Below are 57671 nucleotides of genomic sequence, written 5' to 3'. Positions count from 1 at the left end.
AAGGAAGACATCATGAAACAACAACCTCTTTTAGGATTTCTATTTGCTTTAATTACAGCGATGGCATGGGGATCTTTACCTATTGCGTTAAAACAGGTTTTATCCGTGATGACACCACAAACGATCGTTTGGTATCGATTTGCGGTAGCTTCTCTTGCACTATTGATTCTGTTAGGTTACAAGAAAAAATTGCCACAATTTTCGAAAGGTGGTCGTTTTATTTGGCTTGTACTCATCGGTGTAGCAGGATTAGCAGGTAATTTCTTTTTATTTAATAGTTCACTTAATTTTATCGATCCTTCTTCAGCTCAAATTTTTATTCATTTTTCTTCTTTTGGTATGTTAATTTGCGGTCTTTTTGTCTTTAAAGAAAAGCTCGGATTACATCAAAAGATTGGTTTAGGTTTGTTATTGGCTGGGTTGCTGGTTTTCTTCAATGATAAGCTTGAGGTGTTTAAAGGAGAGAGTGGTTATTTAACAGGTGTCTTACTCAGCCTGACTGCTTCATTAGTTTGGGTGGCTTATGGTATGGCACAAAAGCTCATGCTCCGTCGTTTTAGTTCGCAACAAATTTTATTAATGATGTATTTTGGCTGTCTTTTAGTCTTTACACCTGTTGCTGAATTTTCACAAGTGAGTAACCTCACCCCGTTTGCATTCGGTTGTTTTGTTTATTGTTGCTTGAATACGTTATTTGGTTATGGGGCTTATGCTGAGGCGCTTAATCGTTGGGAGGTTTCTAAAGTAAGCGTAGTGATAACCTTAGTACCACTCTTTACCATTTTCTTTGCCCATCTTGCCCATTATATGAGCCCTGAGAATTTTGCTGCGCCAGAATTAAATATGATTAGCTATATTGGGGCGTTTGTTGTAGTATGCGGAGCAATTTTGTCGGCAATCGGACATAAATTATTACCGCAATCAAAGTAAAGTGCGGTTAAATATTGGAGAGTTTTTATGAAATTTATTGATGAAGCCCTGATTCGTGTGGAAGCAGGGGATGGTGGAAACGGTTGTGTGAGTTTCCGCCGTGAAAAATTTATCCCTAAAGGCGGCCCAGATGGTGGCGATGGCGGTGATGGTGGTGATGTTTATTTGGTTGCAGACGAAAACTTAAATACTTTGATCGATTATCGCTTTACGAAACGTTTTGCGGCAGAACGCGGTGAGAATGGCCATAGTTCAGATTGTACTGGTCGTCGCGGTAAAGACATTACGTTACGTGTACCGGTGGGAACGCGTGCAATTGATAATGACACCAAAGAAGTGCTTGGCGATTTAACGAAGCATGGTGCCAAAATGTTAGTGGCGAAAGGTGGTTATCATGGTTTAGGGAACACACGTTTTAAATCTTCAGTAAACCGCGCACCTCGCCAAAAAACTATGGGTACCCCAGGTGAAAAACGCGATTTATTATTAGAATTGATGCTTCTTGCGGATGTCGGGATGTTAGGTTTACCGAATGCGGGTAAATCTACCTTTATTCGTGCCGTTTCAGCTGCAAAACCAAAAGTCGCTGATTATCCATTTACCACTTTAGTGCCAAGTTTAGGTGTCGTGAAAGTGGATGAGAGTCATAGCTTTGTAGTGGCAGATATTCCTGGATTGATTGAAGGTGCATCGGATGGCGCAGGTTTAGGGATTCGTTTCTTAAAACACTTAGAACGTTGTCGTGTATTAATTCATTTAGTAGATATTAACCCAATTGATGAATCCGATCCTGCTGATAATATTGCGATCATCGAGTCAGAATTATTCCAATATAGCGAAAAATTGGCAGATAAACCACGTTGGTTAGTCTTCAATAAAATTGATACGATGACAGAAGAAGAGGCGCATGAACGTGCTCAAGAGATTACCGAACGTCTTGGTTGGGAAGAAGGGTATCACCTTATTTCTGCCGCAACCGGTAAAAATGTGTCACCACTTTGTCGTAATATTATGGATTTCATTGAAGCGAATCCACGTGATGCGGAAGTAGAAGAAAATAAACCAGAAGAAGTGAAATTCAAATGGGAAGACTACCATCAAGAACAACTCGCTGAACATCAATTTGATGATGAAGATGACGACTGGGATGATTGGGACGAAGAAGATGAAGAAGGCGTTGAATTTATTTACAAACCTTAATGCCTAAATGAAAAAAGAGCGGAAATTTGACCGCTCTTTTTTTATTGGGGTTAACCTTTCTTTTTCCCACCTTGACGCGCTTTAAAGCGAGGGTTGGTTTTCGAAATGACATAAACGACACCGTGGCGACGAACAATTTTGCAGCCAGGACGGTTTTTAGCACTTTTGAGTGAAGATAATACTTTCATTGAAGATTCCTATTTTGATTTAAATGCGCCAAATTTACCGTAACGGTTTGCAAATTCACTTGCACGACCTTCATTACCAATTTGACGAGTTTTACCAGTATAAAATGGGTGAGAAGCAGATGAGGTATCGCACATAAATACAGGGTATTCGTTACCATCTTCCCATTTCATGGTGTTGTTGGTTTTAGCACAAGAACGGATGAGAAAGCCTTGTTTTGCGTTGGAATCGTAAAATAAAACGGTACGATAATTTTCAGGGTGAATGCCTTTTTTCATTAGAGCTCCTTATATAACGAAAAGAATTGGGCGAAGATACTAATTCAAAAGAGAATGATTATCAATATAATTTTATTCATAGCTATGAGAATTTTTTTCATATTGAGAAAAAGAAAAATGCCTTTCGATTGAAAGGCATTTTGTCAGTTTGGAGGGAGAGTTATCCACGATGTGCGTTTTTCATAATACGCTCTTTCGCTACTTTCCATTCACGCTCTTTAATATCATCACGTTTATCATGTTGTTTTTTACCTTTCGCAAGACCGATTTTGATCTTAGCCCAAGGGCCTTTCCAATAAAGAGAAAGGGCAACAATAGTAAAACCATCACGGCTTGATTTACCGAAAAGATTATCTAGTTCACGTTTATTCAATAAAAGCTTACGTGTACGCGTCGGATCGCAAACCACGTGAGTAGAGGCCAAGCTTAATGGTTGAATGGTCGCACCAAATAAATAGGCTTCATCGTTTTTAAAAATGATGTAGCTATCGCTGATATTGGCTTTACCTGCGCGCATTGATTTCACTTCCCAACCTTGTAATTCAAGGCCGGCTTCAATTTCATCTTCAATAAAATATTCGTGTCGAGCTCGTTTATTTAACGCAATGGTGTTGGAGCCGACTTTGACTTTCTTCTTGGTCATTGTTATCCGTTGTTTATTAATCGTAAATTGGCGTTGATTTTACCGAATCTCGCCGTGGATAGCAAAAAACAAAAGGCTGATTTGACTCAGCCTTTTATTACTAAATGATCGATTATTCTTCTAATTCACCACAGAAACGATAGCCTTCACCATGCACGGTAGCAATGATTTCTGGTGTATTAGGATGATCTTCAAAATGTTTGCGAATACGGCGAATTGTCACATCCACGGTACGATCTTGTGGTTTTAATTCACGTCCTGTCATTTTTAGCAATAATTCTTCACGAGTTTGCAATTTGCCAGGGTTTTCGCAGAAGTGCAACATGGCACGAAATTCACTACGAGGCAGTTTAAATTCAATGCCTTCAGGTGTGATTAAATTGTGGCTATTTAAATCTAGTGTCCAGCCATTAAAACGATAGTTCTCACGTTGTAAATGGGTTTCTTTGCCATTTAGTGTCATGGTGCGATGCAATAAATTTCGTGCACGAATGGTGAGTTCTCTTGGGTTAAATGGCTTAGTGAGATAATCATCGGCCCCAATTTCTAAACCTAAAATTTTATCGACTTCATTATCTCGCCCTGTTAGGAAAATCAGAGGGATAGGTGTTTTTTCACGTAATTCACGGCCCAGTAATAAACCATTTTTACCGGGTAAGTTGATATCTAATACGATGAGATTAACCGTTTCTGAGCTTAACTGACGATACATTTCGGCACCATCTTGTGCTTGTAATACCTCATAGCCCTCAGCTTCAAAAATTCCTTTTAACGTATTACGGGTTACCGCTTCATCTTCCACGATGAGAATTTTTGGGGTAGCCATTCGTTGCTCCTTGTTATTCTTTGTTATGGGCATATTCTATAATTGTAACATTGCTGTAACAACAGAAAAGTGCGGTCATTGTTTAAATTACATTTAATTTTATGATCTAAGTCATAAATTATTAACATTCTTTTGATCTATGCTAGAATTTTAGTAGGAACAATAGTTGGGACTTTATGATGAAGCGAATTCTTCTTTTTTTATTTTTTATTTTTACCGCACTTTCCACTCAAGCCGGTCTTTTTGATAAGAAACCGGCTTTCTTACCTGTGGATGACGCTTTTCAATTTTCAGCTGCAAAAAGCGAGAATCAAGAAAATGTGATCGTCAATTGGTCGATAGCAGAAGGGTATTATCTCTATCAAGAGAAAATTTCAGTGAAGCTCAACCAAGAGGAAACCTCATCATTTGATATGCCGACATTTTCTATTTCACCTGAAGATTATAATGATCCTTATTTTGGCTTAATGAAGATTTTCAAAAAGCCCGTGCAAGCTATTTTTAAAGCAAGCCACCCGCCATTAAAAGCCAAAGATGTGGTTGAAATTGCTTACCAAGGTTGCACTGCTGGTTTTTGTTATCCGCCTGAAGTGAAAGAAATCAAAGTAGCCGATTTACCTATCGCACAGGTCGCTAATACTGAAAAAACATCAGAAAAATCGACCGCTCTTTCCGCACAACCTACAGCAGAGCAAGATCGTTTAGCGGAAAGCTTATTTAGTAGCAAATATGCCGTATTTGGCTTTTTCTTATTGGGCTTAGGCTTGGCTTTTACCCCTTGTGTGTTGCCAATGCTGCCGTTGCTTTCAGCGATCGTGATTGGTCAAAATCAACGCCCTAATATGTGGCGCGCTTTCGCATTAAGTTTTGTGTATGTGCAGGGGATGGCGCTGACTTATACCTTGCTAGGGTTGATTGTGGCTGCAATTGGTTTGCCATTTCAAGTCGCTTTACAACATCCTTATGTGATGATTGGCTTATCAATCATCTTTATTTTGTTAGCCTTGTCGATGTTCGGTGTATTTACCTTACAGCTCCCAAGCTCCTTACAAACAAAACTGTCTTTACTTAGCCAACAGCAAAAAGCCGGTGCCTTTGGTGGCGTGTTCTTAATGGGGATGATTGCGGGACTAGTGGCTTCACCTTGCACATCAGCACCGCTTTCTGGCGCCTTGCTTTATGTGGCGCAGAGTGGTGATTTATTTACTGGTGCGATCACGCTTTATTTGCTCGCATTGGGAATGGGCGTACCACTGATTTTAATCACTTTATTTGGGAATAAAATCCTGCCTAAATCAGGCATGTGGATGGAAACCGTTAAAAAGCTCTTTGGCTTTGTGATGCTCGCGTTACCGGTATTCTTAATTTCTCGTATTCTGCCAGATGAATGGACACCAAGATTATGGGCGATGCTCGGTACCGCATTTTTCATTTGGTTTGCTTTCCAAATGCCGAAAAATGGCACTGGTTGGGTATTCCGAATTCTCTTTTTAGTGGCAGCTATGATTAGTGTTAAACCGCTTCAAACTTGGGTTTGGGGTGAAAGCCAAGCGCCAAGTGCGGTCGAAAATAAGGCGGTTTCTCATGTTGAATTTAAGAAAGTGAAAAGCGAGGCTGAATTGCAACAAGCTCTGGCGGAAAATAACAAACCACTTGTGATGCTTGATCTTTATGCAGATTGGTGTGTCGCTTGTAAAGAATTTGAAAAAGAAACATTTAGTGATCCAAGTGTACAAAAAGCCTTTGGCGACATGCTGCTTCTTCAGGTTGATATGACAAAAAACTCCGAAGAAAACCGCGCTTTAATGGCAAAATATAAAGTGTTAGGTTTACCGACTATTTTGTTCTTTAACCGAGATGGAAAAGAAATCGAGGGGAGTCGTGTTAACGGATTCATGCCGCCAGTTGAGTTTTTACAATGGATTGAGAAAATCAGTAAAGCATAAAATTATTTCCTAATAGTAAAAAGTCCTTTTCGATTTGAGGTATTGTTTGGCTTTGAGTTAATCATTAATATACACCCCGTTCTCAAATCACTTTTTATTTTTATTAGGAAAACTTTATGAAAAACTTAGAAAAATACTCTCCGTATGTTTTAGCTTTATTACGTATCGTCGCCGCGTATATGTTTATCTTACACGGCACAGCGAAATTCTGGGAATTCCCAATTTCGATGACGGGCGGTAATGGCGCAGTGGGCGATCCACTGATGATCGTCGGTGGGGTAATTGAGATTGTCGGTTCAATCCTATTAATTTTAGGTTTATTTGTTCGCCCTGCGGCATTTATCCTTTCTGGTCAAATGGCTTATGCGTATTTCTTTATGCACGCTGCAGGTAAAGGGAATTTATTCTTCCCAATCGCGAACGGTGGTGAACTCGCTTTACTTTATTCTTTAGTGTTCTTCTATTTTGTGTTTGCGGGTGCTGGCGCATTTTCTCTAGATAACCGCAAACGTTAATCAATCATCTCATTACTTTGTTGCCCGCATTTTGCGGGCTTTTTTGTTTTTAAAATCGCTTAAATAAATCACCGCACTTTAAGTGCGCTTACCAGGAAAATTTTTTCTATATAAACGCAAACGTTTGCGCTATAATTCCCCCCGCTTATTTTTAACCATTTAATGAAAGGAAAATGTAATGACAGATCGTCCAATTCGTCAGGCTTTACTGAGTGTTTCTGATAAAACCGGTATCGTAGAATTTGCTCAAGGCTTAGTACAGCGTGGTGTAAAACTACTTTCCACTGGCGGTACCGCAAAATTATTGGAGCAACATGGTTTACCAGTGACAGAAGTGTCTGATTATACGGGATTCCCAGAAATGATGGACGGTCGTGTGAAAACCTTACATCCAAAAGTACATGGCGGTATTCTTGGTCGTCGCGGTACAGATGATGCTATCATGCAGCAACATGGCATTGAAGGCATTGATATGGTCGTTGTGAATTTATATCCATTTGCCGCAACAGTAGCGAAGCCAAATTGTACGTTAGAAGACGCGGTAGAAAATATCGATATCGGCGGACCAACCATGGTGCGTTCTGCTGCGAAAAACCATAAAGATGTGGCGATCGTGGTGAATAATCATGATTTTAACAACATTCTTGCTGAAATGGATAAACATCACAACAGCCTAACACTTGAAACTCGTTTTGACCTTGCGATTAAAGCATTTGAACATACCGCACAATATGATTCTATGATTGCCAATTATTTTGGACAAATGGTGAAACCATATCATGTAGCAGAGGAAGAAGACGCGAATGCGAAGTGCGGTCAATTCCCACGTACTTTAAACCTTAACTTCGTGCGCAAACAAACCATGCGTTACGGCGAAAACTCCCATCAAAATGCAGCCTTCTATATTGATTTAAATGTGAAAGAAGCAAGCGTAGCCACCGCTCATCAATTACAAGGTAAAGCCTTGTCTTACAATAATATTGCAGACACCGATGCGGCACTTGAATGCGTGAAAGAATTTGATGAGCCGGCTTGCGTGATCGTTAAACATGCAAATCCATGCGGTGTGGCTTTAGGTAAAGATATTTTAGAAGCTTATAACCGTGCTTACCAAACCGATCCAACCTCTGCATTTGGTGGCATTATTGCTTTCAACCGTGAATTAGACGAAAAAACTGCGACTGAAATCGTGGAACGTCAATTTGTTGAAGTGATTATTGCGCCGAAAGTTTCTGCTGAAGCGCAAGAAGTGGTGAAACGTAAGAAAAATGTTCGTTTGCTTGAATGCGGTGAATGGACCTCTCGTTCTGAACGTTTAGATTTCAAACGTGTAAACGGAGGTTTATTGGTACAAGATGCGGACTTAGGCATGGTTGGTGTGGATGATTTAAAAGTGGTGAGTAAACGTCAGCCAACTGAACAAGAATTAAAAGATTTATTATTCTGCTGGAAAGTGGCGAAATTTGTGAAATCCAATGCCATTGTTTACGCAAAAGACAATCAAACTATCGGCATTGGTGCAGGCCAAATGAGCCGTGTATATTCTGCGAAGATTGCGGGTATTAAGGCTCAGGATGAAGGTTTAACCGTAGCCGGTTGTGTGATGGCTTCTGATGCATTCTTCCCATTCCGTGACGGTATTGATGCGGCGGCGAAAGTAGGTATTCAATGTGTTATCCATCCAGGTGGTTCAATGCGCGATCAAGAAGTCATTGACGCTGCGGACGAACATAATATGGTGATGGTATTAACTGGAATGAGACATTTCCGTCATTAACCTAAAAGCCCTTTTCCCCTTTCAGATTAAAGAGAGGGGATATTTAGCAATAAATTACTTGGAACAGAACAAATGAATATTCTCATCATCGGAAATGGCGGTCGTGAACACGCCTTGGCTTGGAAAGCTGCACAATCTCCATTAGCGGACAAAGTTTTCGTCGCACCAGGCAACGCGGGTACTGCATTAGAACACAAAGTAGAAAACGTGAATATTGCTGCAACAGATATCCCTGCTTTAGTGAAATTTGCTCAAGATAAACAAATTGGATTAACCATTGTTGGTCCTGAAGCACCGCTAGTGATTGGAGTAGTTGATGCATTTCGGGCGGCTGGATTGAAAATTTTTGGCCCAACTCAAGCGGCTGCTCAATTGGAAGGTTCAAAGGCATTCACCAAAGATTTCCTCGCGCGTCACAAAATCCCAACGGCAGAATATCAAAACTTTACCGAAGTTGAGCCTGCGTTAGCGTACTTGCGTGAGAAAGGCGCGCCAATTGTCGTTAAAGCAGATGGTTTAGCAGCTGGCAAAGGGGTAATCGTTGCAATGACATTGCAAGAAGCGGAAGACGCTGTGCGTGATATGCTTTCTGGCAATGCCTTTGGTGAAGCGGGTAGCCGAGTGGTGATTGAAGAGTTTCTAGATGGCGAAGAAGCCAGCTTTATCGTCATGGTGGACGGTAAAAACGTCGAGCCTATGGCAACTAGTCAAGATCATAAACGCGTGGGCGAAAATGATACAGGTTTGAATACTGGTGGCATGGGGGCGTATTCGCCTGCACCAGTGGTGACACCTAAAATTCATGATCGCATTATGCGTGAAGTGATTTATCCAACGGTTAATGGTATGGCGGCAGAAGGCAATGTTTACACCGGTTTCTTGTATGCGGGATTAATGATTATGCCAAATGGTCAGCCGAAAGTAATTGAATTTAACTGCCGTTTTGGCGATCCAGAAACACAGCCAATTATGCTACGCCTTGAATCAGATCTCGTTGAGCTTTGCCTTAAAGCTTGCGAGGGAAAATTGGATGAAGTGAAATCTCAATGGAATCCAAAAGCGTCCTTAGGTATTGTGTTAGCCGCGGAAGGCTATCCAGGCGATTATCGTAAAGGCGATGTGATTAGCGGTTTACCACAAAGTGCGGTCGAAAATGAGAAAGTTTTCTTAGCGGGTGTCGCAGAAAAAGAAGGCAAATTAGTTACGAATGGCGGTCGCGTGCTTTGTGTTACTGCATTAGGCGAAAGCGTATTTGAAGCTCAACAAAAAGCCTTAAAACTCGCTGAACAAATTCAATGGACAGGACGTTTTTATCGTCGAGATATTGGTCATCGTGCCGTCGCTCGTGAACAATAAAAATTAACTACTTTAATGGTAAGGGCTCGAATGGATTATAAAAATAAGGAATTATGTCGTCTTCGTACCATAAGTTTTTTTCTGACGTTACATAAAGATAAAACGCAATGGGAAGACGCCCTTTATTCGGTAAAACGTGATGTGGATTTGTTATTGCCAGCTGTGCAGAAAGCAGGTTATACCTTGCAATCGATTCGGGTCATTACCAATCCTTTTGGTGAATATTTGGATTTAACCAATTTGCAAACAGCAAAAGCAGATTTGCAGTATTTAACAGAGTTACTGAATAAGTTTAATGAAAGTGGCATTCGTCTTCGATTTGCGATAGGTGCGGCGAGGAATAAAGAGGAAATTGCGTTATTGCCAGAGTTAATCGCAGCTTATGGCGACTTGTGTAATGCTTGTGTTAATGTGCCATTAGATGAAAATGGTGTGTTAGATAATGAACTTATCGAACAATCTGTTTATGCGATACAACGAATTGCAAATATCACACCACGTGGCGAAGGCAATTTTAACTTTACTGTGAATTTTAACTGCAAGCCATTTATTCCTTATTTCCCCGCAGGTTATCATCTAAGTCATTTATCAAATAGTTTTGTCATTGGGTTAGAAACACCTGATTTATTAGTCGAAGTATTAAAATCTGTACCAAAATCACCTCATAATCAATTTTATGCGGATTGTTATCAGGCTATGTCGCAAGCGCTGCAATATCATGTAGATCAAGTATTAGAGATGCTAAGTGCGGTCAAATTATCAGGTGAATTTGAATTTGCAGGTATCGATAGTTCGGCGGCTCCATCAAAAAATTGTTCATCCATGACAAGACTCTATGAATTAATGGGATTACCTTATTTTGGTGCAGCTGGTTCAGTCGAGGTTTCTGCCTTACTGACAAAAGTGTTTAAATCAATCCAACGTGTGCCATTGGTTGGGTTTTCTGGATTAATGTTGGCGGTGACAGAAGATTTGGGCTTAGCGGAAGGTACACAAAAACACTATTTTGATATCCGAGCTTTACTGACTTATAGTGCAGTATGTGGTATCGGTTTAGACACAGTCCCAGTGGCGGGAGATGTCAAGGCAGAAAGCATTGCCGCTATTATGCGCGATACTGGAACAATGGCATTTCGCTTAAATAAACCACTAACTGTACGCTTATTCCCAATTCCGAATAAGGTTGCAGGTGAAATATCAGAATTTGAGAGTGATGATTTATGTAACTGCCGCCTTTTGCGTATTCCGGATTAAATAAAAATTTTCCTACTTTGTTGTGATGAATGTTATCCCTACTGACAATAAAAGGAGTATCTTATGAGAAAGTTAATATTGGGTAGTTTTGTAGCAGTATTATTAACAGGTTGTGCTGGGGCTTCAAATGTTTCACAAAGCTCAACGTTAGATGGCGAATGGATTTGTCATACTATCCCGACGAAAGATAAACAAACTTATGATCGTTTAGATCATTTTGTCTTGAAATCTGATGGAACAGGTGCCTTGCGAGGAATTTCCTACATCGAATTGGATAAAGAAAAAGCTATTCGTTATTTAATAAAAGGCAAGGTGAAATGGCAGAGCCAAAATAATGTCTTGAGTTTTGATTTTATCAATCGTTCTATGGTACCGGCTCATAGTAAAAATGTGGCTAAAGTCATCAAGCAAAATAAAGTTCTACAAAAACAAGAAAAAGAAGAGTTGGCTGCATTTTATAGTAAATCTGCCAATCATACAGATATGCCAATTGAGCTGAAAAAAAATGGCAATCAATTTATTCTCGGTAAGGATTATGCGACCTGCCGACGAGTAACAGAGAATGACAAGGACATTCAGTTATTGAATAAGTGGTTTGTAAAGAAATAGGGTCGATTAAGAAAAACGAATACGATTTCAACCGCACTTTATTTTTAGGAGCGGGGACTGATTAATAAAAGGAGAATTATGATGAGAAAATTAGTATTAAGTAGTCTTGTCGCTGTATTGTTATCGGGATGTGCAACGGCGCATCAACAAACTGAACAGGAAAAAGCCTTAGTGGGCGATTGGATTTGCCATGTAAAACCTGCAGCCAAATCTCCTTTACCTGTTGAGCATTTTGATTATGTCACCTATCACGCAGATCAAACTGTACTTCTACGTGGTATTTCACAGATTGATACAAAAGAAGGCTGGATGCGTTATTTATTGCAAGCTAAAGCCAAATGGCAGGCGAATGATGGTAAGTTAAGTTATGACTTTACGGATCGTCTATTTAAAACTGCGCATTCACCAGAAGTTGCGAAAATTATTGAACGATCTCCAGAATTTAAAGAATTAGATAAGGAATTTGTTTCACCTTGTAATAACTGTGGTAATCATTTGGATATGAAGATTAAAATGAAAAGCCCAACAAGGATGACAAATTTTAATACTTATACGAAAGAAACCAGTCAATGCCATAAACTGGGAGCTGGCGAGAAAACAAAAGAAGTTAAACTAATTGAGAAATTAGTGAAAGAAAAAGGCTCGATTTAGATAAATGAATGTTTTTCATTGTAATAATGAAAAATATGATCGAAATTTTTGATTAAGTTTTTACTTGGAAACAGGTAAACTATACACAAATAATTCAAACAACGAGGAAAACACAATGTTTAAAAAAAGTATGAACATCGCTGATTACGATCCGGTTCTCTGGCAAGCCATTCAGGGCGAAAATCGTCGTCAAGAAGAGCATATCGAGCTTATCGCATCTGAAAACTATGCGAGCCCACGCGTAATGGAAGCGCAAGGTTCACAGTTTACTAACAAGTATGCTGAAGGCTACCCAGGTAAACGTTACTACGGCGGTTGTGAGTACGCAGACATTGTCGAGCAGTTAGCGATTGATCGTGCTAAAGAGTTGTTTGGTGCGGATTATGTAAACGTACAACCACACTCAGGTTCACAAGCCAATGCGGCGGTATATGGCGCATTAATCAATGCTGGCGATACTATTTTAGGGATGGATTTAGCACACGGTGGTCACTTAACCCATGGGGCGAAAGTGAGCTTCTCCGGTAAAATCTATAATTCTGTACTTTATGGTATCACTGCTGATGGTTTAATTGACTATGAAGATGTCCGTCAAAAAGCATTAGAGCACAAACCAAAGATGATTGTGGCGGGTTTCTCTGCTTATTCTCAAGTCGTAGATTGGAAAAAAATGCGTGAAATCGCGGATGAAGTAGGCGCGTATTTATTTGTGGATATGGCACACGTTGCAGGCTTAATCGCAGCAGGTTTATATCCAAATCCATTACCATACGCACATGTTGTCACAACAACTACCCATAAAACCTTAGGTGGTCCACGTGGTGGTTTAATCCTTTCTTCTTGCGGTGATGAAGAGCTTTATAAACGCTTACAATCTTCTGTTTTCCCTGCAAATCAAGGTGGTCCATTAGTTCACATTATTGCGGCGAAAGCAGTATGTTTCAAAGAAGCGTTAGAACCAGCTTATAAAGAATACCAAGCCAACGTAATTAAAAATGCGAAAGCAATGGTAGAAGTGTTTAAACAACGCGGTTATGACGTGGTTTCAAATGGCACAGAAAACCATTTATTCTTAGTGAGCTTCATTAAACAAGGCTTAACCGGTAAAGCAGCTGATGCTGCGTTAGGTAAAGCGAACATCACAGTGAATAAAAACTCAGTACCAAATGATCCACAAAAACCATTTGTGACCTCTGGTATTCGTGTTGGTACACCAGCGGTGACTCGTCGTGGCTTTAATGAGCAAGACTGTCGTGAATTAGCCGGTTGGATGTGCGATGTATTAGATGCATTAGGCAAAGAAAACGAAGAGCAAGTGATTGCAGCAACCAAAGAAAAAGTATTGGCAATCTGCAAACGTCTTCCAGTTTACGCATAATGCTGATTCAGCTTTTATTTGTAATGTTAGCGGCGGTAAATATCGTCGCTTATTTTTTAATGTGGAAAGATAAAGTCCGCGCGGTTCGTCACGGCTGGCGAATTTCTGAAAATACCTTTTTTCTATTAAGTCTTCTTGGTGGGTTTATTGGCGTTTATTGCGGGATGAAACGCTTTCGCCATAAAACTAAACACTTCAGTTTTAAATTTGTTGTAATTCTCAGTGCCTTTATTTGGTTGATTTTAATGCCTTATTGGTATTTCTTTCTTGAATAATATTGAGTACAGAATGACTTTCAGTAATAAAAAAGCCTAGAGAATATCTCTAGGCTTTTTAGCATGTAATTAGATTATTTAAAAATGAGGCGTCTTTTTCTGCTTTTCTTCACTTGTGAAATAGTGATTAATCCCAACACAAGGACATAAACAGCAAAAATAAACACGAGCCATTGCACCATAGTGATACCGAAGAGTGACCATTGACTTTCGTTACAGCTACCTGTCGGATTGAACACTGCAGGTAGCCATTTATGGAATGGTAAAGTTTCCGGAAAGTTTGGGATAAATTCACATTGTTTCCACGGTGCAGGGTTCATTTGTAAATCAAGGTGACGGATAGATATCATTAATCCTTTAATTGCACTAAATAAACCCACAATAAGAGCAAGAATGCGGATAATAAGCGAACTTGGGGCTAGGGCGCCGATAAGACCAGCGACGAATAAACCCACAACAGCTAAACGTTCATAAACACAAAGTACGCAAGGTTGCAAACCCATGCCGTATTGAAAATAAAGTGCGGTCGATTCTAAGGCAAATGCGGTAAATGCCAAAAAGATCCACGCTGAACGTTTAAGGGATAATTGCTTAAAAAAGTCGAGCATTCTTTCTCCTTATGCTTCACTAAATAGGAAGAATTAAGCCAAGGTTCGCAAGCAAAATTGTCATATCTGGTAAGATAAATTCGATGGCAAGGAAACCCACCACGGTTAATACGATGGTGTAAGGCAATGCCATATAGACCATTCTACCATAGGAAAGTTTAATTAACGGTGCAAGAGAGGATGTCAGTAAGAACAAGAATGCGGCTTGACCGTTTGGCGTTGCTACAGAAGGTAAGTTTGTACCTGTATTGATTGCGACCGCAAGTAATTCAAATTGGTGTGGTGCAATTGCTCCAGCTGTAAGCGCATTTTTCGCTTCATTGATGTAAACCGTTGCAACGAATACGTTATCAGAAATTGCAGAAAGTAAACCGTTGAAACCATAGAATAGGGCTAACTGGGTTTTCTCTTCTGCATTTAATACGAAGTGGATAATTGGACCAAAGAGTTTTTGATCGATAATCACCGCAACGATAGAGAAAAAGACCACTAATAACGCAGTGAAAGGTAAGCTTTCTTGGAATGATTTACCAATCGCGTGTTCATCTGTAACGCCGGTAAAGGTAGTCGCAAGAATAATCACACTTAAACCGATTAGACCAACAGCGGCTAAGTGGAAGGCTAGACCTAAGATTAACCAAATCGCGATAAGACCTTGAACAGAAAGACGTACTTTATCTTGTTTAGACATTTTTTGTGTATTTTCACGATCTAAATCAGCCAAGATTTTCCATACTTCTTCTGGTAATTTTTCGCCATAGCCGAACACTTTAAATTTTTCCACTAAAACACAAGTGAGTAATCCACAGATAAAGACCGGAATGGTCACTGGCGCCATACGGAAGAAGAATTCAATGAAGTTCCATTTTGCTTGTTCTGCAATAATCAGGTTTTGTGGTTCACCCACCATGGTCATCACACCACCTAGTGCTGTCCCCACACCTGCATGCATCATTAAGCTACGTAAGAAAGAACGGAATTTTTCGAGAGTTTCATGATTTTTAATTTTGTTATCATCAGAAATATCAACTGCATCTTGTAGTGTTTTACCGGATGCGACTTTGTGATAAACCCCATAGAAACCCATAGCTACGCTGATAATTACTGCAACAACAGTAAGTGCATCTAAGAAAGCTGAAAGAAATGCAGCACTAAAACAGAACGCGACAGAAAGGACGATTTTAGAACGGATACGGACTAATAATTTGGTGAACACATAAAGCAAAAGTTGCTTCATAAAGTAAATACCGGCCACCATAAAGATTAAAAGTAAAACGACTTCAAAGTTTGCCATGATCTCGGCTTTAACGTGCTCTGCATTCGTCATACCAATAGCAATAGCTTCAAATGCTAATAAACCACCCGGTTGAAGAGGATAGCATTTTAATGCCATTGCTAGGGTGAAAATAAACTCAGCCACGAGTACCCAACCCGCCACAAATGGGCTTACCCAAAAGAATAAAATTGGGTTAATTACCAAGAAGGCAATAATAGTTAATTTATACCAATCAGGGCTCGAGCCCAGAAAGTTTTTCATAAAAGCTTGTGTGTAAGTCATATTGAACTCCGTTTTTTATAGTCCTATCATTGTAATATATACTGCTTTAAAGGATAATAGACCAGTTAAAGATTTATTCAATAAATCACATTTTTTTGATCTTTTTAGACTTTTTTATATTTATTTCATACTCATGCAAACAGATAATACCCTTTTACGGGCTCAAAGCCCAGCTGCGCTTGCCGAAGAATATATTGTTAGAAGTATTTGGGATGATGTATTTCCCGCCGGCACCAATCTTCCTTCTGAGCGTGATTTAGCTGATAAAATCGGCGTAACACGCACCACATTACGTGAAGTATTACAGCGTTTGGCTCGTGATGGCTGGCTTACCATTCAACACGGCAAGCCGACAAAAGTCAATGATATTTGGGATACAGCTGGTCCAAGCATCATTGAAACCTTAATTACCTTAGATCGCCAAAGTGCGCCGTTAATTATTGAAAATATGTTGTCATTGCGTAGTCGCATGTCAGAATCTTATATTTATGAGGCAGTAAAAAATTCACCTAAAGCTTCTGCAGCCTTGTTCAAAGGGATGGATGCTTTAGAGAATACCGCTGAAAGCTACATGGAATTTGACTATGCCTTATTTCGTCAGTTTACCGTAATGGCGAATAAACCTTTCTATCGTTTAATTTTCAATAGCTTACGTGGGGTTTATCATAAAATTGGTTTGTTATTCTTTAGTGACGAAAAACATCGCCAAGTGACACATGATTTTTATGTGGAATTGCGTGATATTTGTGAAAAAGGTCAATCTGATTTAGTGGTGGAATGTATTCGTAAACACAAGCAAGTGACTTCCGCTTATTGGCGAACCATTTTAGAAAGTTTGCCAAAAGATTTAGCAACAGAATAATATTAAAAGTGCGGTTGAAAATGACCGCACTTTTTCCTTATATCAAGAACTCAATACTATGCGTATTCCAAGAATTTATCATCCAGAATCCCTTAAAAATCAATCTACTTGCCAACTTTCAGAGGATGCGGCTAATCACGTAGGACGAGTACTTCGCATGACTGAAGGTGAGCAAATTGAATTATTTGATGGAAGTAATCATATTTATCCAGCGAAAATTATTGAAGCGAGCAAAAAAAACGTTAAGGTGGACATTCTTGGTTGTGAATTGAGTGATAAAGAGTCGAATTTATCGATTCATTTAGGGCAGGTTATTTCACGCGGCGATCGAATGGAATTTACCATTCAAAAGTCCGTAGAGTTGGGCGTGAATGTGATTACACCATTATGGTCAGAACGCTGTGGGGTGAAGTTGGATGGCGAGCGCATGGATAAGAAAATCCAACAATGGCAAAAAATTGCCATTGCGGCTTGTGAACAATGTGGCCGTAATGTTGTGCCAGAAATTCGCCCTTTGATGAAGCTACAAGATTGGTGTGCTGAAAATGATGGCGCATTGAAATTGAATTTACATCCAAGAGCCCAATATTCAATAAAAACCTTGCCTTCCATTCCAAAAGAAGGTGTTCGTTTGCTTATTGGTTCAGAAGGTGGTTTATCACCTCAAGAAATCGCTCAAACTGAACAACAAGGATTTACTGAGATTTTATTAGGAAAGCGTGTGTTACGTACAGAAACAGCCTCTTTAGCGGCGATTAGTGCGTTGCAAATTTGTTTTGGAGATTTGGGATAATGATGGATTTACAAGGGCAATTTTTAATTGCGATGCCACAGTTGGAGGATTATTTCCAAAATACCGTGGTGTATATGTGTGAGCATAATGAGCAAGGCTCAATGGGCTTAGTGATTAATCAACCCACTGATTTAAGCATTGCTGAGTTGTATTCAAAAATGAATTTTATGATGAAAAATGACCGCACTTTTAGCAATGAACTTGTGCTTGCAGGTGGTCCAGTGCATTCTGAGCGTGGTTTTATTCTGCATAAGAAAACCGCTAAAGAATTTGAGCATAGTTATAAAATTACCGATGAGATGTTTCTCACCACTTCGGCAGATATTGTGGAAACCTTTGGTTCAGAGGATGCGCCCGAAAAATATCTTGTTGCGCTCGGTTGTGCAAGTTGGACAGCTGGACAACTGGAACAAGAGATTGCGGATAATGCGTGGTTAGTTGCGCCTGCGTCAGATACTATTTTATTTGAAACTATTTATGAAGATCGTTATCCTGCAGCGAATCAATTATTGGGGATTAATCCTCATAATTTTGTCTTTTCACAAGTAGGGCATAGTTAATGGGCATCACGGCAATCGCGTTTGATTTCGGCACAAAAAGTATCGGTTGTGCGGTCGGGCAAAGTATCACAGGTACGGCGCAAGCTTTGCCTGCATTTAAAGCGCAAGATGGAATCCCCAATTGGGATGCTATTGAAAAATGCCTAAAGGATTGGAAGCCCGATGTCATTGTGGTGGGATTACCTTTAAACATGGATGGAACCGAGCAAGATTTAACACTTCGTGCGAAAAAATTTGCTAATCGCTTAAATGGTCGTTTCGGTATCAAAGTCGAACTGCAAGATGAGCGTTTAACGACGGTTTCTGCTCGAGATGAAATTTTCCAACGTGGCGGTTATCGAGCGCTCAATAAAGGCAAAGTAGATGGGATTTCCGCTTGCTTGATTTTAGAAAGTTGGTTCGAAAACTATTCAGAATAAGCCAAAAATAAACCGCACTTTAAGGTGCGGTTTGCTGTATTGATAGGTTTATTTTTTTATCCAAATCAGACTCGCCATTCTTCCTGTTTTGCCATCTCGACGATAGGAAAAGAAGCGCTCTTTTTCATTGAATGTGCAATGCTCCCCACCGTAAATTTGGGTAATCCCTAATTTGTTGAGGCGTTGTGTGGCGATTTGATAAAGATTGCCGAAGTATTTTCCTGATTCATTCGGATCGGGTCGAAAAGCCGTTTCTGCAATCGGGTCAAAAGCCATAAATTGCTCAATCACTTCTTTACCAACTTGAAATGCATTAGGGCCGATAGCAGGGCCAAACCACGCAATAATCTCTTCAGGGGCAGATTGAAAACATTTTACTGTTTCTTCTAAGACACCATCACAGAGTCCACGCCAGCCCGCATGGGCTGCTGCCACTTCAGTCCCTTGCTTATTAGTGAATAAAACCGGTAAGCAATCAGCCGTCATCACTAAACATACTTGGTTCGGTTGATTGGTGTAAACCGCATCAGCCTCTAAATCATTGCCTTCATAAGGCAGCGTAATTACACGAGTGCTGTGCGTTTGAGTTAAAAACAACGGGAAATGTGGCAGATTAAATTTTTCGACCAATAAAGTGCGGTTAGTTTTGACCGCACTTTTATCATCTTCAACATGATCACCTAAATTAAAACTATCGAAAGGCGGCAGGCTTACACCACCTTCTCTTGTGGTTGTAAAAGCTTGGATATGTGGTGGAACATTCCAGTTTGGAACAATGGTTTTCATCTTAATAATCCAATTCGTCTTTATGTTCGAGGTAATCCGCTTTTAAGGCATGCAGTAATTCGACAAAGTCATCTGGTAATGGGGCATACCATTCCATCATTTCACCTGTAATCGGGTGAGCTAAACGCAACATGACCGCATGTAAGGCTTGGCGTTTAAAATTGCGTAGCACCTCAGTGAAAGCTTCGCTTGCATTTTTAGGTGGACGAGGACGACCACCATAAGTTTGATCGCCTAATAATGGATGTGCAATATGCGCCATGTGCACACGAATTTGGTGAGTGCGACCCGTTTCTAAACGTAAGCGTAAACGCGTGTAATTACGGAAATTCTCCATAATGCGATAGTGCGTCACAGCCGGTTTACCCATTGGGTGAACCGCCATCAATGTGCGTTTTGTTGGGTGGCGAGCCATTGGCTGATCTACTGTGCCACCTTTGGTCATAATGCCACTCGCAATGGCTTCGTATTCACGAGTGATTTTTCGTTTTTGTAAATCACGCACAAGTTTGGTTTGTGCTGGAATCGTTTTAGCGACAACCATGAGACCTGTCGTGTCTTTGTCTAAACGATGCACAATCCCTGCGCGCGGTACTTCGGCAATAGGTGGATAGTGATAGAGTAGCGCGTTAAGTACCGTGCCACTTGGATTGCCTGCACCAGGATGAACCACGAGATCTTTAGGTTTATTAATCACGATAATATCGTCATCTTCATAAACGATATTGAGCGGAATATTTTGCGGCTCAAAACGGTTTTCATCTTCCACTTCTACCGAAATTTCAATTTGCTCTCCGCCATAAACTTTTGCACGGGGAATATCGGCAATTTCACCGTTCATTTTTACCTGTTTTGCTTCAATCCAGGTTTTTAAACGCGAACGGGAATATTCGGGGAACAACTCTGCGAGGGTTTGGTCTAAACGCTGTCCCATTTGTTCGGGCTGAATTTCAGCCGTTAAGGTCATTTGTGGCATAAAAAATCCATCTAAAAATTTAAAAAGTTGGCTTATTGTGTAATGTTCTATACAATATTCGTTAATTGTAACTTATTTATTGATTTTCGTAAAAATTAAGGAAAAAAGAATGCGTAAAATAAAATCTCTCGTGCTTATTGCACTTACCTCATTCGCTATTGCAGCTTGTAGCAGTGGTAATAAAGAAGTGGAGCAAGCTTCTGTTGATGAGCTTTATGCAAAAGGCGCGGCTGCATTACAAGAAGGAAGCTATTCTGACTCGATTCGTTATTTAAAAGCAGCGATAGAGCGTTTCCCTGGTAGTACTTACCAAGAACAAGCAATGCTTGATTTAATTTATGCAAACTATAAAACACAAGATTACACAGCAACGTTGGTTACCGTAGATAACTACTTACAGCAATTCCCACAAAGTCCAAACCGTGACTATGCAGTGTATATGGCTGGTTTAACAAACTTAGCAACGGCTGATAACATGATCCAAGATTTCTTTGGTATCGATCGTGCAACGCGTGAAACAACTTCAATGAAAACTGCGTTTTCTAACTTCCAAAGCTTAGTGCGTGCGTTCCCAAATAGTCCATATTCACAAGATGCAGTAGCACGTATGGCGTATATTAAAGATTCATTAGCTCGTCATGAATTAGAAATTGCGAAATTCTATGCAAAACGTGATGCGTGGGTGGCGGTATCAAACCGTGTAGTAGGTATGTTGCAACAATATCCGGATGCAAAAGCGACTTATGAAGGTTTATTCTTAATGAAAGAAGCATACGAGAAAATGGGTTTACAACAATTAGCGAACCAAACCCAGCAAGTTATCGATGCGAATAAAGATAAACAATTTGCGGAAGTGAAAAAACCGGAAGAGTCTGATTTAACTCAACCAGTTAAAAAATAATTCTCGTCCCTTGTGGGACGAGCTTGACTAAGCAAAATTATTCAAATAAAGGCTAGTCAAACTAATCAAATTGAGCTAGTATAAATTTAAAAGATTTCCTGGGGTGTTCGTGGATGGGTTATGTCCCTGAGCCGATACTTAGAACTTTATAAATCGGTTTCCCGCCATTGGTGTGTAGGCTTGACCTTTGACTTTGTCATTGGACTAAAGAAACCTAAAGATGGCCTTACCGATTTCCTTGGACCGTCGGGTTCAAGGACTACTACTCGTAGCGGCACTCTGGGACCTTCCTTTAAAACCATTCTTTCCAATCGAATGAAATCAACACAGCAAACGCTTCGCAATCAACTCCGTCAACAAATTCGTAAAACACGAGCAAATTTGACCGCACTTCAGCAGCAACAAGCGGAAGATTCCATCACTCAACAAGCGCTTGCATTCATTGAAGAACGAAATGCGCAGCATATTGCCTTGTATGTTTCCTTTGATGGTGAAATCTCTACGGAGAAACTTATCAAAACCCTTTGGGCACAAGATAAACACGTTTATTTGCCGGTGTTGCACCCTTTCAATCCTAATCATCTTTTGTTCTTACGTTATTTGCCAGATACACCAATGCTGAAAAATAAATTTGGCATTTGGGAGCCAAAACTCAATGTGCAAAACGTATTGCCTTTGGATGAATTAGATATTCTTTTTACACCACTTGTCGCTTTTGATAAACAAGGGAATCGTCTTGGCATGGGCGGTGGTTTTTATGATCGTACCTTACAAAATTGGCAAAATGCTTCTTTTATTCCTGTGGGATTAGCCCACCAATGTCAGCAAGTCGAACAGCTTCCAACTGAAGCGTGGGACGTGCCTCTTCACCGAATTTTAGTTGCTTAAACCTATCAAGAAATAGAATTTGATAGAAAAAATTAAAAATTGTTGATTTTTTCTCTTGAAATACCAAAAAAGGGTCTTATTTAATAACCCGTAAAGGGGGATAACCCCAAGAATTTAATCAGGAGAAGATAAGCATATGAATATTGAAAAATTTACCACAAAATTTCAACAAGCACTCAGTGAAGCACAATCATTGGCGCTAGGTAAAGATAATCAGTTTATCGAACCAGTGCATTTATTGACCGCACTTTTAAATCAACAAGACGGTTCAATTGCACCAATTTTAACGACCAGTGGTGTGAATGTGGCGTTATTGCGTAATGAATTAAACGCCGAATTGAATAAATTGCCACAAGTGTCGGGTAATGGCGGTGATGTGCAAATTTCTCGTCAATTACTTAACTTATTGAATTTATGTGACAAATTAGCTCAACAAAAACAAGATAAATTTATTTCTAGTGAATTGTTCTTATTAGCAGCGCTTGAAGAGCGAGGCGCATTAAATGACATTTTGAAAAAATGTGGTGCAAAAAAAGAACAAATTCTACAAGCGATCCAACATATTCGTGGAGGACAAAGCGTGAACGATCAAAATGCAGAAGAAAGCAGACAAGCTCTTGAAAAATATACAATTGATTTAACCGCTCGTGCTGAAAGCGGCAAACTAGACCCCGTTATTGGCCGTGATGAAGAAATTCGTCGAGCGATTCAAGTATTACAACGTCGTACCAAAAACAACCCAGTATTAATCGGTGAGCCTGGTGTAGGTAAAACTGCTATCGTGGAAGGTTTAGCACAACGTATTGTTAATGGTGAAGTGCCTGAAGGCTTAAAAAACAAACGTGTACTTTCTTTAGATATGGGTGCGCTGATTGCCGGTGCGAAATACCGCGGTGAATTTGAAGAGCGCTTAAAAGCTGTTTTAAATGAATTATCAAAAGAAGAAGGTCGCGTGATCCTCTTTATTGATGAAATCCATACCATGGTTGGTGCAGGTAAAACTGACGGTGCAATGGATGCGGGTAACTTATTAAAACCAAGTTTAGCGCGCGGTGAATTGCACTGTGTGGGTGCAACAACACTAGACGAATATCGTCAATATATCGAGAAAGATGCCGCACTTGAGCGTCGTTTCCAAAAAGTCTTTGTGGATGAGCCAAGTGTCGAAGATACCATTGCGATCTTACGTGGTTTGAAAGAGCGTTATGAGATCCATCACCATGTAGATATTACTGACCCGGCAATCGTGGCGGCAGCAACGCTTTCACATCGTTATATTTCCGATCGTCAATTGCCGGATAAAGCCATCGACTTAATCGATGAAGCCGCTTCGAGCATCCGTATGGAAATTGACTCTAAACCAGAGCCGCTTGATCGTCTTGAACGCCGTATTATCCAATTAAAATTGGAAGAACAAGCATTACAAAAAGAAGAAGACGAAGCAAGCCGTAAACGTTTAGAGATGTTAGAAAAAGAGCTTGCTGATAAAGAACGTGAATATGCTGAACTTGAAGAAGTTTGGAAATCAGAAAAAGCGACCCTTTCAGGTTCACAACACATCAAACAAGAGTTAGATGCGGCGAAAACTGAAATGGAACAAGCGCGTCGTGCAGGTGATTTAAGCAAGATGTCTGAGCTTCAATACGGTCGCATTCCTGAATTGGAAAAACAACTTGCTGCCGCTGAAACCAGCGAAGGCAAAGAAATGACCTTATTGCGCTATCGTGTGACTGATGAAGAAATTGCCGAAGTGCTTTCTAAAGCAACAGGTATTCCTGTTTCTAAAATGATGGAAGGTGAGAAAGAAAAACTCTTACGCATGGAAGAAGAATTACACAAACGTGTGATCGGTCAAGAAGAAGCGGTAGATGCTGTAGCAAACGCAATTCGTCGTAGCCGTGCAGGACTTTCTGATCCTAACCGCCCAATTGGTTCATTCTTATTCTTAGGACCAACTGGTGTAGGTAAAACAGAGCTTTGCAAAACTTTGGCGAAATTCCTCTTTGACAGTGAAGATGCGATGGTACGTATTGATATGTCAGAGTTTATGGAAAAACACAGCGTATCTCGTTTAGTGGGTGCGCCTCCAGGCTATGTTGGCTATGAAGAGGGTGGTTACTTAACTGAAGCTGTGCGTCGTCGTCCATATTCGGTGATTTTGCTCGATGAAGTGGAAAAAGCACACGCAGATGTATTCAATATCTTATTACAAGTATTGGATGATGGTCGTTTAACTGATGGTCAAGGTCGTACAGTGGACTTCCGTAACACCGTGGTGATTATGACCTCTAACTTGGGTTCTGATTTAATCCAAGGCAGCAAAGACGAAAGCTATGGTGAAATGAAAGCCTTAGTGATGTCAGTGGTGAGCCAACATTTCCGTCCGGAATTCATTAACCGTATTGACGAAACCGTGGTATTCCATCCACTTGGTAAAGAAAATATCCGTGCGATTGCAAGCATCCAATTAGAGCGCTTAGCAAAACGTATGGAAACTCGTGGTTACGAATTAGTGTTTACCGAAGCGTTATTAGATTTCATTGGTGAAGTCGGTTACGACCCAATTTATGGGGCGCGTCCATTAAAACGTGCAATCCAACAAGAGATCGAAAACAGCTTGGCACAACAAGTTCTATCTGGTCAATTATTACCAGGTAAAGTGGTCACAGTGGATTATGTGGATGGCAAAGTTCAAGCCAGACAATAATTTATAAAATGAAAAGCCATTTAGTGAAAGCTAAATGGCTTTTTTATGCTTTGGTAAAAGATAAAATAGGGTAGAATGTCGCTGTTTATAGCGTACAAAAATGAGGAAGAAAATGACCGCACTTTTAAAAATTGGTTTGGTTTCGGTGTCAGACCGTGCATCAAGTGGTGTGTATCAAGATCAAGGGATTCCCGAATTACAACAATGGCTAGAGCAAGCGTTGGTGGATCCTTTTGAAGTGGAAACGCGATTAATTCCAGACGAGCAGCCATTAATTGAACAAACGTTGAAAGAATTAGTGGATGAGTACCATTGTCATTTAGTGCTTACAACAGGTGGTACAGGGCCGGCAAAACGTGATATCACACCTGATGCCACATTGGCTGTTGCTGATCGTGAAATGCCGGGATTTGGCGAGCAAATGCGTCAAGTGAGTTTACATTTTGTGCCAACAGCGATTTTATCTCGTCAAGTTGGTGTGATTCGTAAAAACAGCCTAATCTTGAACTTACCTGGGCAGCCAAAAGCCATCAAAGAGACTTTAGAAGGCGTGAAAGATGAGCAAGGCAAAGTCTTAGTGAAAGGGATTTTTAGTGCGGTGCCTTACTGCTTGCAATTAATCGATGGTATTTATATTGATACCAAGCCTGAAGTGATTACAAGCTTCCGACCGAAAGCCGCACGTCGCGAAAATTTGGAGAAATAAGATGAAAAAAATCGAAGCCATTATTAAGCCATTTAAATTAGATGATGTACGTGAAAATTTATCTGATATTGGCATTAGCGGAATGACGGTGACTGAAGTTCGTGGTTTTGGTCGTCAAAAAGGGCATACAGAGCTTTATCGTGGAGCAGAATATATGGTGGATTTTCTGCCTAAAGTGAAAATCGAAATTGTCGTGCCAGATGATTTACTTGAACAATGCCTTGAAACCATTGTTGAAACTTGCCAAACAGGCAAAATCGGTGATGGGAAGATCTTTGTTTATGATGTAGAACGCGTGATTCGTGTTCGTACAGGCGAAGAAAATGAGGAAGCCATTTAATGGAAAAAAACTTAAATTTTAACCGCACTTTAGTCGCAATGGCAGCTCTAGTAATTGTGTTTGCAGGGATTAAACTTGCGGCAGAGATTGTCGTGCCTTTTTTATTGGCATTATTTATTGCCATTATTTGCTCGCCAGTGATTAAAGCAATGACACAACGTAAAGTGCCGCATGGTATTGCGATTGCCTTGCTGTTTATCTTAATTTTAATTGTATTCTTTTTCCTAGCGGGATTAATTAACAGCAGTGTGCAAGAATTTACACGCTCTATTCCGCAATATAAAGTGCTGCTTTCAGAGCGCATAAATGATGCCATGGTGTTAGCTCAAAAACTGAAATTGCCGATTGTAATTTCTCACGAAGCCATTATGAAGCATTTTGATCCAAGTGTGATCATGAACTTTGTGAGCCATTTATTATTAAACTTTTCTGGCGTGCTGTCGAATGCTTTTGTGTTGATTTTAGTGGTAATTTTTATGCTATTTGAAGCACCGACGATGAAGCATAAATTTGCTTTAGTGTTAAGTAATAATGAAGATGATGTTGTCGCGAAAGAACATCATATTGATCGTGTTTTAGACAGTGTGATTCGTTATCTTGGCGTGAAAACATTGATTAGTTTGCTTAGCGGTATCTCGACGTGGATTTTGTTGGACGTACTGGGTGTGCAATATGCGATTTTATGGGGAACCTTAACCTTCTTATTAAATTACATTCCGAATATCGGTTCAATTATTGCCGCAGTGCCTGTTATTGTTCAAGCGTTATTGCTGAATGGATTTGGTGTAGGCATGGGCGTAACCGTCGGTATTATTGCATTAAATATTGTGATCGGTAATATTATTGAACCGAAGATGATGGGTAAAACCTTAGGGCTTTCTACCTTGGTTGTATTCTTTTCATTACTTTTCTGGGGATGGTTGCTTGGTACGGTAGGTATGTTGCTTTCTGTGCCGCTGACAATGGCGTTTAAAATTACATTAGAAAGCTCTGAATCAACGAAGAAATATGCAGCTTTATTAGGGGATGTAAATGAATAAAGTGCGGTCAAAAATTACATAATTTTAGCAATAAAAAAGCCACCATTATGGTGGCTTTCTTTTTATCTCATGTTCGATAGATTAAGGTAAATCATCGATTTCTTTATCCACTTTTGGTGGAATCATATGTTCACGGCGTAGGCCAACGTCATAAGCAATCGCAATCGCGATAAAGATTGATGAGTAAGTACCAAAACCGATACCGATTAATAACGCTAACGAGAAGTTATGAATTGATGGACCACCAAAGAAGAACAAGGCAATCACAACAAGAAGCGTTGTGAGAGATGTCATGATGGTTCTCGATAAGGTTTGCGTTAAGGAAATATCAATAATATCGATGGTATCTACACGACGAATTTTACGGAAGTTTTCACGCACACGGTCGAATACCACGATACTATCGTTGATAGAGTAACCCACAACGGAAAGAATTGCCGCCACGAAGGTTAAATCCATTTCAACTTGTAATGCAGAGAACACTCCGAGGGTGACAACTACGTCGTGGGCAAGTGAGGCAATACCGCCAACCGCTAAACGCCATTCAAAGCGTGAACCGATATAAATCAACATCATCGCAAGGGTCGCAAGAGTTGCATAAACTGCACCTTGAGCTAACTCTTCACCAACGTTCGGACCGACAAATTCAATACTGTTAATATGAATATTTGGATCAATCGTTTGAAGCATCCCTTTAACGTGTTCACCGATACCTGAGTCGTTATTGTCAGCTGGTAAGCGAATCATGACATCTTGCACAGAACCCGTTGTTTGTACAATTGGGCTTGAAATCCCGTTTTGGTTTAATGTGCCACGGATTTTCTCTAAATCAGCGGGTTGTGAGAAGTGAGTATCAAATACCACACCGCCCGTAAAATCTAAGCCCCAGTTGAAGCCTTTTGTAATAATGAAGAAGAGGGAAATCGCCATCAAAATAGCGGAAAATGCATACCCTACAAATCTCACTTTCATAAATTCAGTGAGAGGGAATGGCAATTTAATCCCATTCACTTCACGGATAAAATGTCCGTTTTTATCTTTTGCAAATAATCTCATCTTATCCTACCTAAATTGATAATTTTTCAAGACGTTTACCGCCGTATATGAAGTTCACGATAGCACGTGTTCCGGTAATCGCTGTAAACATTGAAATTGCCACACCTAATGCAAGAGTTACCGCAAAGCCTTGAATAGGACCGGTACCGACAGCATAAAGAATAATCGCCGTTAAAATTGTGGTTAAGTTCGCATCGAAGATAGAGGAGAATGCACCGTTATAACCTTCGTTAATGGCTTGCTGGATTGGACGACCATTACGAATTTCTTCTTTGATACGCTCAAAAATAAGTACGTTGGCATCCACCGACATCCCCAAGGTTAATACGATACCCGCAATCCCTGGCATGGAAAGTGTTGCCCCAGGTAGGATAGACATTAAACCGACTAATAAAACGATGTTAATCACTAATGCGAAGCTTGCGATAACGCCGAAGATTTTGTAGTAAATCAACATGAAGAGGATAACTACAATTAATCCCCAGAAGCTTGCATTGATACCTTGTTCTACGTTTTGTGCACCCAGTGAAGGACCAATTGTACGCTCTTCAACAATTTGCACTGGCGCGATTAATGCACCTGATTTTAATAACATAGAAAGGTTTTGTGCTTCCGCAGAGCTGCTTACACCCGTAATTTGGAAGTTAGAACTAAAGCGACCTTGAATGGTTGCGACGTTAATGACTTCTTCATTTTTCTCTAAAATGGTTTTGCCATTTTCGTCTTTTTTACCGTTGTCTTTGTATTCTACGTACAAGGTTGCCATTGGTTTTTTGTAGTATTTCTTGGTCGTTTGCGACATGATTTCGCCGCCTTCACTATCCAAGGTTACACTTACTTGTGGCGTACTGGTGTTTTGGTCTAAACCCGAGCTTGAGTTGATGATGTGTTCACCACCCAATACCGCACGTTTGTAAAGTGCAACAGGTCTACCTTGACGGTCATATTTGATTTCTGTGTCAGAAGGTAACATACCACGCGCTGCTGATTCTGGGTTCACCAACGAATTCACAATGCGGAATTCAAGTGTTGCAGTTGCCCCTAAGATTTCTTTTGCACGCGCAGTATCTTGAACACCCGGTAATTCGATTACGATACGTTCTGCACCTTGACGTTGGATAACCGCTTCAGCTACGCCTAATTCAGCAACACGTTTACGTAAAATCGTTAAGTTTTGCTCGATCGCTAAGTTACGTGATTCTGTTAATGCCGCTTCTGAAAGGGCAAGGTTTAAGGTGTTGTCACCAATGTCAGACACGTCTAATGTTGGGTGTAATTGACGAATAATACGCGCTGCTTTTGACATTTGGTCAGCGTTTTCTAATGTGACCGTTGTACCAAATTTGTCGCTATTTTTAATTGCCGTAAACTGAATTTTTTCTTTACGTAATTCGTTGCGTAATGTGTCTTGTAACTGTTCTTGACGTTTAGCAAGCGCAGAATTCATGTCCACTTCCATTAAGAAGCGTACACCACCACGTAAGTCCAAACCCCATTTCATCGGGTTAGCACCAATGCTGCTTAACCAAGCCGGTGTTGCCGGTGCAAGGTTTAATGCGGTGGTGTAGTTGTTGCCAAGTTTTTCTGCAATTTTATCTTTGGCAAGAAGTTGGTCATCTGTGTTGGTGAAACGGGCAAGAATAGAGCCATTTTCAAGAACGATAGATTTGGTTGGAAGGTTATTTTCTTTCAGTACGTTTTGTACTTCAGTTAATGCGGTGGTGTCTGCTTGTTGTCCGCGTGTACCGGAAATTTGCACCGCAGGATCTTCACCATAGATATTTGGAAGAGAGTATAAAGCACCAATGGCGACCACAAGGATCACCATTAGATTCTTCCATAATGGGTAACGATTTAACATAGTTTTCCCTTTAGGAATTTAAATTAGAGAGATTTTACAGAACCTTTCGGTAATACTGAAACGATGTAGTTACGGTTAATCGTGATTTCAGTAGTATCGTTTAAAGCGATAACAATTTCAGCACCTTCGGTTACTTTAGTGATTTTACCAATCAAACCACCAGCGGTTAATACTTCAGTGCCTTTCGCTAATTCAGACATTAATTTTTTGTGTTCTTTGTTACGTTTCGCTTGTGGGCGGTAAATCATAAAATAAAAAATTAAACCGAAGATCACGAAAATAAATAACGTGGACATTGGGCTTTGTGCTTCCATTGTGTTTTCCTTATAAAATGAAAAGTTAAAAGTGTGCGTAAAATACCATAAAACGGCATTCAGTAAAAGCCGATGAAGGCAATAACAACTAGAATTTTGGAATTAATTGATTTTTTTCAAGCAAACTTCGAAGATTTGCTCGGAAAGCCAATGTTGATCCACTAATTCACATTGATTTTTTTCACAAAAAACAACAAAATTTTCTACCGCACTTTGACGATTTAATTGCAAAACTAATTCATCATTTGGCGCTAAATTTGCCAAAGCCTTCTTCGCGGTTAAAAGCGGAATCGGGCAGGAAAGTGCGGTCAAATTTAATTGATATTTCATGATTTAAGCTTGGCGACGAGCAAACATAATTTTGCCCATAGCCGTGAGTTGTTCTGCGGATAAATATTGCTTACCAAGCTCAAATAGCGGCTCTTCAAGGGCAATGTGTCTATCATAGCTCGCCACAAACAGCGTAATCAGCCTTTCATCTACATCAGTGCGTTTCTCTACAATCAATTCTTCTAGCTGCTCAGAAAGCTTTGCCCAATTTTCATGCAAAGTAACATGCTGGCGCTCTAATTCATCCACCGACTCTTTCGCTTGCGGTGCTTTTTCAATTAAAGCGGGGAAAAAGTCTTTTTCTTCATCATCATGATGAAGTGGTGCGGCGTGATTAAAATACTGCAAAATAGTTTTTACATCATTTAATACGGCTTGATTCACGCCATTTTTTTCTAAATAACCAGGAAGAATCGTGAGTTGCTTGCAAAAGCGTTTCACTTTGCTATGACAAGCATAAAGCATATCAATCGGTTCATTCCAAGTGGCAAATTGTTGAGGTTCAAGGATTTGCATAAGGTTTCCTTTGTTAAAAAGTGCGGTCAAAAAACGCTTCATTTTTTTACCGCACTTTCAGCAATTATGAGTTATCCGCTAATTGTAATGGAGGAACGGGTTTGCCCATGCGAGCATAGAATTCTACAACAAAATCATCAAAACGATCGTCTTCGATAGCTTGACGAATTTCCGCCATTAAACGTTGATAATAGCGTAAGTTATGAATGGTATTTAAGCGAGCGCCTAAAATCTCCCCACATTTATCTAAATGATATAAATAAGCTTTGGTGTAGTTTTTACAGGTGTAGCAATCACATTCAGGATCCAACGGGCTGGTATCATCACGATATTTTGCATTACGGATTTTAACAATGCCGTCTGTCACGAATAAATGGCCGTTGCGTGCGTTACGGGTTGGCATTACGCAGTCAAACATATCAATACCACGACGTACGCCTTCCACTAAATCTTCTGGTTTACCCACACCCATTAAATAACGCGGTTTATCAGCCGGGATTTGTGGGCAGATGTATTCTAAAATACGGTGCATGTCTTCTTTTGGTTCGCCTACCGCTAAACCACCCACCGCATAACCATCAAAGCCAATATTCACTAAGCCTTCTAATGATACTTTGCGTAATTCTTCAAATACGCCGCCTTGAATAATACCGAATAGCGCATTTTTATTGCCTAATTCATCAAAGCGATCACGGCTGCGTTTTGCCCAACGAAGAGACATTTCCATGGATTTTTTCGCATAATCAAAAGTGGCTGGATAAGGCGTACATTCATCGAAAATCATCACGATGTCAGATCCTAAATCATATTGAATTTCCATGGATTTTTCAGGCGAAAGGAAAATGCGCTCGCCGTTAATTGGGTTTTGGAATTTCACACCTTCTTCGGTGATTTTACGTAATTTACCTAAACTGAATACTTGGAAACCGCCACTGTCAGTCAAAATTGGACGATGCCATTGCATAAAGTCGTGTAAATCACCATGTTTACGCATCACTTCTTGACCAGGGCGAAGCCATAAATGGAAGGTGTTACCCAATAAGATTTCTGCACCCGTCGCACGCACTTCTTCTGGTGTCATGCCTTTTACCGTGCCATAAGTACCCACCGGCATAAATGCAGGGGTTTCTACGCTGAACGTGCCTTGTGGACGTTCAAACACCAAGCGACCACGACGTGCACTGCCGCTGGTTTTATCTAATTCATATTTCATTTTCTTTCCTCAACGAATAAACAGTTCGTAGGTTGTTGTTCAATAAAAAAGCCTGTTAGTACAGGCTTCTTGATAGGTATTTTATGAGTTGGGTGAAAATAAGTCAAACCACTTATTCTAAGCCTTTCACGTTTGGATTTTTGGTAATGAACATCGCATCGCCATAACTGAAAAAACGATAGCGATTTTCGACCGCACTTTTATAGGCATTCATGGTGTGGCTAAAGCCTGCGAAGGCAGACACTAACATAATCAATGTGCTTTCTGGTAAGTGGAAATTGGTAATTAACGCATCCACCACACGGAATGATTTACCCGGGTAAATAAAAATAGACGTATCAGAAAAATAAGGTTCAATTAAATCAGGGTTGCCATTTTCTTCTGCTGATAGGGCAGCGGTTTCAACAGAACGTACTGATGTTGTGCCTACTGCAATGACACGTTTACCCGCTTTCTTCGTTTCAATAATAGCATTGCAGACTTCTTGAGAAAGCTCCACATATTCTGCATGCATAATGTGATCTTCAATATTTTCAACGCGTACTGGCTGGAATGTACCTGCGCCCACGTGCAAAGTCACAAATTCAAAATTAACGCCTTTTTCGTGTAATTTTTGTAAAAGCTCATCATCAAAATGCAAGCCAGCCGTTGGCGCAGCCACTGCACCAGGCACTTTGTTATACACGGTTTGATAGCATTCTTGATCCGCTTCTTCATCTGGGCGATCAATATAAGGTGGCAAAGGCATATGACCGATTTCTTGTAACACATCAAGCACATTGCGACTTTTATCCGCTAATTCCACTTCAAAAAGCGTATCTTGACGACCAACCATAATGGCTTTTACGCCATTATTTTCACCCAGTTTATCTTCGCCTAAAAATAATTCTGCGCCTTCTTTCGGGGCCTTTGATGAGCGAATATGCGCTAAAAAATGATGTTCACTTAAAACACGTTCCACTAACACTTCAATTTTCCCGCCACTGGCTTTTCGACCAAACATACGAGCAGGGATCACGCGCGTATTGTTAAAAATCAACAAATCACCTTCGTCGATTAAATCCAATACATCGGTAAAAGTGCGGTGAGAAATTTCTCCGTTTTCGCCATTAAGCTGTAGCAAACGGCAAGAAGAGCGATCTTCTTTAGGGTAACGAGCAATCAGCTCATCAGGTAAGTCAAAATGAAAGTCAGAAACACGCATAATTGTAAATCATGAAAGCTAAAAATGGGGCATAGTCTAGAGCGAATGAGGGGGAAATACAAGGGGGAATGTTGTTGGGTATGAATCGGGTTGAGAGATAGAGTGGGAAGGTAAATATTATACTATTCAAATTTATTAAGTTTTGTTTCAACACACAGCCACCGGAAGGTGGCTGCTAAAACATATCGAACCGCAACATTACACTATGGTGTTTCAACACACAGCCACCCGAAGGTGGCTGCGTATTTACAGTTTTAAAATTTGTAACAAGGCTCGTCTTGTTTATGATTAAGGGTAATCCAATTTTTTAGAGTGTCTTCATAGTTAGTGCCATCATTACTTGGAATATCATTGCATACGCTGATTAATTCTTTCAGTATTGATTCTATACTTGAACGCACACCTTCCTGTTCTTGAACAGCTTTCCAACTTCTAAATGGCTTATCTTTAGATGGTAAGTCCATTTGATGGTGAATTTCAAAATTAGGGCATGAACAACGATAAGTTACCTTTAATCCAGCTCCACGTGCCTCAGTTACTGCATCTGAAATTGCTTTATTTATAGAGTATGCTGAATTAGCCCTATCGCCAGACGAAACTTTAGGAGAATCTATATCGTGTAAGACAGAAAAATCAATTTTAAAATGAGATAAAATTTTTACTAAAATAGTAATTGTCGCTTTTCCTCTGGCTCTGATAATAAGAGGGCGTTGACTAACAGGATAATCCTCTGGATTACTATTCATAATTTCATGAAAAGCAGCAAATTCAGTATCTCCTTCAACGATAATAACTTTATCTCCAAAGAAAATTTCAGAAACATTAGAATCAAAAACCATTAGGGCTTTCAGATTAGCGAGTTCATCATCACTAAAATTAATTGTTTCGGATTTATATATATTAGGTTCTAAATGCTTATCTAATCGATGTAAACGAACAATAGTTGTATGATCTTTTATAGGATCAACAAAAGCTGGATGATGAGTGCTCAACATGACTTGCCAGCCTGCTTCAGATGCTAAGTTATATAAATGTTCTTTCGCTGCACGAACAGCTGAAGGATGTAACGCCGTTTCAGGTTCATCGATCAATAACATATACCCTGGCAAAAAGAAATCACTTGAACCATCTTGAGATAATTGGCTCTTAAGCTTTTGAATTTTCTCTTTATCTTTCGAAGATTGTGCTTTTTTGCTTTCTAATTTTTGTAATTCCTTTTGTATATCAGAAACTCTACTTAACTCAGATCTTACCTGAAGAATAGACCAAAATAATGCTCGTTGTGAACCTGTCCCTTGCTGATCCCAACGGGCAAAGTTACCTGTTTCAGAAATATCAATTCTTGAACCTGATAACAAAGATTTTGCAGGATCAAAACCAATATCTCCAATCCCAATGTTAAGATGGATTCCTGATGAACTAAATACTTTGCAATAGGATGAATTAATTTGCTCCTGTATTTTATCAATATCGTTACGAAGTTCTGATATAGGATTATTTGCTAATATCTCCAACTCCTTAATTTTCTTACTTAAATCAGATTCTTCATTTTCTATAATTTCTTTATATTTATTAATTATTGGTTCAAGTACAAGATTTAATAATTTTTTATGTTCTTCTTCAGGATTATCTAAAGAACCTATTCGAAATGGTTTAGGCAAACGACTATTAAATACAGTATCTAGTCCAGCAGCTTTACCATCATCTGCGTAGTCTTGAATCTCTGGATCCCAAGTACTTCTAATTGGCTTTCCTCCTTCTGTAGGCCATTCCCACTTAGAACGGACTAGTAATAATCCATCATCTGTTTCTTCTTTCCATTTTTCGTCAATATTACCTGCACTTTTAGGAATATGAACCCATAATTCGACCGTAGCAGGTTTTCCATTTGCATTACAATTAAAATCTTTTATATCTAGCTTTTCTTGCTGAACTGCCAACTCATATGCTCTTAATACAGTTGTTTTACCAGCATTATTTGCTCCGACTAAGCATACAATATCATCTAATTCAACTGTTAAACCGTCATTACCAATACAGCCAATATTTTTAATATGCATACGTACAAGATGTGAACGTTCCATAGTGTTACCTTCTTAATAAATTTACAAGTTTGCTAAAATATTTTTAATAATAGATTGAAAAGTTTTTAAACTAAAAAATTAAATTCTCCTCTCTTATAAAATTAGTATCCTCCCAACTCAATCCCGCTATTTCCCCAACATTGAGCGAATGGCTTTGCAAGGTTTGCCAATGTTCGTAAGGCAAGAGATTGCCGAGTTCATCTTCGACGGAATGGGCGTAGTAGGAGAGTTTCGCAAACATAAAATAATCCTTTATATTTATGATTACTTTTAATGATTATTGCTTAATGTATTCCTAACTTTATTTTAATGTCAATGTTCATTAATTTATATATTTTTTCATAAATAATATGAAGTTAATTAATTTTAAGAATGGAGTGTTTTATATGATTTTGGAGCGTGTTTTTAAGGCATGAAAAAAGCCCTTTCAAAAAGGTGAAAGGGCAAAATATTTGGAGTCATACTATGAGTTGTTGAATTAACAAATCAGGTATGGGATGTATTATAGTACACTTATTAACAAATGCAACAATTTTTTAACAACTAGTTGTGTGGATTGCGCGTATTGGTGTTGACCAGGTTACGCATTAGCAACGCATAATCAAGTTGGATGTCTTGTGGCACATCTAAAAAGACAAAGTGGCCATCGCCGAGTGCAGCTTCCACATTTTCGTTTTTGCGATTGAGCATTTTTTCAATCTTAAAGATGATGTTGCCTTGTGGAGTCATCATTTCCACTTCATCACCAAGCAAGAATTTATTTTTCACCGCCACTTCAGCCATGCTTTGTTCATTACGTTTACCAGTAAATTCACCGACAAATTGTTGGCGTTCTGAGATTGAGTAGCCATATTCGTAATTTTGGTATTCATCGTGCGTATGGCGACGTAAGAAACCTTCGGTATAACCACGATGAGCAAGGGATTCCAACGTGTCCATTAAGCTTTCATCAAATGGTTTGCCCGCAGCCGCGTCATCAATGGCTTTGCGGTAAACTTGTGCCGTTCTAGCGCAGTAATAGAATGATTTAGTACGACCTTCAATTTTTAAAGAATGGACGCCAAGTGCGGTCAATTTTTCCACGTGTTGTACGGCACGCAGATCTTTTGAGTTCATAAAGTAAGTGCCGTGCTCATCTTCAAATGCCGTCATTTGTTCATCGGGCTTTTGTGATTCAGTATAAAGGAAGACTTTATCCGTTACCGCACCTTCACCCAAGGTTGGCGCCACATTTTTCACTTCGATTTGTTGAGCGGGATCGATTTTCGGTACGATGTTGCCCACTTCATCCGTCGTGCCTTCTTCCATTTTGTATTCCCAACGGCAAGCATTGGTGCAAGTGCCTTGGTTTGGATCTCGTTTGTTGATATAGCCAGAAAGCAAACAACGACCGGAATAGGCCATGCATAACGCGCCATGTACGAAAATTTCGAGTTCGATATCGGGCACGTGTTGGCGAATTTCGGCAATTTCTTCAATGGATAATTCGCGCGATAAAATCACACGGGTTAACCCCATTTGTTTCCAGAATTTTACCGTTGCCCAGTTTACCGCATTCGCTTGTACAGAAAGGTGAATATCAATATCCGGGAAGTTTTCACGCACCAACATGATTAAGCCTGGGTCAGACATAATTAAGGCATCTGGGCCCATGTCGATCACAGGTTGTAAATCTTTAATAAAGGTTTTGAGTTTGGAGTTGTGCGGTGCAATATTTACGACCACATAGAATTTTTTGCCAAGCGCATGGGCCTCATCGATCCCGATTTTTAAATTGGCATGATTAAATTCATTGTTACGTACACGTAAGCTGTAACGAGGTTGGCCTGCATAAACGGCATCTGCACCATACGCGAAGGCGTAGCGCATGTTTTTAAGGGAGCCCGCAGGGGAGAGTAATTCAGGTTTAAATGGGGTTGTCATAATGTTCTCTTGTCTGATTTCAGGTCAGTAGCTTGCTTTTGGCAAGCCGTATTAAAGGCCTGTATTTTAGGCGGATTTAGGGATTTGTAAAGTAAAAGTGCGGTTTGGTTTTTCGATTGTTTTTTGAGGCTAGAAATAAAAAAGGCGAACCATTGTTCGCCTTATCAAGATTGTATTTAATTAAATCGCCCAGCCGCCAGCATAGAATGTGACAAGTACAATGGCGATGATAATTGTGCCAATGTTGAGTTTTTTCACATCGCCACTCACGATACGACCAATCACTAACGCTGCAAAGCCAAGCATGATACCCGTTACGATGTTTGCCGTTAACACGATGAATACTGCACAAACTAAGCCGCTCATTGCGCCCACGAAATCATCGAAGTCTAATTTGCTCACATTGCTTAGCATTAATAAGCCCACATACATTAACGCCGGTGCAGTTGCATAACCTGGCACTAAGAATGCAAGTGGTTGGAAGAATAACATTAATAAGAACAATACGCCGACGACGATAGCGGTGATACCCGTTTTACCGCCTGCAGCTGTACCTGCTGCAGATTCGATATAAACGGCTGCTGGTGCAGTACCGAATAAACCCGAGAATAAGCTACTTACAGAGTCAGAGGTTAAGGCTTTGCCACCGTTGATGATTTGTCCGTCTTTGTCTAATAAGTCCGCTTGACCTGCAACGGCACGAATAGTACCAGTTGCATCAAATACGGCAGTCATCACTAAAGCAAAGACAATTGGTAAAATGGCTGGTTGTAATGCACCTTGCAAATCTAATTGTAAGAAAAGTGAGTTTTCACCAAAGGTTGGCATTTTGAAGATTTGGCCATTGAATGTTACATTTGGATCGAAGATTAAACCGACGATAGTAATCGCGATGATGACCCATAAAATCCCGCCTTTTACTTTCATTTTTTCTAAGCCAATAATGAATGCAAGACCGATTAAGGACATCATCACAGGGAACGAAGTGAAATCACCTAATTTAACTGGTAAACCCGCTTGGTTGCCGACCACTAAGCCTACACCGTTTGCGGCGATTAAAAGTAAGAATAAGCCGATCCCGATCCCTGCACCATGCGCGATGCTTGATGGCAGGTTACGTAAGATCCAAGAGCGAATACCTGTCGCAGAGATTAAGGTGAATACCAAACCCATAAGGAATACAGCACCTAATGCCACAGGAATAGAAACATGTTGACCAATGACTAAGCTAAATGCGGTGAAGGCAGTTAATGAAATGGCACAACCGATCGCCATTGGCGCATTTGCCCAAAAGCCGATTAAAATCGAACCAAGCCCCGCCACTAAACAGGTTGCGATAAACACTGATTCAGCCGGAAAGCCTGCATCACCAAGCATTTTAGGCACAACAATCACGGAATACACCATGGCTAAGAAGGTGGTTAAACCCGCAATGATTTCTTGACGAACCGTTGAACCGCGTTTGCTGAGTTCAAAGGTTTTTTCTAAACTTGACATAAAGTCCCCTTAGGCTAATAATCAAAAAAAGACGTGCTATTTTATAGCAAATTATTTAAAAGTAAACGTTTGCGCAATCGTTTTTTTGTCGGTCTGGCGGGAAAGTGCGGTCAGTTTTGAGGATGTTTTTCGCATATTTTTTTATCGACTAAAAACTGCTATACTCTGAAAGTTTTTAACGTAATCAAAAAAGGAAAAACAATGGCTGATTTTAATCAAATTTTAACGCCAGGCGATGTAGATGCCGGCATTATCAATGTGGTAAATGAAATTCCAGAAGGTAGCTGCCACAAAATCGAATGGAACCGTAAAGTTGCAGCGTTCCAATTAGACCGTGTTGAGCCAGCGATCTTCGCAAAACCAACTAACTATGGTTTTATTCCACAAACTTTAGACGAAGATGGCGATGAGTTAGATGTTTTATTATTAACTCGCCAACCACTTGCGACCGGTGTATTCCTTGAAGCAAAAGTAATCGGTGTGATGAAATTCGTTGATGATGGCGAAGTGGACGATAAAATCGTTTGTGTGCCAGCAGATGACCGCGATACCGGCAATGCATATAACAGCCTTGCTGATGTGCCAGCGCAATTAATCAAACAAATTGAATTCCACTTCAACAACTACAAAGCATTGAAAAAACCAGGTTCAACGAAAGTGACTCACTGGGGCGATGTAGAAGAAGCGAAAGAAGTGATTCGTGAATCAATCAAACGTTGGAATGAGCGTTAATTTTTCATTTTAATGAATTGAAAAGGCATCAGATTGATGCCTTTTGTTTTTATAGATGAATAAAAATACAATTAAAATGAGCTACATACACTCCTAGACTCAGCATGTTTTTAACCGTACCCGTAATGAGATTGAACTGAAAAGTAAAATATAGTTGTGGAGAAAGGTTAACAGACAAAGAAGAAATGGAGTTAGAGATTTAATATAAACAAGAAAAAATAAAGGATTGGGTAAAGAGAGTAACCACTAATGAATAAAATTCTTCAAATTATTATTCTTTTAATACTGATATTTTTATGTTGTTTTTTTGTATTTTCATTAGGTTTAATAATATTTTCATTTGTTATGAATGGAGGTTCTATTTCTTTAGATGAGACAATGGAAATAATAGTTTTTTGCTTTAAATTGTTTTCATTAGGTTCTCCTTTGATATTATTATCAATATTTATTTCAAATAGAATTAGGAAATAGAATTTTAGAGGTGTTTAAAAAACATGATCTGAAAAGAAACATCAATATCGTAGTTTTTTAGATTTCTAGAAGATAGGGAGGTAGAATCTTCCTAGCATAATAATTAAATACTGAAGTACAAAGTGCGGTCAATTTTCAAAGAGTTTTAAAACTTCTCAAAAACTGACCGCACTTTTGTCTTATTGAATATCGTTAAAACGAGAAGCGTAATTCTGCATTAACATTATTCGCTTTCGTATCGTGGTTGTAAGCACCTTGATAGCCGACTTTCATACTCAATACTGGTGTAAATTGAGCTTGTAGTGCCACACCTGTCGTAACAACATTTTTCAATTCTTTACCATAAAGATTTGCTACGCCTTGATTATTGATAACCAAGCTGCCTTCGGCGGCTTTATCTTTATGGAAACGATGATAAGCCACATCACCTAATAGATTTAATTGAACGCCACCAATTGCAAATGGAATGGATGGACGTAAACCTACAGAGGTGACGATTAAATCACGATTGTTGTCTTTTAACTGCACTTCGCCTTTTGTCACGCCTTTGTTTTTGATGTGCATATAGCTTACGCCAGCATAAGGTTCAAGCGCAAAATGTTCGCCTTTTAAGCCTGTGTAGGCAAGTTCAGCAAAGACATTTTGTGTTTGACTATGGCTTTTCACACCTTGTGCAAATTCAGCACGTTGTTCGTGTTTACCCCAGCTTTGAATAAAACCAATTTTCGGTGTTAATACGTTGAAACGATGTTCAGCTGTTAAGCCTAAATGCACGGCACGATCTTTTGAAGTGCGGTCAATTTTATGACTGTTTTGTGTTGAACCAACAAATACACCTAAATGTTTGTTTGTATCAATGGTCGCATCAATACCCACAAGTTGATTGTATGCATGACTGCTTAAACTGTCAGTGCTGAAGTGAGTGAAGGTGCCACTTGTCCAAATTTGTGTACCTGTATTAAGTTGCGCTCTTACTGCACCCGGTTGGGCAAGTTGCTGACGAAGCAATAAGCCATTTAACACATTGTGTTGTTCGGCTGCGAGATCTTCATCATAGCTTAAACGAGCAAAAGCTTGGCGAGCATTCTCTTTTGTTCCCCAAATGAGGTTTTGATATGCCGCACTGCTTGTTGCTGCATCTAAGGCATTGGCGATAGCCACTTCATTTTCAGTGGTTGCCGCCGATGAAAGGGCTTTTTTCTGAACGGTTACTTTCAACGTATTTGCATTACTTTCATTTTTAACGGCAAAGAAATCATAAGTGCGAGGTGTTTCTACAACTGCATTTTCAGCTCCCACAAATGAGCCAGTACCTTGCACGGAAACTGCTTTTTGTGGATCTTGTTGTAATTGAGGCAGAATTTCTTCATCAAATTTATTTGGCACTAAAACAGAACCGTCTGCAAAGGTGGCATTGACGTTAGCAATACCATTATTCAGTAAGAAACGACCACCTTTTTCCACTGTCGCAGTGACCGTTTTCGCGGTGCTGGTTAAGGTTTCGGTAACAAATCCATTCTCACTTGGTTTAGTGACTTCCGCTTTCGGTAACACTTCCAATGTTGCACCTTGTTTTACGATGACTTGTTGTGCTGAACCAAGGGATTGATTTAACCCTGAAAGCTGACCTTCATTCACGGTAATTTCACCGGTGAAGCTGTTATTACCGGTGAGGGTTAAGGTGCCAGTCCCATTTTTAGTTAAGGCGCCGACATAGCCTTGCGCGGCACGTTCATTACGAGCCACTTCACGTGCTAAACCTACTTGATATTCCGCTTTTTCTTCAGCTGTCGCGCCTGCACGATTTTGCATTAACGCTTGTAATTCTGCTTTGCGCGTTGTCCAAGTCGCGGCTTCAGCTTGATCTTCGACTTGACGTGCTTTGATGGCTTTATCGCTAATATCATTTGACCAAACATCATTTTGATTGAGGTTGATTTTCATGTTTCCTAAGAATTGACCTGGACCAAACATAGCTCTGCCAAGATCCAAAATACCCCAACCCCAAACGTTACTCGGTATACCTTGTTCAGTTTCCCAACGTTCTAATGGTTTACCTTCAAGCCCTTTGCGAAGAGTGGTTTGTCTCGCAGTAGTGAGCATAACATCGCGCGCTTGATCGGTTGTCATATATGGATAGCGAGAAAAGATGACACCTAATGCACCACTTACGTGTGGGGCAGCCATTGAAGTACCACCAGCTGATTTGTAAATAGGGTCACCATAAGTATTGTTGTCTTGTAATTGAATGTAGGAGGAATAGATATTGGCAGATGGCGCCGCAATCGTCCACCATTTTGAATGGCCGGCGAGGTTAAATTCTTGAATATCTGCGCCTGCTTTTCCATCACTCACATCGTCATTCGAATCATTCGGATAGCCTTCACCACCGACTTGTCCCGTGACGTTTACCCAGTATTTTTCTGCATCAGGTCTGAAATAAGGCAACATCGCACGCGTAAAGGATTCAGCCATCATACTGCGGTTACCCGCTGTAAAAACTTGAATCACTTGTTTATTTTTTGCTACTTCATAAGCCGCATCAACAAAGTTTTTCTCACCACCGGTGACAAATTGATAATAAGCTTTTTCAGCCTCGCCTAAGTTACTTAAATAAATATGTGCCGCAGGACTGGAAATTGGCTCAGGTGCTTTTGGTACATCATAATATTGCACACCATATTCAGGCACATTACGCCAATCATATTTTGGTTTATAGCCTAAGGCACCGGCAAAGGATGAATTAACACGACGGTTTGAACCCCAACTGTTATTAATCACTTTTGCTCCCGCATCCGCGAGAGCAGAGTAGCCTTGTAAGAAGAAACTATAGTCTTGGTTTGGCCCATAGGTCATGTTGTCGTTACCACCTGTGTTGGCAGAATAGAGGTTAGCACCGAATGCTACACCATGCATTTCATTGCCGTCACGCGTTGCTGCCATTGTCCCGCCAACGTGCGTACCGTGTGCATCATTGGTATATTTATGCCATGCACCGTCAATATTGAAGGCTTCACCTTTAGTGAAGATGCCATTATCTGTTTTATCGAAATTGCGTTTACCGTTTTTTACTGGTTCATTTTTATTAATTGGACCATTTCCCACCGATGCATCGGGATAACGCATGCCATCTTTACTATAAGTCCCTTCCGTTTTTACAACGTGGATTCGACCGTCTTGAAATTCAGGGTGGTTTAATAGCACACCTGAATCCATCACGCCGATTTTTACGCCTGAACCATTAAAGCCAAGCGCGTAAGCCGTGGAGGCATTCATTGAGGTTAAGCCCCAGTCTTTGAGGTATTCAGCGCTTTCCCAACTTTTGGTATTACCGGCTTGGCCTTGTTCAGAATAAGCGGCTGCATTCGCAGCATACCAACCAACAAGTAGTGCGAGTGCGGTTTTTTGAAGTGTTTGAGGTTTCATATTGTCTTCCTTTATCTTTTTGATTTTAGGAGACTATTATTCGCCTCATCGCGAAGCGCTTCAATGACTCAAATCAAAATTCCAGAGAAAAATGTTTATTCTGTGACAACGATCACACCAAAGTGCGGTCAAAAGAGGGGATAAATTTATGTATCGTAGAAATCAATGTTATAATTTGCGAACAAAATGATTAAGGAGTAACTCATGGCTATTTTAGTAACGGGTGGCGCAGGCTATATCGGTTCACACACTGTAGTGGAATTATTAAATGCAAATAAAGAAGTGGTGGTATTGGATAATTTATGCAATTCATCCCCAAAATCTTTAGAACGCGTAAAAGAAATCACGGGCAAAGACGTGAAATTTTATGAGGGCGATATTTTAGATCGTGCTTTATTACAAAAAATCTTTGCTGAAAATAGTATTCAATCGGTAATCCATTTTGCGGGTTTAAAAGCCGTGGGTGAAAGTGTTCAGAAACCCGCTGAATACTACATGAATAACGTCGCAGGCACGATTGTTCTCATTCAAGAAATGAAAAAAGCAGGTGTGTGGAACTTTGTATTTAGTTCATCTGCAACGGTTTATGGCGATCCGGAAATTATTCCAATTACAGAAGATTGCAAAGTGGGCGGGACAACCAACCCTTACGGTACCTCTAAATACATGGTGGAACAAATTCTTGCCGATGTTGCAAAAGCTGAACCACAATTTAGCATGACGATCTTACGTTATTTCAATCCAGTGGGTGCACACGCAAGTGGCTTGATTGGTGAAGATCCAAATGGTATTCCAAATAACCTATTGCCTTACATCAGCCAAGTTGCGATCGGTAAATTACCGCAACTTTCGGTATTTGGTAGCGATTATGATACTCATGATGGCACAGGTGTACGTGATTATATTCACGTGGTGGATTTAGCGATTGGTCACTTAAAAGCATTAAATCGCCATGAAAATGACGCAGGTTTACACATTTATAACTTAGGTACAGGTACCGGTTATTCTGTGCTTGATATGGTGAAAGCGTTTGAACAAGCGAACAATATTAAAATTCCATATCGTCTTGTTGCACGTCGTCCAGGCGATATTGCAACATGCTATTCCGATCCAAGTCTTGCAGCAAAAGAGTTAAATTGGACAGCAGAACGTGGTCTTGAGCAAATGATGAAAGACACCTGGAATTGGCAAAAAAATAATCCGAAAGGATACCGAGATTAATCTTACTCTTGTTGGGCGGAGCATCATTTCGCCCTTAATATTTTAATCAGATAAAACACGCTCAAAAATAACCGCACTTTATGTCAGAACAATCCCTTTCTAGTCAAATATTTACCCGCAAAATGCTGATCTGTGTTTTCACTGGATTTAGTTCGGGTTTACCACTTTTCGTGTTATTGCAAATGTTGCCTGTATGGTTGACAGATAAAGGGCTTTCCGTTGAATTAATCGGTGCATTGACAGGGGTGATGGTGCCATATGGTTTGAAGTTTTTATGGGCGCCATTATTAGACCGCTATTTCCCGCATTTTTTAGGGCGTCGTCGTAGTTGGTTATTGATTTCTCAAGTGGTTTTGCTGATATCCCTTTATGCGATAAGTCAGTTTGATCCGGTGGCAGAATTAAGTACGGTGGCTAAAATTGCCACATTCATTGCCTTTTTCTCTGCAACACAAGATATTGTGCTCGATGCTTACCGTCGTGAGATTTTAACGGATAATGAATTAGGATTGGGGAACACCATCCACATTAATGCTTATCGCGTTGCAGGTTTAATTCCTGGGGGGCTCTCGCTTTATTTAGCGACAATTTATCCATGGGAAACCGTCTTTTTATTGACCGCACTTTGTATGCTGGCGGGCATATTTATGACGCTCTTTTTAGCGAAAGAACCAATGATTGCACAGGTCGATCGTGATCAACCTTTCTATATGGTGTTTTGGATACCCTTGAAAGAGTTCTTCCAACGTAAAGGTGTCGCCCAAGCTATCGGTTTTTTACTCTTTTTGTTCTTGTATAAATTTGGTGATTCATTTGCCACTACGTTACAAACGAAATTCGTCTATGACATGGGCTTTGAAAAAGAGCATATTGCGTTGGTGGTAAAAAGTACCTCACTTTGGGCAAGTATCTCTGCCGGTCTCGTGGGTGGCGTGATTATGTTACGCCTAGGCATTAACCGTGCATTGTGGGTATTTGGTTTTATCCAATTAATCACTATTGGTGGATTTATTTGGTTAGCTGCATTTGGGCATTTTGACCAAATCGGTGCAGCTGAACTTTGGAAATTAGGTTTCGTGATTGCGGGGGAATATATCGGTGTCGGTCTGGGCACTGCTGCCTTTGTCGCCTTTATGGCTCGCGAAACGAATCCACTTTATACAGCCACTCAGTTAGCCTTATTTACCAGCCTTTCTGCTTTACCGAGTAAAGGGCTTGGTATGTTATCGGGTTACTTGGTCAAAGCAGTAGGTTACTATCATTTTTTCTGGATTTGTTTATTCTTCGCTATCCCAGGAATGATTTGTTTATTCTGGGTGGCACCATGGAATGAAAAAGGAAATGAAAAAGCTTAAAATAAAATAAAGTGCGGTCAAAATTAACAGCAAAATCATTTGACCAAACAAGGCTTTAACGGTATTTTAAACAGGTCTATTATTTATTGGAGATTCGTATGAAAATTATTCTTTTAGGTGCGCCTGGTGCAGGAAAAGGCACACAAGCACAATTTATTATGAACAAGTTTGGTATCCCACAAATTTCAACAGGGGATATGTTCCGTGCTGCGATTAAAGCGGGGACAGAATTAGGCAAACAAGCAAAAGCATTAATGGATGAAGGGAAATTAGTACCGGATGAATTAACTGTTGCATTAGTAAAAGATCGTATTTCTCAACCAGATTGTGCAAATGGTTTCTTATTAGATGGTTTCCCACGTACGATTCCACAAGCGGATGCATTAAAAGATTCTGGCGTGAAAATTGACTACGTTTTAGAGTTTGATGTACCGGATGAAGTGATCGTTGAACGTATGAGTGGTCGTCGCGTACACCAAGCGTCTGGTCGTTCTTATCACATCGTTTACAACCCACCAAAAGTGGAAGGTAAAGATGATGTAACAGGTGAAGATTTAATTATCCGTGCCGATGATAAACCAGAAACTGTGTTAGATCGTTTAGCGGTTTACCACAAACAAACCAGCCCATTAATTGATTATTACCAAGCTGAAGCGAAAGCGGGTAATACGCAATATTTCCGTTTAGATGGTACTCAAAAAGTGGAAGAAGTAAGCCAAGAGTTAGATAAAATCTTAGGCTAAAATAGACTGAAAACTGACCGCACTTTGAAGAGAAAAGTGCGGTTAATTTTTCAAAAGGATTTTGAGATCGTAAATTGAGATCGTATTTGGGGACATTATGAGCAAGAAAAGAACAATAGCATTGACGATTTCGGCTATCGCAGTGGCACTTGGGATCGGCGCACAATTTTACACCAATCATAAAATCGATCAGGTGTTAAAAAATTTCCCTTATTCTTTGGATAACCAAGCAACCTTAAATGTGACGCAAACTGCGAAAAACTTTTTTATTCGTGAGTTGATCTTTAGTGTAAAAGATAGTGATGCGAAAAGCACAAATGTGATTTCAACTAAGCTCACCGCGCTGCCTTTCTTCATTACAGCAGAGTCTCAGTTATCCGATCAATTAGTTCGTCAATTAAATAAAACATTAAATATCACGATTGATAAAAACACGATTAATAGTAAATTTTCGCCGGTAGGAGATTATTTACAGTCTGATATTTTGACGGAATTCCGTGATTTTGCGAATAAGTCCCAAAACCTTTCTATCGGTCTTCATTTCTTAAAAAATAAAGAAGTTGAGCTAAAAACAACTCTAAGTGGTTTTAATTACGATAAAGACACAAAACTTGAAGAAATTGATGGTGAAGCTCGCCTTGTGCCTGTCGGTGCAAATCAATACGATCTATCAAGTATTGACTTAACCGCGAAAAATGCCGAAGTGGCGTTGTTAAATGGGGAAAATACCCATGTTTATATGAAAAATGCGACTTATCATTTTGACGTGAAATCAGGTGAGGCAGATAAGCGTGATCTGAGCACGAAATTCAGTAGTGATATTTTACGCATTGCCAATAAAAGCCGTATGACAGAAGAAAGCCAAGCGACAGCGGGTGGTTTGAATTTATTGATTAAACAAAATGGCGTGCCAAGTGCGGTCAATTTTCATCATGAATTTAAAAAATTAAGTGATGGCTCACTAGACATTAAAGACGGTGTCAATTTGTTAACGAAAATTTTTACACAAAACGATCGTTTTGATGGTTCATTATCCGTGCTTTCTGTCAATGTGCCTAAAAATAATCAACCTTACTTTAACTTACAAAATGCCGGTCTTGAACTTAAGTTGGCGAATACGGATTTAACCAAGGCTAATGTAGATTTTAAACTGAATGTTGAAAGTGTGAAACAAACCCCTGCCGATGAAGAGCGTAAATGGGAAGCTAAAGGGGGTAAGGTTAATATTCAGTTAGATGATTACAACGTGGCAAACGAATTGGCGTTTGTACCGTTTTTATTAGATGCTTTTGCTGAGAAAGAGGCACCGTCAAAAGACAATAAAGACTTCTTGAATGCCAAAGATAAATGGGTGAAAGAATTTAGTGGCAAAACCAATATTGAGGCAGCCTTAAAATCATTTAATATGGCCGATTTAGTGCTTGATGACGTATCAGCCAGTGATAAGACGGAAACACTAGACAATGATCAATATAATGAACATATCACATTGTCTGCGAATAAAGCCAGTTATCCAAGTGCAGGGTTCCAATTTGAAAAATTAGCAGTTGATGCACCATTTAAAATTAATCACAGCAAAGCGCATTTATCAGCAAGATTTTGCTCAGCACCGTTTTATGGGGCCTTATGCAGCACGCATTTAACGTCAACCACATTTGATAAATACATCAAAAACTCATGGAAAGAGCTTGATTTAATCGTTGATAATGCAACGTTGAATTTAAATCTAAATACTTATCCAGAGACTAATGCTTATCCAGTTAAATTGGAAGTGAGTGGTATTGTGCCTCAAGTGCCCGAAGATGATTCATCAGACATGATTCCAGATAATATTGAAGGCACATTTAATCTGACATTAAGTAAAATGTTGTTTGATGATCAAAATGAAAAAGCCTTAGCCATTAAGGAAAATTCATACTTTTGGCAATATTTAAGTAGCTTTGTGAAACATGATGGAAAACTTCACCGAGAATTTGTAGAAGAAGGTGATAATTACGTTTCTAGAGTGGAAAAAACGGAAAATGGCTACTTGATTAATGGTCGCACCCTTGAAGATCTTCGTCAAGAAAGCATGATGGAGACGGATGAGGGTGAAGAAGAGAAGCCAGCAGCAACTGACTAGTTGAAAGGATAATATAAAAAATGACCGCATTTGAGATTCAAAGTGCGGTCATTTTTTTATCTGTTTTTGATTACTTCACTAATCCACCACTTGCTTGTAAATCAGCATGGTAGGAAGAGCGAACAAATGGGCCACAGGCTGCGTGTTCAAAGCCCATTGCGTTGGCTTTATCACGGAACTCATCAAATTCTGCTGGTGGCACATAGCGCGCAACCGGTAAGTGATGGCGACTTGGTTGGAGATATTGACCCAGTGTAAGCATGGTTACGCCGTTTGCACGTAAGTCTTCCATCACTTGAAGAATTTCTTCATTAGTTTCACCTAATCCAACCATTAAACCTGATTTAGTTGGGATGTTTGGGAACATTTCTTTGAAATCATGAAGCAATTTTAAAGACCACTGATAATCAGCGCCCGGACGAATTTCTTTATACAAACGTGGCACATTTTCCAAGTTGTGGTTGAATACATCTGGTGGATTGTCTTTTAATTTTTCTAAGGCTTGAGTAATACGTCCTCGGAAATCAGGAACCAAAATCTCAATTTTGATGCCAGGGTTTAATGCACGCACTTCTTTTACACATTCAGCAAAATGACCTGCACCACGATCAGGTAAATCATCACGGTCTACAGAGGTAATCACCACATATTTCAACTTCATATCTTGGATAGTTTCAGCTAATTTACGTGGTTCATCCGGATCGGGCGGTAAGGGTTTACCATGTGCAACGTCACAGAATGGGCAACGACGAGTACAAATCGCCCCTAAAATCATAAAGGTTGCTGTACCATGGTTAAAGCACTCGTGTAAATTTGGACAAGACGCTTCTTCGCAGACAGAATGTAGGCCATGACGACGCATCCCGTTTTTGATGGTCTCGATCTTTAATGAGCTAGACGGCAATTTGATTTTCATCCATTCCGGCTTTTTCAATAATTCTTGATTAGGATCGATGTTTTTAACAGGGATAATTGATGTTTTGGCTGCATCACGGTATTTCACACCGCGTTCCATTTTAAAAGGCGTTGACATTGTTCTTTCCTAAAGAAAAATGCCTGATTCAGGCATTTTTAAATGAGTTATAAAAGTGAATGTTATAAATTTGTAACATTATAGCCCAAAAGTTCGGCAAAGTGTTTAATTAATTTTGGGGAAACCTTGTCAAGTGTTGCCTCTTCTTTACCGATAAAATCAGCAAGCTGACACATTTCAAGCCCTGCATAGCCGCAAGGATTAATGTAATGGAAAGGATTGAGATCCATATTGATATTAAACGCAAGCCCATGGAAAGAGCAGCCTTTTCGAATGCGTAAACCTAATGAACAGATTTTTTTGCCATCAATATACACGCCAGGTGCATCTGGTTTGGGATAACCTTCAATACCATAGTCTGCTAGGGTTTTTACAACGGATTGTTCAAGTGCGGTCACTAATTGACGAACATTTAAATGTTCATGACGTTTAATATCAATGAGCACATACATGACCTGCTGACCAGGAGCATGATAGGTAATTTGACCACCACGATCCGATTGAACAACAGGAATATCACTGCGTTGTAATAAGTGTTCCGGTTTGCCAGCTTGGCCTTGTGTGAAAACAGGATGATGCTCAACTAACCAAATTTCATCGGTGGTTTCTGCATTTCGATTATCCGTGAATTCCTGCATTTTATGCCAGATTTCCTGATAATCTTGTAATCCTAATTGACGGACAATTAAATCAGTATTGCTCATCTTAGAGAACCATTTTGACGCCTTCAACTTTTGCAAGTTCTTTGTAAAGGGTTTCTACTTGCTCAAAGTTTTGCGCGACGATATCAATCGAAACTGAATTATAAGTGCCTTTACTACTGCGTTTTTCCTTTGGAATATAATCACCCGGTAAATATTTTTGTATCACTGCTACGATGTCTTGCGCTAAACCTTCACGGTTAACACCTGCGACTTTAAATGTCATTGCAGCGGGGAATTCCATTACTTCTTTTAGTTTTTCATAATCGTTTTCGGTTGCCATGTTGTTTCCTTAATTTAAGAATAAGGTGCGTGAATCAGTTAAATTCACACACCTTACGAATTTATTGATGTTATATAAATGGGGAAGTGCGGTTAATTTTCAAGGTGTTTAGTCAAATAATCCTTTAACTGTTAACACTAACCAGTCCCAACCTTTACCTAAGAAGCCACCTTCTTGTACATCTTCTAATGCTTGAAGATTTACGGTAGCGACATCTTTGCCGTCTAATTGATAAACGATTTTACCCACCACTTGACCTTTTGCTAAAGGTGCTTGTAAGTATTTGTTATCTAATTCATAACGTGCTTTTAAGTCAGTTTGTTTACCTTTTGGCACAGTGATAAAGCCATCTTCTAAGACACCAAGTTTAACGTCACCTTTATCACCGTAGTAAACAGATTGTTTTGAAATTTCTTCACCTGCTTTTTGAGTTTTTAAGGTTTCAAAGTTAGCAAAACCCCATTGTAAGAGTTTTTTACTTTCTACTTCACGGCCTTTATAGGTTGGTACCCCCATTACAACAGAAATTAAACGCATATTGTTTGGGCTTGTTGCTGATGCAACAAGGTTATAACCTGCTTGGCTTGTGTGACCGGTTTTCATACCATCAACGTTAATGGTTTTATCCCATAATAAGCCATTACGGTTAGGTTGTTTGATTTTGTTGAAAGTAAAGTCTTTTTCTGCGTAGATTTTATATTCTTCCGGTAAATCACGAATAATATGCGCACCAATAATCGCCATATCACGTGCAGTTGAATATTGGTTTGGATCGTCTAAACCATGTGGCGTGGTGAAGTTAGTATTTTTTAAGCCAAATTGTTGAACGTATTTATTCATGGTATCAACGAAGTTAGCCACGGTACCCGAAATATGTTCAGCTACAGCAACACAGGCATCATTACCAGAAACAATGATAATCCCTTTGTTTAAATCACCCACAGACACTTGTTGATTTAAATTTAAGAACATTTTTGATGAATCAGGGAAATTTCTACCCCAAGCGCTTTCGCTAATTGTCACCATATCTTCATTATGGATTTTACCTTGTTTTAATGCTGCACCAACCACATAGCTAGTCATCATTTTTGTTAATGAGGCAGGATATTGGCGTTGGTCTGGGTTAAGTGATGCAAGTACCGCACCAGAATTGTAATCCATTAAAACATAAGTTTGCGCATTCACTTCCGGTACTGCGATACCGTATTGAATATCTTCAGCCGCAGCAAATGTTGAGGCTGCCATTAATCCCAAGAAGAGTACAATTTTTTTCAATTTTGCAGATTGTTTTAACATAGCATTTCCTTTAATAGCTTATTGGTTTTTATAAGTATAAACGATTACGGGTTGCCCATTGATCGTTTTTTGTAGTTTTGTTTTTAATTGATTCATATCCGCTTGATCCGCAATTGGTCCAAAATGAATTTCGTAGTTTCGCCCATTTTGGTTAATTTCGGTTTTTATGTTGTCTAACGCGAGCTTTGTGATGATGCTTTCTGCTTGATTTTTTGACGACAGCGCGAGTAGTTTTAGCTTGAAGACAGTTTTTGCATCGTTTGTGCTGTCTAAGTTTTGATTTTTTTTTTCGTTATTTTTATTGATAACTAAACGATCACTGGCTTCTTGCGTTTTAGCATGCTTGGCGAGTGTTTTTGCCCCCGCACCTGAAATTTGACCTTTGTGATCCACATGTAAAGCTTCAATTCTTACTTGCCCTGTACCACGAGCAATAAGGCCTAATTCTTTTGCGGCAGAATGAGATAAGTCAATGATACGTTTCTCACTAAACGGACCACGATCATTAATTCGCACAATCACCTTGCGATTGTTATGTAAGTTTGTAACAACCGCATAAGAATTCAAAGGTAAGGTTTTATGTGCGGCAGTGAAAAGTGCCGAATCATAGCGTTCACCATTAGCTGTTTTACGACCATTAAATTTATGGTGGTAATAACTTGCTGTCCCTTCTTTTGAATAGGAATTTGCCTCATCACCTTGTGTGGTGTATGTTTTACCATTCACTTCATAGCTTTGTGGCGCTTGAACGGTCGTAGTAATCGACAGCGAATCCCCTTGAATACCATACATTTTTTGCGTATCGGCAAAAGCAGAAAAACTTGAGCTGCTTATCAAGGTAAAAAGTGCGGTCGTTTTTAAGATGTTTTTTAATGTCATACTTATTACTTTCAAGATTATCGGTGCTCTTCATAAGAAAGCCAAAAGGGAAATTAGTTCCCTTTCATAAAGCGAGGTTTGTGAGTATGAATGGACATCACTAAACCAAAGCTTGCCATGATGGCGACATATGAGGTACCGCCGTAGCTAAAGAGTGGTAAAGGCACCCCTACAACAGGCAAAATGCCACTCACCATACCAATATTCACGAAGACATAAACGAAGAATATCAGTGTGGTTGCACCAGCAAGAATACGCCCGAAAGAGGTTTCTGCATTTACCGCAATTATTAAGCCACGGATAATAATAAACAAATAAATTGCCATCAGAATAAGAAAACCGACCATTCCATGTTCTTCACTCATCACGGCAAAAATAAAATCAGTGTGTGGTTCAGGCAAAAATTCTAATTGGGATTGTGTCCCTTGCATCCATCCTTTGCCAGATATACCGCCTGAACCGATAGCAATTTTGGATTGCAAAATATGGTAACCCGCCCCAAGTGGATCTTTCTCGGGGTCAAGTAAGGTTAATACACGCATGCGTTGGTAGTCATGCATTAAATACATCCACATGATAGGAATAAATGCCGCTAATCCAACTACAGCAGCAAGAATAAGCCACCAACTCATCCCTGCTAAGAATACCACGAATAAGCCCGATGCACTAACCAGAATTGATGTGCCTAAGTCTGGTTGAATAGCCACAAGTAAAGTTGGCACAATAATCATGGCGATAGCAATAAAGGTTTCACTCATTTTCGGTGGTAGCGGACGGTTACCTAAATATACCGCAACCATTAATGGTACCGCGAGTTTGACAATTTCAGAAGGTTGAAAGCGAATAAATCCAAGATCTAACCAACGTTGTGCCCCTTTGCTGGTTGTACCGATAGCATCAACCAAGATCAGCATGATAAAACCCACCAAATATAAGTAAGGAGCGAGTCGCTGATAAAATTTAGGGGGAAGTTGTGCCATAATCATCATCACAGCAAAACCTAATATGACCTGAATGATACGATTTTGGAACATCACTTCACTGGCGCCTGATGCACTATAAAGTACAAGCATGCCATAAGCCGTAATAGCGGCTAATCCAATAAATAATAAAAAATCAATATGTAAGCGTTGCCATAATCGCAAGCATAAAGGCACTTTTTCTTCCATTATTCATTCTCACTTGGTTGAGATTCTAGTGCTGGCGCATCTAAATCAGTTTGGTTCGTCTTTTTCTCTTTTTCAGCATTTTCTAGACGTTCAATTTGCGGCAAGCGTTTATTCAAGTAGAAATCCATAATTTGCCGTGCAATTGGCGCCGCATTACTTGAACCACCGCCCGCGTTTTCTAAAATAATGGTGACAACTAATTTTGGATCTTCATAAGGAGCATAAGCCGTGAACCAAGCATGGTCATGTAGTTCTTTTTTTAACCCAGCGGCATTATATTTTTGGTTTTCCTTTAAGCTGAACACTTGTGCTGTGCCGGATTTCCCTGCTACATGGTAATTGGTGCCGATAAAAGCTTTTCGCCCTGTCCCTGCACCTGAATTTACTACATTGAACATCCCGCGCTTAGCGGCATCCCAATAAGCTTGTTTTGGATCGGTAATATCTGCATATAAAAGCGGGTCTTGATACGGTTCAATGGTGGCACCTTCAACTGATTTCATTAAATGTGGCGTATGAATTTTACCGTTATTGACCACAATAGAAGTCGCTTTTGCCACTTGTAATGGTGTCGCTGTCCAATACCCCTGCCCAATACCCACTGAGATTGTATCGCCCTGTACCCAAGGTTTTTTATAACGTTTTTGTTTCCATTCTTTACTCGGCATATTGGCCGTGGCTTCTTCTTGAATTTCAATACCTGTCGGCATACCAAACCCAAAACGTTTCATCCACATGGAGAAACGATCAATACCTAAATTAAAGGCGGTTTGATAGAAGAAGGTATCCGATGATTCAGTAATGGCCTTGTTTAAATCCGTATAACCATGCCCTGTTTTTTTCCAATCTCGGAAACGTTTTGTTGAGTTTGGCAATGTCCAGTAGCCTGGGTCAAAAATCGTGGTATTAGGCGTAATCACCCCTTCCGTTAATGCCGCAACAGCAACGAATGGTTTTACCGTAGAGGCCGGTGGATAGACCCCTTGTGTCGCACGACTATAAAGCGGTCGAGTAGGGTCTTCGAGTAAACGTTTGTAATCACTAGAAGAAATGCCATCGACGAATAAATTATTGTCATAACTTGGTGTTGAAACCATCGCTAATACACTGTTATCTTTCGGATCAAGCACAACGACAGCGCCTTTTTGACCTGAAAGAAGCGACATAATATAGCGCTGAAGGGTAAAATCGATAGTCAGATGAATACTTTTACCCGCAGTGGCTGGTTGTTCACGTAGTTTACGAATAACTTTACCACGGTTATTAATTTCAACCTCTTCGAAACCGGTTGTACCATGGAGTTGTTCTTCGTAATAACGTTCAATACCCAGTTTCCCCATGTCCGTAGAACCGGAATAGTTAGCAAATTTTTCTTCTTTTTTTAGGCGCTCAACATCTCGGTCATTAATGCGTCCAACATAACCCAATATATGTGTCATGGCTTCGCCATATAGGTAATTTCGTTTGAAATAAGGACGTACATCAAGGCTTGGATATTTATATTGATTTACCGCAAAACGGGCAATTTGTTCTTCCGTTAGGCTAGGCTTGAGTAAAATCGGTGTATAGCGAGTACCACGACGACGCTCTTTTTTGAAATGTTCAATGTCTTCATCAGTGAGTCCCACAACATAGCGCAATTCTTCAAAAGTGCGGTCTAAATTTTCCGTTTTTTCCGGCACGATATATAAACCGAAAAAAGTGAGGTTTTCTGCCAGTAATTCGCCGTAACGGTCGTAAATTAATCCGCGAGTAGGAGGAAGTGGAAGCAATTTGATACGGTTACCATTAGAGCGAGTTTGGTACATGTCGTAATTCACCACTTGGAGATGGTAAATATTGGCAAATAGCACACCACTTAGGGCTAAAATACCGATGAATGCTACCAATGTTCGACGCGCAAACAAGTTCCGTTCCGCTTTTTTATCACGGATCGGTTCATTGGTTGGTGCAGAAAAGAATTTTTTTAAATTCATCGGTAATGTAATACGTTATTCTCTGTGATAAGGGTGGTTTGTCGTCAGTGACCACGCGCGGTATAAACTTTCTGCCACCACAACTCGCACTAACGGATGGGGAAGTGTGAGTGGTGAAAGTGACCAACTTTGTTCTGCTACCGCTTTGCATTCAGGGGATAAGCCTTCGGGCCCGCCAATAAGCAAGTACACATCACGACCATCATTTTTCCAACCCTCTAATTGCTCAGCAAGTTGTGGTGTTGTCCAAGGTTTGCCAGGGATATCTAATGTGACTACTTTGCCTTTTCCGCAAGCTGAGAGCATCGCTTTGCCTTCCTGTTCTAAAATACGTTTAATATCTGCATTTTTTCCACGCTTGCCTGCAGGGATTTCAATGAGTTCAAAAGGCATGTCTTTAGGAAAACGACGTTGGTATTCTTCAAATCCGGTGGTAACCCAAGCCGGCATTTTGGTGCCCACTGCAATTAATGTGATTTTCATCCTTTTCCCTTTTAAAACACCATCAAAATTGACCGCACTTTATGCCCAAAGTTTTTCTAATTGATACATTTCACGTGCATCGTGCTGCATAATGTGAACGATGGTTTGACCGAGATCAACCACGATCCAATCTGCGGTATTGCGACCTTCTTCACCAAAGGTTTCATAACCGGCTTTTTTACATTCTGCGATAAGGTTATCGGCCATAGCTGCGACTTGGCGGCTCGATGTACCGGTACAAATAATCATATTTTCAGTAATCGATGATTTGCCTTTTACATCAAAATGCACAATTTCGGTGCCTTTTAAATCATCGAGTTTGTCAATTACAAATTCAACTAATGACATTTCTTTTCCTATCTAAATAAAGCGATGAATTCTATCATTGAATGAGGGAAAGTGGTAGGCTTGGGGCAGATTTTATTTGAATTGTTTTATGGCTGTCGTAGTGCTTAGCATGAATATTGGGGCAGTTATTCTGCCCCAAGTTTGAAAGGGTATTAAACCCATAAAAGAATGGCTAATAATTGCGGTGAAATGATCCGTAAGAACATGGTGAGCGGATAGACTGTCGCATAGGAGAGTGCAGCGGCACCGCTTCCTTCTTTCAGTTCATTGGCGAAAGCAAGTGCTGGTGGATCCGTCATCGACCCCGCTAACAGGCCACAAAGAGAAAGATAATTTAATTTTACATATAAACGTGCAATGATACCTACAATCATTAATGGTACAAGAGTGATGAAAATACCGTAGCCCATCCATTCAAGACCGGAACCATTGGTGAGTGTGTCCACAAAGCTACCGCCAGATTTTAA

56 protein-coding genes and 1 other RNA gene (1 of these 57 only partly in view) are annotated in these 57671 nt (G+C 39.9%); 27 read left to right on the top strand and 30 right to left on the bottom strand.

What is annotated here, in order from left to right:
* Positions 1-12 precede the first annotated feature (12 nt).
* Complete coding sequence (locus HMPREF3020_RS07885) at positions 13-930, top strand: DMT family transporter (protein WP_070776125.1); 918 nt, start codon at positions 13-15, stop codon at positions 928-930.
* A gap of 27 nt (positions 931-957) precedes the next feature.
* The gene (cgtA, locus tag HMPREF3020_RS07880) at positions 958-2130 is read left to right on the top strand and encodes an Obg family GTPase CgtA (RefSeq protein ID WP_070776124.1); all 1173 of its coding nucleotides are present in this window, start codon (positions 958-960) and stop codon (positions 2128-2130) included.
* A 50-nt stretch (positions 2131-2180) separates the two neighbouring features.
* On the opposite strand, the gene ykgO is transcribed toward cgtA, so the two are convergent.
* The 4 genes from ykgO to arcA all read right to left on the bottom strand — a co-directional run bounded on the left by ykgO (position 2181) and on the right by arcA (position 4063).
* Positions 2181-2318: a type B 50S ribosomal protein L36 gene (ykgO, locus tag HMPREF3020_RS07875; protein WP_005695435.1), complete on the bottom strand. Its 138-nt coding sequence runs from the start codon at positions 2316-2318 to the stop codon at positions 2181-2183.
* Positions 2319-2327: 9 nt separating this feature from the next.
* Complete coding sequence (locus HMPREF3020_RS07870) at positions 2328-2594, bottom strand: type B 50S ribosomal protein L31 (RefSeq protein ID WP_005695437.1); 267 nt, start codon at positions 2592-2594, stop codon at positions 2328-2330.
* A gap of 160 nt (positions 2595-2754) precedes the next feature.
* Positions 2755-3237 carry an SsrA-binding protein SmpB gene (gene smpB, locus HMPREF3020_RS07865; protein WP_070776123.1) on the bottom strand — a complete coding sequence of 161 codons (483 nt, stop codon included), beginning with the start codon at positions 3235-3237 and terminating at the stop codon, positions 2755-2757.
* Positions 3238-3349: 112 nt separating this feature from the next.
* Positions 3350-4063: a two-component system response regulator ArcA gene (gene arcA / locus HMPREF3020_RS07860; RefSeq protein ID WP_070776122.1), complete on the bottom strand. Its 714-nt coding sequence runs from the start codon at positions 4061-4063 to the stop codon at positions 3350-3352.
* A gap of 179 nt (positions 4064-4242) precedes the next feature.
* On the opposite strand from arcA, the gene HMPREF3020_RS07855 reads away from it, so the two are divergent.
* The 9 genes from HMPREF3020_RS07855 to HMPREF3020_RS07815 all read left to right on the top strand — a co-directional run bounded on the left by HMPREF3020_RS07855 (position 4243) and on the right by HMPREF3020_RS07815 (position 13824).
* Positions 4243-6009, top strand: a complete 1767-nt coding sequence (locus tag HMPREF3020_RS07855; protein ID WP_070776121.1) for a protein-disulfide reductase DsbD — start codon at positions 4243-4245, stop codon at positions 6007-6009.
* Positions 6010-6125: 116 nt separating this feature from the next.
* Positions 6126-6524 carry a DoxX family protein gene (locus HMPREF3020_RS07850; protein WP_049372802.1) on the top strand — a complete coding sequence of 133 codons (399 nt, stop codon included), beginning with the start codon at positions 6126-6128 and terminating at the stop codon, positions 6522-6524.
* Positions 6525-6702: 178 nt separating this feature from the next.
* Positions 6703-8301 (top strand): bifunctional phosphoribosylaminoimidazolecarboxamide formyltransferase/IMP cyclohydrolase, encoded by a 1599-nt coding sequence (gene purH / locus HMPREF3020_RS07845; protein ID WP_070776120.1) that lies wholly within the window; start codon positions 6703-6705, stop codon positions 8299-8301.
* A 72-nt stretch (positions 8302-8373) separates the two neighbouring features.
* Positions 8374-9657: a phosphoribosylamine--glycine ligase gene (gene purD / locus HMPREF3020_RS07840; RefSeq protein WP_070776119.1), complete on the top strand. Its 1284-nt coding sequence runs from the start codon at positions 8374-8376 to the stop codon at positions 9655-9657.
* Positions 9658-9687: 30 nt separating this feature from the next.
* Entirely contained in the window at positions 9688-10911 is a 1224-nt protein-coding gene (locus HMPREF3020_RS07835; RefSeq protein WP_070776118.1) for a DUF711 family protein, read from the top strand.
* Between the two features lie 63 nt (positions 10912-10974).
* Positions 10975-11520, top strand: coding sequence for a hypothetical protein (locus HMPREF3020_RS07830; protein WP_070582575.1), 546 nt, complete (start codon positions 10975-10977; stop codon positions 11518-11520).
* Positions 11521-11598: 78 nt separating this feature from the next.
* Positions 11599-12171, top strand: coding sequence for a hypothetical protein (locus HMPREF3020_RS07825; protein ID WP_243583385.1), 573 nt, complete (start codon positions 11599-11601; stop codon positions 12169-12171).
* A gap of 115 nt (positions 12172-12286) precedes the next feature.
* Positions 12287-13549: a serine hydroxymethyltransferase gene (glyA, locus tag HMPREF3020_RS07820; protein WP_049364889.1), complete on the top strand. Its 1263-nt coding sequence runs from the start codon at positions 12287-12289 to the stop codon at positions 13547-13549.
* A complete protein-coding gene (locus HMPREF3020_RS07815) occupies positions 13549-13824 on the top strand; it encodes a DUF1294 domain-containing protein (RefSeq protein WP_070776117.1) in 276 nt (91 codons plus the stop codon). The genes glyA and HMPREF3020_RS07815 overlap by 1 nt, the downstream gene beginning before the upstream one ends.
* A 74-nt stretch (positions 13825-13898) precedes the next feature.
* Here the strand turns inward: HMPREF3020_RS07815 and dsbB are convergent, their stop codons facing one another.
* A complete protein-coding gene (gene dsbB / locus HMPREF3020_RS07810; protein WP_070776116.1) occupies positions 13899-14432 on the bottom strand; it encodes a disulfide bond formation protein DsbB in 534 nt (177 codons plus the stop codon).
* A 19-nt stretch (positions 14433-14451) separates the two neighbouring features.
* On the bottom strand, positions 14452-15990 hold the full coding sequence (nhaB, locus tag HMPREF3020_RS07805) for a Na(+)/H(+) antiporter NhaB (RefSeq protein ID WP_070776115.1): 1539 nt from the start codon (positions 15988-15990) through the stop codon (positions 14452-14454).
* 133 nt (positions 15991-16123) lie between these two features.
* Between nhaB and fadR the strand changes: the two genes are divergently transcribed.
* The 4 genes from fadR to ruvX are packed head-to-tail and all read left to right on the top strand — an operon-like array spanning position 16124 to position 18624.
* Positions 16124-16852, top strand: a complete 729-nt coding sequence (fadR, locus tag HMPREF3020_RS07800) for a fatty acid metabolism transcriptional regulator FadR (RefSeq protein WP_070776114.1) — start codon at positions 16124-16126, stop codon at positions 16850-16852.
* A gap of 58 nt (positions 16853-16910) precedes the next feature.
* Entirely contained in the window at positions 16911-17645 is a 735-nt protein-coding gene (rsmE, locus tag HMPREF3020_RS07795; RefSeq protein ID WP_070776113.1) for a 16S rRNA (uracil(1498)-N(3))-methyltransferase, read from the top strand.
* Positions 17645-18205, top strand: coding sequence for a YqgE/AlgH family protein (locus HMPREF3020_RS07790; protein WP_049364895.1), 561 nt, complete (start codon positions 17645-17647; stop codon positions 18203-18205). The genes rsmE and HMPREF3020_RS07790 overlap by 1 nt, the downstream gene beginning before the upstream one ends.
* Positions 18205-18624 carry a Holliday junction resolvase RuvX gene (gene ruvX, locus HMPREF3020_RS07785; RefSeq protein ID WP_014064097.1) on the top strand — a complete coding sequence of 140 codons (420 nt, stop codon included), beginning with the start codon at positions 18205-18207 and terminating at the stop codon, positions 18622-18624. Before HMPREF3020_RS07790 ends, ruvX begins: the two co-directional genes overlap by 1 nt.
* Before the next feature lie 48 nt (positions 18625-18672).
* Here the strand turns inward: ruvX and pgeF are convergent, their stop codons facing one another.
* Positions 18673-19410 (bottom strand): peptidoglycan editing factor PgeF, encoded by a 738-nt coding sequence (gene pgeF, locus HMPREF3020_RS07780; protein WP_070776112.1) that lies wholly within the window; start codon positions 19408-19410, stop codon positions 18673-18675.
* 1 nt (position 19411) lies between these two features.
* On the bottom strand, positions 19412-20386 hold the full coding sequence (gene rluD / locus HMPREF3020_RS07775) for a 23S rRNA pseudouridine(1911/1915/1917) synthase RluD (RefSeq protein WP_070776111.1): 975 nt from the start codon (positions 20384-20386) through the stop codon (positions 19412-19414).
* A 109-nt stretch (positions 20387-20495) separates the two neighbouring features.
* Between rluD and HMPREF3020_RS07770 the strand changes: the two genes are divergently transcribed.
* From HMPREF3020_RS07770 to HMPREF3020_RS07740, 7 genes are all read left to right on the top strand, one after another.
* Positions 20496-21287 carry an outer membrane protein assembly factor BamD gene (locus tag HMPREF3020_RS07770; RefSeq protein WP_070776110.1) on the top strand — a complete coding sequence of 264 codons (792 nt, stop codon included), beginning with the start codon at positions 20496-20498 and terminating at the stop codon, positions 21285-21287.
* A gap of 92 nt (positions 21288-21379) precedes the next feature.
* Positions 21380-21577: non-coding RNA, 6S RNA (gene ssrS / locus HMPREF3020_RS07765), on the top strand.
* A gap of 25 nt (positions 21578-21602) precedes the next feature.
* On the top strand, positions 21603-22175 hold the full coding sequence (locus HMPREF3020_RS07760) for a 5-formyltetrahydrofolate cyclo-ligase (RefSeq protein ID WP_070776109.1): 573 nt from the start codon (positions 21603-21605) through the stop codon (positions 22173-22175).
* Positions 22176-22311: 136 nt separating this feature from the next.
* The gene (gene clpB, locus HMPREF3020_RS07755) at positions 22312-24882 is read left to right on the top strand and encodes an ATP-dependent chaperone ClpB (RefSeq protein ID WP_070776108.1); all 2571 of its coding nucleotides are present in this window, start codon (positions 22312-22314) and stop codon (positions 24880-24882) included.
* 112 nt (positions 24883-24994) lie between these two features.
* Positions 24995-25588, top strand: coding sequence for a molybdopterin adenylyltransferase (mog, locus tag HMPREF3020_RS07750; RefSeq protein WP_070776107.1), 594 nt, complete (start codon positions 24995-24997; stop codon positions 25586-25588).
* Position 25589: 1 nt separating this feature from the next.
* The gene (glnB, locus tag HMPREF3020_RS07745; protein ID WP_049362317.1) at positions 25590-25928 is read left to right on the top strand and encodes a nitrogen regulatory protein P-II; all 339 of its coding nucleotides are present in this window, start codon (positions 25590-25592) and stop codon (positions 25926-25928) included.
* Positions 25928-26968, top strand: coding sequence for an AI-2E family transporter (locus HMPREF3020_RS07740; RefSeq protein WP_070776106.1), 1041 nt, complete (start codon positions 25928-25930; stop codon positions 26966-26968). Before glnB ends, HMPREF3020_RS07740 begins: the two co-directional genes overlap by 1 nt.
* Before the next feature lie 81 nt (positions 26969-27049).
* On the opposite strand, the gene secF is transcribed toward HMPREF3020_RS07740, so the two are convergent.
* From secF to HMPREF3020_RS07690, 11 genes are all read right to left on the bottom strand, one after another.
* Entirely contained in the window at positions 27050-28024 is a 975-nt protein-coding gene (secF, locus tag HMPREF3020_RS07735) for a protein translocase subunit SecF (protein ID WP_070776105.1), read from the bottom strand.
* Between the two features lie 10 nt (positions 28025-28034).
* Entirely contained in the window at positions 28035-29885 is a 1851-nt protein-coding gene (gene secD / locus HMPREF3020_RS07730) for a protein translocase subunit SecD (RefSeq protein ID WP_070776104.1), read from the bottom strand.
* 23 nt (positions 29886-29908) lie between these two features.
* Positions 29909-30199 carry a preprotein translocase subunit YajC gene (gene yajC / locus HMPREF3020_RS07725; RefSeq protein WP_005695468.1) on the bottom strand — a complete coding sequence of 97 codons (291 nt, stop codon included), beginning with the start codon at positions 30197-30199 and terminating at the stop codon, positions 29909-29911.
* A gap of 102 nt (positions 30200-30301) precedes the next feature.
* Positions 30302-30529, bottom strand: a complete 228-nt coding sequence (locus HMPREF3020_RS07720; protein WP_070776103.1) for a sulfurtransferase TusA family protein — start codon at positions 30527-30529, stop codon at positions 30302-30304.
* A gap of 3 nt (positions 30530-30532) precedes the next feature.
* On the bottom strand, positions 30533-31045 hold the full coding sequence (locus HMPREF3020_RS07715; RefSeq protein ID WP_070776102.1) for a hemerythrin domain-containing protein: 513 nt from the start codon (positions 31043-31045) through the stop codon (positions 30533-30535).
* Between the two features lie 64 nt (positions 31046-31109).
* Positions 31110-32258: a tRNA guanosine(34) transglycosylase Tgt gene (tgt, locus tag HMPREF3020_RS07710; RefSeq protein ID WP_070776101.1), complete on the bottom strand. Its 1149-nt coding sequence runs from the start codon at positions 32256-32258 to the stop codon at positions 31110-31112.
* 112 nt (positions 32259-32370) lie between these two features.
* Positions 32371-33462 (bottom strand): tRNA preQ1(34) S-adenosylmethionine ribosyltransferase-isomerase QueA, encoded by a 1092-nt coding sequence (gene queA, locus HMPREF3020_RS07705; protein ID WP_070776100.1) that lies wholly within the window; start codon positions 33460-33462, stop codon positions 32371-32373.
* A gap of 254 nt (positions 33463-33716) precedes the next feature.
* Positions 33717-35546 carry an ATP-dependent nuclease gene (locus HMPREF3020_RS07700; RefSeq protein WP_049364908.1) on the bottom strand — a complete coding sequence of 610 codons (1830 nt, stop codon included), beginning with the start codon at positions 35544-35546 and terminating at the stop codon, positions 33717-33719.
* A 70-nt stretch (positions 35547-35616) separates the two neighbouring features.
* Entirely contained in the window at positions 35617-35787 is a 171-nt protein-coding gene (locus HMPREF3020_RS09435) for a hypothetical protein (protein WP_239660901.1), read from the bottom strand.
* A 302-nt stretch (positions 35788-36089) separates the two neighbouring features.
* Positions 36090-37469: a prephenate-dependent tRNA uridine(34) hydroxylase TrhP gene (gene yegQ / locus HMPREF3020_RS07695; protein WP_070776099.1), complete on the bottom strand. Its 1380-nt coding sequence runs from the start codon at positions 37467-37469 to the stop codon at positions 36090-36092.
* A gap of 180 nt (positions 37470-37649) precedes the next feature.
* Positions 37650-38966, bottom strand: coding sequence for an NCS2 family permease (locus HMPREF3020_RS07690; RefSeq protein WP_070776098.1), 1317 nt, complete (start codon positions 38964-38966; stop codon positions 37650-37652).
* 201 nt (positions 38967-39167) lie between these two features.
* Here HMPREF3020_RS07690 and HMPREF3020_RS07685 point away from each other — a divergent pair, with 201 nt between their 5' ends.
* Complete coding sequence (locus tag HMPREF3020_RS07685) at positions 39168-39698, top strand: inorganic diphosphatase (RefSeq protein WP_005695476.1); 531 nt, start codon at positions 39168-39170, stop codon at positions 39696-39698.
* Between the two features lie 663 nt (positions 39699-40361).
* On the opposite strand, the gene HMPREF3020_RS07680 is transcribed toward HMPREF3020_RS07685, so the two are convergent.
* Complete coding sequence (locus tag HMPREF3020_RS07680) at positions 40362-43595, bottom strand: S8 family serine peptidase (RefSeq protein ID WP_070776097.1); 3234 nt, start codon at positions 43593-43595, stop codon at positions 40362-40364.
* A 204-nt stretch (positions 43596-43799) separates the two neighbouring features.
* Here HMPREF3020_RS07680 and galE point away from each other — a divergent pair, with 204 nt between their 5' ends.
* The 4 genes from galE to HMPREF3020_RS07660 all read left to right on the top strand — a co-directional run bounded on the left by galE (position 43800) and on the right by HMPREF3020_RS07660 (position 49036).
* Positions 43800-44816, top strand: a complete 1017-nt coding sequence (galE, locus tag HMPREF3020_RS07675) for a UDP-glucose 4-epimerase GalE (protein WP_070776096.1) — start codon at positions 43800-43802, stop codon at positions 44814-44816.
* An 80-nt stretch (positions 44817-44896) separates the two neighbouring features.
* Entirely contained in the window at positions 44897-46171 is a 1275-nt protein-coding gene (locus HMPREF3020_RS07670) for an MFS transporter (RefSeq protein WP_070776095.1), read from the top strand.
* Positions 46172-46269: 98 nt separating this feature from the next.
* Positions 46270-46914, top strand: coding sequence for an adenylate kinase (gene adk, locus HMPREF3020_RS07665; protein WP_049369513.1), 645 nt, complete (start codon positions 46270-46272; stop codon positions 46912-46914).
* A gap of 97 nt (positions 46915-47011) precedes the next feature.
* Entirely contained in the window at positions 47012-49036 is a 2025-nt protein-coding gene (locus HMPREF3020_RS07660) for a hypothetical protein (RefSeq protein WP_070776094.1), read from the top strand.
* Between the two features lie 70 nt (positions 49037-49106).
* On the opposite strand, the gene lipA is transcribed toward HMPREF3020_RS07660, so the two are convergent.
* From lipA to HMPREF3020_RS07610, 10 genes are all read right to left on the bottom strand, one after another.
* Positions 49107-50069 (bottom strand): lipoyl synthase, encoded by a 963-nt coding sequence (gene lipA, locus HMPREF3020_RS07655; protein WP_005695484.1) that lies wholly within the window; start codon positions 50067-50069, stop codon positions 49107-49109.
* A 62-nt stretch (positions 50070-50131) separates the two neighbouring features.
* Positions 50132-50773, bottom strand: coding sequence for a lipoyl(octanoyl) transferase LipB (gene lipB / locus HMPREF3020_RS07650; RefSeq protein WP_070776093.1), 642 nt, complete (start codon positions 50771-50773; stop codon positions 50132-50134).
* 1 nt (position 50774) lies between these two features.
* Positions 50775-51053, bottom strand: coding sequence for a DUF493 family protein YbeD (ybeD, locus tag HMPREF3020_RS07645; RefSeq protein WP_049369509.1), 279 nt, complete (start codon positions 51051-51053; stop codon positions 50775-50777).
* Between the two features lie 108 nt (positions 51054-51161).
* On the bottom strand, positions 51162-52349 hold the full coding sequence (locus HMPREF3020_RS07640) for a D-alanyl-D-alanine carboxypeptidase family protein (protein ID WP_070776092.1): 1188 nt from the start codon (positions 52347-52349) through the stop codon (positions 51162-51164).
* Between the two features lie 18 nt (positions 52350-52367).
* Positions 52368-53228 carry a septal ring lytic transglycosylase RlpA family protein gene (locus HMPREF3020_RS07635; RefSeq protein WP_070776091.1) on the bottom strand — a complete coding sequence of 287 codons (861 nt, stop codon included), beginning with the start codon at positions 53226-53228 and terminating at the stop codon, positions 52368-52370.
* A 53-nt stretch (positions 53229-53281) separates the two neighbouring features.
* The gene (gene rodA / locus HMPREF3020_RS07630) at positions 53282-54397 is read right to left on the bottom strand and encodes a rod shape-determining protein RodA (RefSeq protein WP_049364923.1); all 1116 of its coding nucleotides are present in this window, start codon (positions 54395-54397) and stop codon (positions 53282-53284) included.
* Positions 54397-56373, bottom strand: coding sequence for a penicillin-binding protein 2 (mrdA, locus tag HMPREF3020_RS07625; protein WP_070776090.1), 1977 nt, complete (start codon positions 56371-56373; stop codon positions 54397-54399). Before mrdA ends, rodA begins: the two co-directional genes overlap by 1 nt.
* 15 nt (positions 56374-56388) lie before the next feature.
* Entirely contained in the window at positions 56389-56856 is a 468-nt protein-coding gene (gene rlmH, locus HMPREF3020_RS07620; RefSeq protein WP_070776089.1) for a 23S rRNA (pseudouridine(1915)-N(3))-methyltransferase RlmH, read from the bottom strand.
* 39 nt (positions 56857-56895) lie between these two features.
* Entirely contained in the window at positions 56896-57204 is a 309-nt protein-coding gene (rsfS, locus tag HMPREF3020_RS07615) for a ribosome silencing factor (RefSeq protein WP_070776088.1), read from the bottom strand.
* 152 nt (positions 57205-57356) lie between these two features.
* Positions 57357-57671: the 3' portion of a putative transporter gene (locus HMPREF3020_RS07610; protein ID WP_070776087.1), read on the bottom strand. The gene runs 1338 nt beyond the window's last position; 315 of the gene's 1653 nt are visible here — the last part of the coding sequence; the start codon falls outside the window, past its right edge; the stop codon is at positions 57357-57359.

Origin of the sequence: Haemophilus sp. HMSC068C11 (genome assembly GCF_001815355.1) — a bacterium.
Lineage (GTDB): Bacteria > Pseudomonadota > Gammaproteobacteria > Enterobacterales > Pasteurellaceae > Haemophilus_D.
This window is presented reverse-complemented; position numbering and strand designations above follow the sequence as displayed.

Bases quoted from the DNA above. Each gene is read 5' to 3' on its own strand.
- rluD (WP_070776111.1), bottom strand. From the start codon at position 20,386: ATGCCACAAATGACCTTAACGGCTGAAATTCAGCCCGAACAAATGGGA.
- nhaB (WP_070776115.1), bottom strand. From the start codon at position 15,990: ATGACTTACACACAAGCTTTTATGAAAAACTTTCTGGGCTCGAGCCCT.
- HMPREF3020_RS07685 (WP_005695476.1), top strand. From the start codon at position 39,168: ATGGCTGATTTTAATCAAATTTTAACGCCAGGCGATGTAGATGCCGGC.
- HMPREF3020_RS07720 (WP_070776103.1), bottom strand. From the start codon at position 30,529: ATGAAATATCAATTAAATTTGACCGCACTTTCCTGCCCGATTCCGCTT.
- cgtA (WP_070776124.1), top strand. From the start codon at position 958: ATGAAATTTATTGATGAAGCCCTGATTCGTGTGGAAGCAGGGGATGGT.
- HMPREF3020_RS09435 (WP_239660901.1), bottom strand. From the start codon at position 35,787: ATGTTTGCGAAACTCTCCTACTACGCCCATTCCGTCGAAGATGAACTC.
- HMPREF3020_RS07660 (WP_070776094.1), top strand. From the start codon at position 47,012: ATGAGCAAGAAAAGAACAATAGCATTGACGATTTCGGCTATCGCAGTG.
- HMPREF3020_RS07670 (WP_070776095.1), top strand. From the start codon at position 44,897: ATGTCAGAACAATCCCTTTCTAGTCAAATATTTACCCGCAAAATGCTG.
- HMPREF3020_RS07835 (WP_070776118.1), top strand. From the start codon at position 9,688: ATGGATTATAAAAATAAGGAATTATGTCGTCTTCGTACCATAAGTTTT.
- adk (WP_049369513.1), top strand. From the start codon at position 46,270: ATGAAAATTATTCTTTTAGGTGCGCCTGGTGCAGGAAAAGGCACACAA.
- arcA (WP_070776122.1), bottom strand. From the start codon at position 4,063: ATGGCTACCCCAAAAATTCTCATCGTGGAAGATGAAGCGGTAACCCGT.
- smpB (WP_070776123.1), bottom strand. From the start codon at position 3,237: ATGACCAAGAAGAAAGTCAAAGTCGGCTCCAACACCATTGCGTTAAAT.
- HMPREF3020_RS07635 (WP_070776091.1), bottom strand. From the start codon at position 53,228: ATGACATTAAAAAACATCTTAAAAACGACCGCACTTTTTACCTTGATA.
- yegQ (WP_070776099.1), bottom strand. From the start codon at position 37,469: ATGACAACCCCATTTAAACCTGAATTACTCTCCCCTGCGGGCTCCCTT.
- purD (WP_070776119.1), top strand. From the start codon at position 8,374: ATGAATATTCTCATCATCGGAAATGGCGGTCGTGAACACGCCTTGGCT.
- glyA (WP_049364889.1), top strand. From the start codon at position 12,287: ATGTTTAAAAAAAGTATGAACATCGCTGATTACGATCCGGTTCTCTGG.
- rodA (WP_049364923.1), bottom strand. From the start codon at position 54,397: ATGGAAGAAAAAGTGCCTTTATGCTTGCGATTATGGCAACGCTTACAT.
- glnB (WP_049362317.1), top strand. From the start codon at position 25,590: ATGAAAAAAATCGAAGCCATTATTAAGCCATTTAAATTAGATGATGTA.
- rsmE (WP_070776113.1), top strand. From the start codon at position 16,911: ATGCGTATTCCAAGAATTTATCATCCAGAATCCCTTAAAAATCAATCT.
- HMPREF3020_RS07885 (WP_070776125.1), top strand. From the start codon at position 13: ATGAAACAACAACCTCTTTTAGGATTTCTATTTGCTTTAATTACAGCG.
- ruvX (WP_014064097.1), top strand. From the start codon at position 18,205: ATGGGCATCACGGCAATCGCGTTTGATTTCGGCACAAAAAGTATCGGT.
- ybeD (WP_049369509.1), bottom strand. From the start codon at position 51,053: ATGGCAACCGAAAACGATTATGAAAAACTAAAAGAAGTAATGGAATTC.
- galE (WP_070776096.1), top strand. From the start codon at position 43,800: ATGGCTATTTTAGTAACGGGTGGCGCAGGCTATATCGGTTCACACACT.
- secD (WP_070776104.1), bottom strand. From the start codon at position 29,885: ATGTTAAATCGTTACCCATTATGGAAGAATCTAATGGTGATCCTTGTG.
- lipA (WP_005695484.1), bottom strand. From the start codon at position 50,069: ATGTCAACGCCTTTTAAAATGGAACGCGGTGTGAAATACCGTGATGCA.
- ykgO (WP_005695435.1), bottom strand. From the start codon at position 2,318: ATGAAAGTATTATCTTCACTCAAAAGTGCTAAAAACCGTCCTGGCTGC.
- HMPREF3020_RS07700 (WP_049364908.1), bottom strand. From the start codon at position 35,546: ATGGAACGTTCACATCTTGTACGTATGCATATTAAAAATATTGGCTGT.
- yajC (WP_005695468.1), bottom strand. From the start codon at position 30,199: ATGGAAGCACAAAGCCCAATGTCCACGTTATTTATTTTCGTGATCTTC.
- HMPREF3020_RS07855 (WP_070776121.1), top strand. From the start codon at position 4,243: ATGAAGCGAATTCTTCTTTTTTTATTTTTTATTTTTACCGCACTTTCC.
- secF (WP_070776105.1), bottom strand. From the start codon at position 28,024: ATGAGATTATTTGCAAAAGATAAAAACGGACATTTTATCCGTGAAGTG.
- HMPREF3020_RS07690 (WP_070776098.1), bottom strand. From the start codon at position 38,966: ATGTCAAGTTTAGAAAAAACCTTTGAACTCAGCAAACGCGGTTCAACG.
- HMPREF3020_RS07830 (WP_070582575.1), top strand. From the start codon at position 10,975: ATGAGAAAGTTAATATTGGGTAGTTTTGTAGCAGTATTATTAACAGGT.
- rsfS (WP_070776088.1), bottom strand. From the start codon at position 57,204: ATGTCATTAGTTGAATTTGTAATTGACAAACTCGATGATTTAAAAGGC.
- HMPREF3020_RS07740 (WP_070776106.1), top strand. From the start codon at position 25,928: ATGGAAAAAAACTTAAATTTTAACCGCACTTTAGTCGCAATGGCAGCT.
- HMPREF3020_RS07640 (WP_070776092.1), bottom strand. From the start codon at position 52,349: ATGTTAAAACAATCTGCAAAATTGAAAAAAATTGTACTCTTCTTGGGA.
- HMPREF3020_RS07850 (WP_049372802.1), top strand. From the start codon at position 6,126: ATGAAAAACTTAGAAAAATACTCTCCGTATGTTTTAGCTTTATTACGT.
- mrdA (WP_070776090.1), bottom strand. From the start codon at position 56,373: ATGAATTTAAAAAAATTCTTTTCTGCACCAACCAATGAACCGATCCGT.
- pgeF (WP_070776112.1), bottom strand. From the start codon at position 19,410: ATGAAAACCATTGTTCCAAACTGGAATGTTCCACCACATATCCAAGCT.
- fadR (WP_070776114.1), top strand. From the start codon at position 16,124: ATGCAAACAGATAATACCCTTTTACGGGCTCAAAGCCCAGCTGCGCTT.
- tgt (WP_070776101.1), bottom strand. From the start codon at position 32,258: ATGAAATATGAATTAGATAAAACCAGCGGCAGTGCACGTCGTGGTCGC.
- HMPREF3020_RS07680 (WP_070776097.1), bottom strand. From the start codon at position 43,595: ATGAAACCTCAAACACTTCAAAAAACCGCACTCGCACTACTTGTTGGT.
- HMPREF3020_RS07770 (WP_070776110.1), top strand. From the start codon at position 20,496: ATGCGTAAAATAAAATCTCTCGTGCTTATTGCACTTACCTCATTCGCT.
- mog (WP_070776107.1), top strand. From the start codon at position 24,995: ATGACCGCACTTTTAAAAATTGGTTTGGTTTCGGTGTCAGACCGTGCA.
- HMPREF3020_RS07715 (WP_070776102.1), bottom strand. From the start codon at position 31,045: ATGCAAATCCTTGAACCTCAACAATTTGCCACTTGGAATGAACCGATT.
- HMPREF3020_RS07760 (WP_070776109.1), top strand. From the start codon at position 21,603: ATGAAATCAACACAGCAAACGCTTCGCAATCAACTCCGTCAACAAATT.
- queA (WP_070776100.1), bottom strand. From the start codon at position 33,462: ATGCGTGTTTCTGACTTTCATTTTGACTTACCTGATGAGCTGATTGCT.
- rlmH (WP_070776089.1), bottom strand. From the start codon at position 56,856: ATGAAAATCACATTAATTGCAGTGGGCACCAAAATGCCGGCTTGGGTT.
- HMPREF3020_RS07870 (WP_005695437.1), bottom strand. From the start codon at position 2,594: ATGAAAAAAGGCATTCACCCTGAAAATTATCGTACCGTTTTATTTTAC.
- purH (WP_070776120.1), top strand. From the start codon at position 6,703: ATGACAGATCGTCCAATTCGTCAGGCTTTACTGAGTGTTTCTGATAAA.
- HMPREF3020_RS07790 (WP_049364895.1), top strand. From the start codon at position 17,645: ATGATGGATTTACAAGGGCAATTTTTAATTGCGATGCCACAGTTGGAG.
- dsbB (WP_070776116.1), bottom strand. From the start codon at position 14,432: ATGCTCGACTTTTTTAAGCAATTATCCCTTAAACGTTCAGCGTGGATC.
- HMPREF3020_RS07825 (WP_243583385.1), top strand. From the start codon at position 11,599: ATGATGAGAAAATTAGTATTAAGTAGTCTTGTCGCTGTATTGTTATCG.
- clpB (WP_070776108.1), top strand. From the start codon at position 22,312: ATGAATATTGAAAAATTTACCACAAAATTTCAACAAGCACTCAGTGAA.
- HMPREF3020_RS07815 (WP_070776117.1), top strand. From the start codon at position 13,549: ATGCTGATTCAGCTTTTATTTGTAATGTTAGCGGCGGTAAATATCGTC.
- lipB (WP_070776093.1), bottom strand. From the start codon at position 50,773: ATGAGCAATACTGATTTAATTGTCCGTCAATTAGGATTACAAGATTAT.